Here is a 57,671-nt window from a genome sequence, read left to right as displayed (position 1 = left end):
GCAGCCTTTCTCCGGGGAAAAACCATTTAACTGTCTTCTTCTGTTTTTTGGGCCTATCCTCAATCGCTATTTTTTCCGAGACCTGAGCACAGAAATCTTTCGGCGCGGCGACTTCCGGTAAACCATGGATCAATTCCATGGAAGCCCGCAGTCTGGCTAACTCATACCGGCAGTCGGGGCAGGTGCATAAATGCTCTTCCAAAAAACCTTTTTGAGAGGACTTCAGTTCGCCGTCGAGATAGCCGGAAAATAGTTTTTTTGCCTTCGAGCATTTCATGATAGTCTCCTCCTACCCTTTTGACGTCCCGGGAAGCGAAAATGTTCCTATGATAACCTCTGCTTTTTGTTTAAAAGCTGTTCTGGAGCGGTTCAGACGGGATTTTACAGTTCCTACGGAGCATTTCAGAACAGTTGCGATTTCCTCGTATGATAAACCCTGGATCTCCCGCATGATCAGCACCAGCCTGTATTCATCCGGGAGGGCGTTTAAACATTCCTGAACAGCCTCCTGTAGCTCGAGCTGTTCAAGTTTGTTCTCCGGGCAATCGGTCCCTGTTTCTGAAAAAGGCAGTCCGCCTGATGAAGCGGCAATTTCATCCAAAGAAATTTTCGGGCGCCTGTTTTTTTTGCGTAATTCATCACGGCAGATATTAACTGTAATATGATAAATCCAGGTGGAAAAACTGCACTTTCTTTGAAAATCGGACAGGGAGTGATATGTCCTGATAAATGTTTCCTGAGCCAGATCGCCGGCGTCGGCCCAATTTCCCACCATCCGGTAGGCCAGGGAGAGTACTTTATTTTCATAACGGTGAACAAGTTCTTCAAAGGCGCTTAGATCCCCTGACCTGCTTCTGATTACTAAATCATCATCTTCCAGCTCGATTCACCCCCGCAAGGAAAGCGCCAATTGTCTTTATGAAATCAGTTTCATCTCTTAACAATAAAACTTTGTTACTGTATAATCAAGTTAGTTTTGACTTTTCCAGGAACAGGGAAAAGATTTGTGAGTATTCAGGTGGTTTATTAGGATGAGCTTGAGATTTATTCTGGGACGGGCCGGAACAGGCAAGACATATACCTGTTTAAAAGAGATACAGAATCAGATCAATAACGATACCTCTTTCCCTCTTCTATTTCTTGTACCGGAACAGGTCACCTTCCAGATGGAGGTTTCCCTGCTTACCGGCTTAAAAGGCACGTATAGGGCTCAGGTACTCAGCTTCCGCCGCCTGTCCTGGCATATTCTAAGTGAAACAGGCGGGATATCCCGTATACATGTTGGTGAACTTGGCAAACAAATGATTCTTCGCAGGCTGTTGATTGAAAAGCGCAAGGAGTTGAAAGTCTTTCAACAGCTGACTAATTATCCCGGGTTTATCCAAAACCTTTCGAACACTATCTGTGAAGCAAAACAGTATGGTTTAAAGGGTTCGCATTTATCTGATTTGTCAGCCTGTTTTGCTGAAAAAGAAAACATCCTGTCCGATAAGTTAAAAGATTTTGCCCTATTGCTCTCCAGTTATGAAGATTATCTGGGGGAACGGTATCTTGATCCTGACTGTTACCTGGATTTACTTGCTGAAAAAATAGCTATTTCCCGTTTTATGCAGGGAAGCGAGGTTTGGATCGATTGTTTCGCAGGTTTTAATTCCCAGGAATACAGAGTAATCGGAGAACTGCTTAAAGCCGCCCGGAGAGTCAGCATCGCACTCTGCCTGGACAGCCGGACGGCAGCGGACAATCTGGAAGAAACCGACGTTTTTTACCCTGGTCTGGAGGTCCTTGAAAAAATAAAAGCGATGGCCTTCCAGTATGGGATTGCTGCAGAAGAACCTCTCTGCCTGGATAATGAGTTGCCGCCCCGTTATAAGGATGCTTCCTGTCTGGCGCATCTTGAAAAAAATATCCTGGCTCAGAAGGGCGGGCAGTACAAGGATCAGCCGGCGGGAGTAAAACTGATTGCCGCGGCAAACCGCCATGCTGAAGTTGAGGGCGCTGCCCGTGAGATAATCCATCTTTGCCGGGAGAAAGGTTACCGTTGGAAAGATATTTCAGTTGTCCTGCGTAAAGTGGAAATATACCGGCCTTTAATAGACATGGTTTTTAATGACTATGGAATTCCTTACTTTATCGACATTAAACGTGAAATAGGGCATCATCCTTTGGCAGCTTTGATTAAAGCTGCGCTGGAGGTAATCACGAGCGGATGGAGTTACGATTCTGTATTCAATTACTTAAAGACCGGCCTTACGCCTGTCAGTCAGGATGATATCGATATCCTGGAAAATTATGTACTTGCTCATGGAATAAAGGGTTCACGATGGACAGACTCCGAAGACTGGCAGTATGAACGCAGATATACGAAAGAAAGGGAAGAAGATCCCGGTTCTGTGGAAATAAACAGACTAAGTGAAATAAACCGGATCAGGAGGGCGGCTGTAAAGGAAATTGCCGATTTTCAGGCTGCCGTTGCGCAATCCGCAGTGGTCAGGGAAATAACTGCGGCACTATTTGAATTGATTACCAGCCTCAATGTGTTTGAACAATTGAAATTGCTTTCCGAAAAGGCCCGGGAAGACGGCAATCCTGACGCTTCACAGGAGCACACTCAAATTTGGGATGCAATAATAGAACTTTTTGACCAGCTTGCAGAAACGCTTGGCGACGAACGTGTTACAACCGGGGATTATCTGAAGATAATTCAAACGGGGCTGGAAGGAATCCGTTTGGGGATGATTCCTCCCGGGCTGGATCAGGTCCTGATTGCTTCCCTGGACCGTTCGCGAAATCCAAATGTCAAAGCCTGTTTTGTTCTGGGTGTTAATGATGGCCTCTTACCCGCACGTCCTGAACAAAAAGGTTTATTTACTGATTTTGAACGTGAGAATATCGAAGCGGCCGGTGTAATTTTAAGCCCTTCAGGACGGCGGCTGCTTTTCAACGAACAGTTCCTTGTTTACATTGCCCTGACAAGAAGCAGTGAGTTCTTATGGATTAGCTATGCTTTGTCTGATCAGGATGGGTATGCTCTGACTCCTTCACCGGTTATTCAGCGGTTGAAAAAGACATTCCCTGGTCTTGCGGAAGTTTTTCTGCCCGTTTCTCCGCCGGGGACCAAAGACGGGGATCTTCATTATCTAGCCGGGGCGGAGCGATCCCTGGCTTACCTGGCGGTACAGTTAAGAGAATGCAAGTCTTCGGGCAGACTTGCGCCCCTTTGGTGTTCGGTCTACAACTGGTTTGTCAAGCAGCCTCAGTACAGGGACAGGTGCGAAACCATGTTTTCAGGGCTGTATAGTACTAACAACGAGAGCCCGCTGAAAAAAGAATTAAGCCTTTCTCTGTTCGGCAGTCCTCTAAGGACAAGCGTATCGCGGCTGGAACGCTACTACTCCTGCCCTTTCGCCCATTTTTTAACCTACGGGTTAAAATTGAGGGAAAGGGATGTTTTTAAACTGGAAAGGCCAGATTTGGGAGAGTTTTACCATACCTGCCTCAAACTTTTCGTTGAAAAATCACTCCAAGGCAAACAGGACTTAAAAGATTTAAACGGTGAGCAGTGCAATCAGATTGCAGGCGAATTAGTTACCGAGGTAGCGCCCACATTGAGGGACGAAATCCTTTTAAGTACCCCCCGTTACCGCTATCTGACCACCCGTCTTCAAAGAACTGTGGAAAGAGCGGTTTATTCCCTTTCCAAGCACGCCAGCCGGAGCGCTTTTCAACCTGTCGCTGCGGAAGTGTCCTTTTCCAGGCCTGGACAAATCCCCGTCTTTGAGCTGCCCGTTGCAGGGGAATTGAAAATGGAAATTAACGGCCGGATTGACCGGATAGACGCCGCCGAATGGGGAACCGGCCACTACTTGCGGGTGGTCGATTATAAATCAGGCCCTGCAGAACTCAACCTGGTTAAAATATATTACGGACTTCAGCTTCAACTTCTAATTTACCTTGATGTGGCGGTTCGCTTTGCGTGCCGCCTGATTGGCGTTGAGGCTTTGCCGGCCGGAGTTTTTTACTTTAACGTAGCAGATCCTGTAACAGGTGTTTCCAGGCCGCCCCAGCCGGGAGAAATTGAAACTTTGACAGAAAAAAACCTGAAAATGAGAGGTTTAGTCCTTGCCGAACCCGATGTGATCAGGCTAATGGATAAACAGGTAAACGGTTTGTCCAATCTTGTCCCAGCCGGTCTGAAAAAAGACGGAGGCCTTTATAGCAGCCCAAGTATGGTTACTATGAAACAACTGGCTGACCTGCGCGATTTTCTAAGAAAGTTGGCTGCCGCTGCCGGGGAAAGAATCCTGGGCGGTTCGGCGGAAATAAAACCTTACCGTTATAAAAGCCAGACAGCCTGCGCTTACTGCGAATATAAGCCGGTTTGTTCGTTTGATCCTTTGTTGCCTGAAAATGAATACCGGCAGATCCCGGTTCTTGCCAGAGAATATATCTGGAAAGCATTAAGTAAAGGAAGATAAAATGGTTCAGTTCTTAAAACCGGCGCCCCTGATTAAATGGGCGGGGGGCAAAGGCCAACTGATTTTTCAAATCAGGCCTTTTCTTCCCGGACAAACAATAAAGCTTTATCTTGAACCTTTTGTTGGCGGGGGGGCTATGTTTTTTCACCTGCAGCCGTTAAAAGCGGTTTTAATAGACAACAATCCTGAGCTGATTAACTTTTATACTGTGGTCAGGGATAATCTGGAATCTCTTCTTGTCAAGCTTGCCGGGCATGAAAACTCCAAGGAGTATTACTACCGGATCAGGGCGCTTGAACCGGAGGCGATGGAACCGGTCGACCGCGCATCCAGGTTTCTTTACCTTAATAAAACTTCCTACAACGGTCTTTACCGGGTAAATAAAAAAGGCAGGCACAACGTACCTTTCGGACGTTACAAAAACCCCAGGATTATTGATCGGGAAAGGCTCAGCCTGGCTAACGTCCTTTTGCAAACAACCATACTCATTTTCGGAGATTTTAGTTCCGTCCTTGATTTTGCCAAGCCGGGAGCTTTTATTTACCTGGATCCTCCTTATCAACCGCTTTCAACGACCTCGAACTTTACAAGCTATACGTCCGAGGCTTTTAGTGAGCAGGATCAGTACAGACTGGCAAAAGTTTTTAAAAAGCTTGATCAACGTCGATGTTTTGTTATGCTGAGCAATTCGGATACGCCTTTGATCAGGGAAATTTATTCCTCATATAACCAGACAATTCTTTTTGCAAGAAGAGCAATCAACTGTCAGGCCGGGGGCAGGGGTCCGGTCAGCGAACTTCTGATCAGAAATTATGATTAATTTTTCAGATAAAAGGAGGCTTATAGAATGCTTCCCGATGTTTTAACGCTTGATAAAATTACGGGCGCTATTTTGGGCACTTTCACAGGCGACGCGCTTGGTATGCCGGTTGAAGGCTGGTCTTCCCGGGAAATCTCGGAAAGGTATGGGGAAATAACGGAGATTTTGCCAGGACGCCTTAAAGCCGGCAGCTATACGGACGATACGGAAATGATGATCGGGATTGCCGAGTCTTTATTGGAATGCGGGGACTTTAACGATCAGCATATGGCCCTTACATTCTCCAGGAACTTTAATCATGAACGCGGATATGGCCCCGGGACAACACGGGTCCTGCAATTGATTAAAAGCGGAACACCCTGGGAACAGGCTGTACAAAATGTGTTCCCGGGCGGGTCTTACGGCAACGGCGCAGCAATGCGGATTGCCCCGGCAGCCTGTCTCTATGTCGGTCGTCCGGATGAATTAAGGAAGTGCGCCGCCGGGTCTGCCCGTCTGACACATGCCCACCCTCAGGCTGTGGAAGGAGCGGCGCTTCAGGCATCCGCCGTCGCCCTTGCCCTGACCGCCGACAGCCAGTATCCCCTGGATCAGAAAGGTTTCTTGCGCAGCCTGAAAAGTTCACTGCCTCCTGAAGCCGGGGAATACAGGGAGAAACTTGATTGTGCGGGAAAACTGCTGGAAATTGAACCGTCTGTAGATAGAATTGTCCGGGAACTGGGCAATGGTGTAAAAGCTTCTCAATCGGTCTGTACTTCCATATACATATTTTTGGAGAACTACGGCAGCTTTGAAAAAGCAGTTGTCAAAGCAGTCAGCCTCGGCGGTGATACCGATACAATCGGGGCTATGACGGGAGCGATCAGCGGCGCCTATCACGGCAGGAAGGAAATCCCCGGGCGGTGGCTGGATAAGCTGGAAGAAGGGCAAAAGGGCAGGGGCTATGTTGAGGAATTGGCCGCCGGGCTCTGGCTTTTGCTGTCTGACAGCCAAAGCTGTACGTCGCAAATAAAAAAAAGAAAGGAAGATCTTTGATGTCGGATATTAGATGGATGTGCGCTCCTTCCCGGATTGGTGAGTCGGTGGCCTTGTCAGACCGTCTTGACCGGCTTTTTGACGGTTCTTCTGTTTTCGGGAATGCCCAGCCGCTGACTGTGCGGGTACGCGGCGTGATGATCCTGGAAAAATATGATTGGCTGCCCTGGGATAAAAACGACGTCGCCATAGTGACTACATCGCAGTTTGGAAATGAGCCGCCTGTTCAGCGCCTTCACTTTTTACAGCAAAATGTTGAAAAGGGCTGGCAGGGAGATTTCTTCAATGATGTTGTTTTGACGATCCGGGATTTTAATGTGAAAAAAAATATGTTAATCCTCAGGATCCAGGTCTATGACATGGACGGCATTGATCCTGGCTTAATCGAGGCGGTCAGCAATGTGTCGAAAAGCGTCGCCGTAACCTTTCCTCACCTTGCGCCGTATGCGGCTTCTGTTTCTTTCGGATCCTCCGCTCTTTTAACACTGGTTGAAAACATCAATAACCACGATCGGATAATTGATGAGCGTTTGACGCTGGAAGTTGTAGAACCGGAAAAGGGCCATAAACTACTGCAGCCCGGTTATTTTATATGCTTTAACAAACCGGTCGGGGAAGGATTGTCGCTGAACAGCAATCTGACCGTATTGAATCCCGATCAAAGTGTCTTTGAAGGCGCCAGCTACACTGTGCTGGAAGTTGAACGGGAATATCACGGCCAGCCTTTAATGGAAATCGACCAGAAGGCCGCCAAGCTAATCGCCGAGCTTAACGGCAAGGGCCAGAGCGGAAAGGCAGCGCTGGATTTTTTACGGGATACCATAGATTATTACAACAAATATAAAAAGTTGGAACGCATCCGTGAACTGAAGAGTAAAGAGAGTAAAGAGAAACTGAATAACGCGGAGCAGAAACTCCTTCAGGAGCTTGCCGGCGATGCGGAACTGGCGCCTTTTGTAACCGGTATCGTCAATTAGTTGTAAAAAGGGGATATGCCGTTTGTCTGCCGGCATTAACTGGACTGAGGAACAAAAACTCGCCATAAATACAACCGGCTGCAATGTCCTGGTTTCCGCCTCGGCGGGGACAGGCAAGACTTCGGTCCTAGTCGGACGGATTATCAACTTGATTGTCAATCAGGAAAACCCCGTTGATCTGGACCGTCTGCTTGTCGTCACATTTACAAACGCCGCCGCTGCCGAGATGCGCGGCAGAATAAGCCAGGCGTTGGCTGATGAGCTTGACAGAAAGCCTTTTTCCATGCGTCTGCGGCGCCAATTGCAGCTGATCAATAAATCTTCGATTGGTACATTACATTCTTTTTGTCTTGACCTGATCAGACAAAACTTTTTTAAAATAGGGCTTGATCCTGCGATACGCGTACTCGGGGAGGATGAAGCCGCCCTGCTCAGGGCGGCAACTTGCGAAGAGCTGTTTGAATTGCGCTATGACAGCAAGGAAAATTCGATCTTTACCAGTTTGGTTGACTGCTACGGGGGTTCCCGTGATGACAGTGAACTTCAGGGATTGGTTTTACGCCTGTATGATTTTGCCCGGAGCACGCCCAATCCGCAAAACTGGCTTAAGACAGCCGTTAAAAGCTTTTATCCCTCTGCGGATACGGATCTTGAAGACCTTCCCTGGATAAGTGTTTTAAAAAATTATCTGTCCTGCCGGCTTAAAACAATCCTCCAGTTCACGGCAAGAGCGGCTGAATTATGTTTAAAACCTGACGGTCCCCGCGGGTATTTCGGCGCCTTGCAGGATGATTTGGTTAATATTAATAATCTTATCCGCTGCTGCAGCCTTTCCTGGGCGGAGCTGCACAAAGCTTTTCAGGAGATTCAATTTTTACCTTTCAGCCGCGCTGCTAAGGATGTCGGCGAGGAACTGAAGAAACAGGTTAAAGTATTGCGGGAGAGGGGCAAAAGGAATTTAAAAAGTCTGGCTGAGGAGTTTTTCTCGCGGGAACCCGGCGAATATCTTTCCGAACTGGAAACTGTTGCTCCTCTGGTTAACGAGCTGGTTAAACTGGTTCTGGATTTCGATGAAGTATACCGGCAGGTTAAAAAAGCCCAGGGCGTTGTTGATTTCAGCGACCTGGAGCAGTACGCGCTCCAGATTTTAAGCGCTCCGGGGAACGAGCCGGGTGATCTGGTTCCGTCGGAAGTTGCCCTTAAGCTGCAGGAGCGTTTTGACCATGTGCTGGTAGACGAGTATCAGGATATTAATGAGGTCCAGGACGCTGTTTTAAACCTGGTTTCCCGTCAGAGCGCCAGAGGGTCAAATCTTTTTATGGTCGGCGATGTAAAACAGAGCATTTACAGGTTCAGGCTGGCCGAACCCGGGCTTTTTCAAGCCAGGCAGAATGTGTTTGCTTTTTTAGAAAGCGAAACTTGTCAGATAGATAATTGTAATTCCGGGATAAACCTTTGCTTAACGAACAACATGCGGAGCACGAAAAACATAATTGACGGTGTAAACTTTATTTTTACGCTGATGATGACGCCAGGCGTCGGCGAAATTGATTACAGTAAAAGCCCGCTCGAATTTGGCGCGACCCGTCCGTCCGAAAAGCTGACACCATTCTTTTTAAACGACGCCATCGAGTTCCATCTCCTTAATTCCAACCCAAATACTGTTGAATTACCTGATGACGAAGATGTATTGGAAACAAGCGGGGAAAGCATTGGCGGAGAATTACAGGAAGATACCGTTTGGGAATCTTTTGAGGGAATTGAAGGAAGGCGGGTTGAAGCAAGGTATGTTGCCGGCAGGATCAAGGAAATGATTGCTGAAGCGAGACGGGAAGGCAAAAATCTATCATACAGGGATATGGCTGTTTTGATGCGGAGTACCATACAGACGGCAGGAATATTTCTTGAAGAATTTAGTGCGGCAGGTATTCCGGCTTATGCTGAATCTGCCACAGGTTATTTCCAGGCATCCGAAGTAAAGACAATCATTTCCCTGCTTTCTGTGATAGATAACCCAAGGCAGGATATACCTTTAGCCGGTGTTTTAAGGTCTCCCCTTGTTGGTATCGGGGTTGAAGGAATGGCTAAAGTACGCCTTTGCCGGAAAGAAGGCGATTTCTACGACGCAGTACTGGCCGCCGCCGGGATGCCTTCGGATGAATTATCCGGCAGGCTGGTTGCTTTTTTGGCTATGCTGAAACGATGGCGTGCCATGTCGCGCCAGTGCCGTTTACCGGACCTGATTCACGATATATACCGTAAGACCGGTTATTATGATTACGCCGGCGGACTGCCCGGAGGGGATCAGCGTCAGGCCAACCTGCGTGCCCTTTATGACAGGGCCTGCCAGTATGAAGGAACTGTTTTTCGGGGATTATACCGTTTTCTCAAATATATTGAGCGCCTTCAACAGAATAACCGCGACCTCGGTTCCGCAAGAGCGCTTGGGGAAAACGAAGATGTGGTCAGAATAATGAGCATCCACAAGAGCAAGGGTCTGGAGTTTCCCGTAGTGTTTGTAGTGAGCTTGGACAGGCCGTTTAATCTCCAGGATTTGAACAGGAATGTCCTTCTTCATAAAAAGCTCGGCATCGGCCCACAGCTCGTCAATGTGACGGACAGGTACAGTTACCCTACTCTGCCGAAACTGGCTCTAAAGGCTGCCCTCAAAATGGAAACTATAGCGGAGGAACTGCGGGTTCTATATGTTGCTATGACACGGGCCCGTGAAAAGCTTATTTTAATCGGCCGTGTCTCCGATCTCCGGAAAGAAGTTATAAAATGGTCCAATGCCGGAGATTTCAAGGAAAAGCAGCCCTTTGAACCATATTTGATTTCCGCCGGGTCTTTTCTTGACCTGCTGGGCGCCGCCCTGATCAGGCGCCATGATGCGGAAACTCTTTATCAAACTACCGGCCTTAACCTGGATTTGAATACCCTTAATGATCTTTCCCGCTGGGAAGTAAAAATCTGCGGTGATGATTATAAAGTACCGGTTGTGGAAGAGGAACCGGCTTCACAGTCCTCCGGGATACTTGAAAAAGTGCGGAAACTCGAATCTCTGGGCGGGGAATGCGGAGACGAAGAGAAAATAGAACATCTGCTTGGCTGGCGTTATCCTTTAAACTGCTTCTCGGTCAAACCGGCAAAATTAACCGTAACAGGCTTAAGTGAACATTCATTATACAATGATGAGGACAATTCGCAGCTTGTTTCCCCGGAGGAGAAAGCAGCTCACCGTCAGGGCGCCAGGCGGCCGAATTTTTTGCAAAAGACAAATGCCTTGACCGGAGCGGAGAAGGGAAGCGCCGTACATCTGGTTATGCGGCATCTGAACCTGGACGGAAAGTTAACAAGAGAAAGCATCTGTGCTCAAATCGCCGATTTGCAGAAACGGGAAATACTTACGCAAGCCCAGGCCGATGTTGTAAATCCGGATCATCTTCTGGCTTTCTTTGAATCACCGCTTGGCGAAAGAGTGCTTTCGGCAAATAAAATATACCGGGAAACCCCTTTTCTTATAGCTGTTCCTGCTCATGAGATATATCCCTGCTCTGTTGAAGGTGATTCTCTGTCCGAAAAAAGCCTGGCTGCATCCACGGCCTTTGTTGAGCAGACAGTTGTAGTTCAGGGCATTATTGACTGTCTTTTGGAGGAAGAGGGGGCCCTTGTAGTTATTGATTATAAAACAGATTATATAAGCTCCGGTAATTGGGAAAGGATGAAAGAACTGGCGGGGCGCTACCGTATCCAAATTGAAATGTATGCCAGGGCTGCCCAATCTGTCTTAACGCTGCCTGTCAAAGAAAAATTTTTGTACTTTTTTGGAGCTGGACCATACAGGTTGTAAATACAGTTTCTTTACGGTAAAGTTATAGGGTAGTATAATTGTGCCTGGCAAATATGTTTAAGGGAGCTGTATTATGGAACAAATTCGTGTTCGTTTTGCGCCAAGCCCTACGGGGAACCTTCATATAGGGGGAGCAAGGACGGCGCTGTTTAACTGGCTTTTTGCAAGAAAAAACAGCGGTGTTTTTGTCCTTCGCTTAGAGGATACAGACCTGGAAAGGAACCTTGAGGAAGCTGAAGCGGGTATTTTTAGCTGCCTTAACTGGCTTGGCCTTAACTGGGATGAAGGACCGGGCTCAACAGGTTTATCAGGTCCGTACAGGCAGTCGGAGAGGTTTGGCTTATACGGGGACCAGGCAGACCGCCTGTTGAAGAGCGGCGCAGTTTATAAATGTTACTGTACGCCGGCGGAGCTGGCCCAGCAGAGGGAACAGGCGCAGAAAAAAGGCCTTGCGCCGCGCTATGACGGAAGGTGCCGCCTGCTTAGCCGGGAGGATCAGCTGGAACGGGAAGCCAGGGGTATCAGCCCCGTACTGCGTGTGAAAATGCCCCAGGAAGGCACAACAGTAGTGCACGATTTAATCAGGGGCGCCGTTGAGTTTGAGAATAAGACCATGGATGATTTTATCATTGTCAAGTCAAACGGCCTTCCAACCTATAACTTTGCCTGTGTTGTAGACGACAGTCTTATGCGCATAACTCATGTTATCCGCGCCGAAGAGCATCTTTCCAACACTCCCAAGCAAATACTGCTTTACAGGGCGCTCGGGTTTAATGAACCTGTTTTCGCGCATGTGCCGATGATTCTTGCGCCTGACCGCTCCAAACTATCTAAACGGCACGGAGCGACGAGTGTTGATGAATTCCGCCTGGACGGTTTTTTTCCTGAGGCTCTGGTAAATTATCTGGCCCTGCTTGGCTGGTCGCCGGGTGATGACAGGGAGATGATGACTGTGAATGAAATCATCAATTTGTTTTCTCTCGAAGCAATCTCTAAATCGGCGGCTATATATGACACAAAAAAACTGACCTGGTTAAATGCGCAGTATTTATGCTCGTTCGAACCGGAAAGAGTTGCCCGGGAAGTGGTTCCGTTTTTACAGGCACGCGGTTTTATTAAAGGTGATCCGGACGAAGAAACATTCGCTTATATTAAAAAAGTTTCCGAAGTGGTGCGTACCCGGGTGCACACACTAGTTGAACTGGCTGACGCATCCTCTTATTTTTACATAGATGATTTTGACTACGATGAAAAGGGAGTAAAAAAGTTTTTTAACAGGGAAGGGACGGCTGAATTGCTTGATCAAGGAAAGGAAGCAATTAAAACGATCCCCTGCTTTGATCTGCCTGGTGTAGAAATGGCTTACCGGAATTTAATAGAAAATCTCGATATTTCCGGCGGGTCCTTGATACATCCGACGCGCCTTGTTCTTTCCGGTAAAACAATGGGGCCGGGACTGTTTGATATAATGGTTACCCTGGGTAAAGAAAAATGCGTTGAAAGGCTGGAAAAGGCAGTCTGCTGGCTTAAGAAAAGGTAAATATTTGTATATTTGCGGCATAAGATGCTGCAATAATGAAATAATAAGTTCGTTATTCCGAAATGAGGGAGGAAAAAGATCATGCGGATCTATGTAGATCAAGAGTTATGCATCAGCTGCGGCAGTTGCGTAGACATCTGTCCGCTGGTTTTCGACTGGAATGGCGATGAAAAAGCATATACCATAGTGGAGGAAGTCCCTTCGGAATTGGAAAGTGATGCTCTTGAAGCTCTGCATAACTGTCCTACAGAGGCTATCCTGGAAAAATAGAGGAAACGGATGAAGAAATTCCGTATTTTACACTTGATTCGCCCAGCCGCCGGGGGGATGAAAAACCACCTGCTTTCCCTTTTAAGGCACTGTGACAGGGATTTATTTGATCCTATAGTGGCTTGTCCCGGATATATGGCCAGAGATTTGACTTCATTAGCTTTTAAGACCATTGAGCTGCCCATCCGGGGTGAACTTTCTCCGTTAAGTGATTTACGTGTTGTAAAGCAACTGGTCAGTATCTTAAAAGATGAGAGAATAACTATTCTGCATGCGCACAGTTCAAAGGCCGGACTTGCCGGACGCGTGGCGGCTAGATTGGCGGGTACTCCGCTTGTCTTTTTAACCGTGCACAATTCAATTTTTTATGAAGAGTGGCCTTTCTGGAAGAAATCTTTGTTTGCTTTTGCCGAACGGCTGCTGAACAGGTATACCGACCGGTTAATTACTGTTTCTGAAGCCTTGCGCGATGAACTAATCAAAAGAGAAAAACTTGATCAAGACAAGGTTGTAACAATTCAGAACGGAATCGAAACAGAATTGTTTGAAACACAGGTAATGCGTTGTTTTACCCTGCGAAACCTGGATCTTCCCCTTTCAGGACAGGTTGTCGGCATGGTTGCCCGTCTAGCTTCCCAGAAAGGGGTAACTTATTTTTTAAAGGCCGCCGCTATGCTGGCCAAGGATTACAATGTTAATTTCGTTGTCATCGGGGATGGGCCGCTTCACCGGCAGCTGGAAGAAGAAGCGTTGTCGCTGGGTATCAAGGACAAGGTTGTTTTTACAGGTGAGAGGGATGATGTTCCGTACCTTTTGCCTGCCTTTGACGTTTTCGTGCTCTCTTCACTGACCGAAGGATTTCCTTTAACCATACTTGAGGCTCTTGCTGCCGGCCGTCCGGTGGTTGCCACCCGGGTGGGCGGCATTCCTGAAATTATCCGGGATAATGTTAATGGCCTGCTTGTTGAGCCGGCCGACCCGGCCGGACTTGCCATTGCAGTGGCTTCTTTATTATCTGATCCCGATAGAGCCGCTGCCATAGGACAGGCGGGCAAAGCTCTGGTCAAAGAAAAATTCACGGCAGCCGTTATGGTTCGCAAGGTTGAAGAGGAATATAAGAACCTCCTTTCAAACAGAGGCTTAATTTAATCTAAAAATAAACAAATTAAGGTACTTAAATCAGAAAATGAAAAAGAGTAAGCTCACTATTGTACTATTGATTTTTATTTCCCTGCTGACAGGTTTTCCTGCCCTGGGATGGCCAGGCGCCGCAATGCAAAACGTAAGTCCCGGCACAGGAGACGGCACGGCCAGGCCCCTGACATCCAGCCCTTCGAAGCAAAACAAGGTCGTTATGGTGATTGTTGACCGGATGGTTTTAGAAGATCTCATTGATCCCTCACTCACCGGCTTTCATAAAATTATTCAAAACGGCGCCATCAGCCTGATGAACTGTAATACCGCCGGTAATAACCTTCTTTCGGAGAATACATATGCTACAATTGGAGCCGGTTCACATATCATAGCAACAGGGACGTCTGCAATGGGCTTAAACGCAAAAGAAGAGCAGGATAACGGGCCTGCAGGGCTTGAATACTACAGGCGTACGGGCAGAAAAGTTCCTCCTTCGGCGGTTGTCCAGCTTGATATCACCAGGTTTGGTCAGCTTAACAGCGAACTTCCTTACCCCGCCGTACCGGGCGCTTTGGGCGATTGTCTGCACGAAGCGGGCTTAAAAACAGCTGTCCTCGGCAATTCGGATGTTACTATTGGCTTCCGCCGGGAGGTTCTGTCCGTTGCCATGGACCGTTACGGAATGGTGGACTATGGTGATGTAAGCGCTTCCCTGCTTGAAAAGATGGACGACCGTTTTCCAGGCGGGTATAGTACAAATTATGCCCGGGTTCTTCAGGAGATGGACCGTTTACCCGGTGATACGGCTCTAACAGTAATTGAAACAGGCGATCTGTCCAGGCTGGAAGAATTTCGTAATTATGTGTCCGATTCGGTCTGGGCTGCCGAACGTAAGCGGACAATGCAAAGGATAGATCAGTTTATTGGAAAAGCACTTGACCGCCTGGATCCGGACAGGGATCTTTTGCTGATTGTTACCCCTACGCCGGGGAAAGGCGCCGGAGAAGAGAATGATTACCTTTCTGCAATTTTAGCAGTTGGCGCAGGGGTGCGGGAAGGCGTTTTGTTCTCACCGACAACTAAAAGACAGGGAATATTAATGAATACAGACCTGGCTCCGACAATCCTGGGCTTTCTCGGTTTAGAAAAGCCCGAATGGATGAACGGACAAATCCTGCTCTATGTGAAAGCGGAAAACCAGCTCAACAAACTTGTCGTTATGAAGAAGCAGCTGACTCTGACATACGATGCGCGGAGTATCTTTCAAAAGGGGTACTGTGTTTACCAGATAGGCCTGTTGCTGGTCAGTCTTTATTTTATCCTCACCCATAGGAAAGCTGCCCGGCTGCTTCAGCCATTTTTATTATCCGTGATGGCAGTTCCGCTTGTTTATTTGCTGCTCGCTTTTTTACCCCAGCCCTCATTTCCTGTTTTGACGCTGGAACTGTTCCTGCTGACTGCCTGGATTACCTGTTTGGCCTGGTGGTTTGAGCGCCGGCACAATCTCGGTTCGTTTATCTTTCTTAGCCTGGCCACTGCCGGACTGCTGATCCTGGATACAGCCGTTGGGGCGCCCCTTCAGAAGACTTCGATAATGAGCTATGACCCGATAGCCGGCGCACGCTTTTACGGGATTGGGAACGAATACATGGGAGTGCTAATGGGTTCTTTAATAATCGGCTGCACAACCTTGATGAGCAAGTTTGAGCGTTACCGGAAAGCCCTGCTGGTTATGACTGGTATAATCTTTCTGATCACTGTTTATGTATTGGTCTCACCAGCCCTGGGCTCCAAGATGGGCGGGGCTATCGTCTCGGTTGCCGCATTGGCGGTTACTTTTTTGCTGCTCTGCAACGTAAAGTTCAAGCTGCGCACCGTCATTTACCTTGCTGTCATAATCATAGGTCTGGTGGCTGTAATACCGGCAATTGATCTGCTCAGGCCCGCCGAACTCCAGTCACATTTCGGGCGAAACGCGTCCTTGATTTTATCCGGAGGCTGGCAGGAGATACAAAACATAATTGTGCGTAAAACTGAAATGAACCTGAAATTGATCAGGTATACATATTGGACCCGGATTTTTATCGCCAGCCTGGTAAGCCTTGCTCTTTTGTTCTACAGGCCTGTGGGTGTTATGGCCACGATACGAAAGAAGCGCCCCGATTTATACAAGGGATTTGTCGGTGTTGTTACGGCAAGCATTGTTGCTCTAATCTTCAACGACGCGGGGATAGTGGCTGCCGCGACAACCATGATCTTTGGAGCTCCGCCAATAGTCTATCTTGTTCTACAGGAACAAAAGTAATCTAAATTTATATTTGACATCTAACGATCTTGTGTTACAATTTTATTTGGTTGGAATGGCCAGAAAACCTGGCATTTATATAGATTTGTCAGGTAAATGACATATTCCGGCACTCTTTTTTTTAAAAAAGAAAAAAAGGGGGAAGATATGTAGATGAAACAGTTAGGCCGCCACGTTTTGGCTGAGATCTATGGCTGTAAGTTTGACATTCTGAACAATAGGGAAATGGTCGAGGAAATAATGGTCAACGCAGCTAAAGAAGTAGGAGCAGAGGTTAGAGAAAGCGTATTCCATAGATTCAGCCCTCAGGGAATCAGCGGCGTGGTGGTAATTTCAGAGTCCCATCTGGCAATTCATACATGGCCGGAACTGGGTTATGCGGCGGTTGATGTGTTCACCTGTGGTGATCGGGTTGATCCCTGGAGCGCCTGCAATTATTTGACAAATCATTTTTGTGCCAAAGAAATGGCGGCAAAGGAAGTAAGACGTGGTATTTTGCCGCTGCAAGGGCTAGCCAGTGGTCAGGATTAATAGGGGGGATTTTTATTAGTACCCGCTTAAAAGAAGATTAGCAGAGCCTTGCTGCCTTGAAGGATTGCAAGGCTCATTGCTTTTTATAAACTGGGCAGGATATTGCCATCCATAAAAAGAATTTTAATGTAGTTGCCTATTAAGGGGTTGAATATTTGTGGAAGAAGTATTACTTTCGTTTAAAACAGAGATGGAGCATGTACAAAGCATTTTATCCAAAGCTTTTAAAATCAGGGCGGGGAGTCTTTTAGACCTCATGCGCATGGATTTTTCCCCTGTTAAAAACCTTGCCAGGCCGGGACTGATCCTGCTTGCGGCTAATCTTTATAATAACGTAAGCAGGCAGGTAGTTTATTTGGCGGCAATCTTACAGTTTATTCATACAGCTTCCCAGATACATAAAATTGTTCTTGAAAACGACGGCCTGATGGAAAAGACTGATTACTTCCGGGATTACTGCCAGTTGCCCGTTTTGATAGGCGATTATCTTTACAGCCAGGTTTTTGTAAGCTTATGCGATGCGGGATTATTCAACTATTTGCGTACTTTCTCAGATTTGATTGGACAGATTAATGAAGGATGTATTCTTAAACTAAGAACAGATCAAGAAGGGACTCAACCGGCAGATAGTTACATGACTGTTATCGAAAAAGAATCTGGCCGGGTAATTGCCGCTTGCTGCAGGATCAGCGGCGAACTGGCCGGCGCGCCTGAAGATGATTTACATTTACTCGAATCCTTGGGATTCAACCTGGGGATGGCCCTGGGTTTCGCGGAGGATATTCCCGGCAATTCTGAAGCGGCTAAAGACTTTTTTAAGAATGCGTTAAACTGCCTGGAGTCATTGCCGCATGGAGAATCCCGGAAACTGCTGATGCAGTTTATCGGTTCATTGCAGGAAGGAAACTTATATTATGCTAAATGAGGGAAAATATAACAAAAGCAAAGAGCAGTATGTACATGAGATATTTACCGCAATAGCTCACAGGTACGATCTGCTTAATTCTATACTGAGCCTTAATTCAGACAAAGGCTGGCGCCGTTTTACCGCAGGAGAGCTAAACCTGAAGCCTGGTGGTAACGGACTTGACGTTTGTTGCGGTACCGGCATGCTGGCTATCGAGCAGGCTAAAATAGTGGGGCCGGAAGGAAAAGTAACGGCGCTGGATTTTTGCGAAAATATGCTGGCCAGGGCTGAATCCAACATATCGGCAGCAGCGTTTTCAGATGTGATTACCCTGGTTCAGGGAAACGCTGTTGATCTTCCCTTTCCTGAAGGCAGCTTCGATTGCGCATCCATAGGGTTTGCCTTGCGCAATGTGTCAAGTATAGAAAAGACAATCCGGGAAATGAAACGTGTAGTAAAAAAGGGGGGCAAGGTAGTTTCCTTGGAACTTTCCAAGCCCAGCGCCCCGTTGTTTAAGCAGTTGTATTATTTTTACTTCAATAACCTGGTACCGTCCATAGGGCGTTTTTGGTCGGGAGCCGGCGGCCCATACAGCTACCTGCCGAATTCACTGAAAGAATTTCCTCACCAGGAGAAAATCAGGCAGCTTTTTGAAGATGTCGGGCTTGAAAATGCCCACTATCACGAACTGACAGGCGGTATAGTTTCGGTGCATGTCGGGACAGTATGATTGGAGGCAAGCATTTTGGATGAAAATAGCGGCGAAAAGACCTTAAACAAGTTGCCTGCTGTAAATGAGATTCTGCAGTCTTCCAAAGTAAGTGAACTTCTAAATTCGTATCCGCGTGGGGCAGTCCTTGAAACAGTACGCAGTATCCTGGACCGCATCCGCGGCGAACTGAGAAATAACGAAGGTTCAAGAAAAGGTTTTTCCAGGGAACAGCTTAAAGATCTTATCGCACAGGAAACTGCGGAAATGATTGAAAGGATTGCAGGATCAAATATAAAGAAAGTGATCAATGGAACAGGAGTCGTTTTACATACAAATCTTGGCCGTTCGTTGTTAAGCCCGGCCGCCTGTCAGGCTGTTTTCTTGGCCGCGTCCAGTTATATCAACCTTGAATTTGATCTTGATACGGGCAGGAGAGGTTCGCGTCACGCCGCCGTTCAAGACATTCTTTCAAGATTAACCGGCGCAGAGTCTTATCTGGTCGTAAATAACAACGCGGCAGCCGTCCTTCTGGCATTGAACACACTGGCCCGGGGCAGGGAAGTGATTGTCTCAAGAGGGCAGCTCATAGAAATAGGCGGATCATTCCGTATTCCCGAGATTATGAAACAGGGCGGCTGCACACTTGTTGAAGTGGGTACGACCAATAAGACGTATGTTGAGGATTACAGGGAGGCAATCACCGAGAGGACGGCGTTGATTTTACATGTCCACACAAGCAATTATCATATTATAGGTTTTACAAGACAGGCAAGTATTTCTGAGCTTGTAAAGCTGGGACGGGAGTTTAACCTGCCGGTAATGAGCGATCTGGGCAGCGGTGTACTGGCGGATCTCGGGTCTTTTAATCTGCCGGCTGAGCCTACCGTACAACAGGTGCTGGACGCCGGCGCTGATGTGGTGACCTTTTCCGGAGATAAAATGCTTGGTGGTCCACAGGCGGGAATTATTGCCGGCAAAAAAGAAATTATTGAGGAAATGAAGAGGAACCACCTGGCCCGTGCATTGAGGATAGACAAGCTGACTCTGGCGGCGCTGGAAGCTACATTAAGATCTTACCTGAATCCGGAACAAGCCCTGGAAGACATTCCGACATTGCGGATGATTACCGGGAGTTTGGAAGATATCCGGCTAAGGGCGGAAGAATTGGCTTCTGGATTAAGAGAAGCTGTGCGGAAGGAAGCTGAAATAACCGTCAGAAGTTCTGTTTCCCGTATAGGAGGCGGGGCTATGCCTGCGGCGGAACTGCCTTCCTTTGCGGCAGCTGTCAAACCATATAAATTGAGCATGGAACGGTTCAGCCAGCTTTTAAGGCTTCATGAACCCGCTGTTTTAGGCAGGGTGCAGGAAGACATCTTCCTTTTAGATTTAAGAACCATCCAACAGGGAGAAGAAAGCATAATCCTGGATGCAGTGTCAGGGGTTTTGTCAAAAGAGGAGAAAAAGGAAATATTCCAGGGGTGAAGTAATGACCAATATTATCATTGGTACGGCAGGCCATGTAGATCACGGGAAAACAGCCCTGATTAAAGCCCTGACGGGAATTGACACAGACAGGCTAAAGATGGAGAAGGAAAGAGGGATCTCCATCGAATTGGGGTTTGCTTTTTGCCGGCTTCCCAGCGGACGCCGGGCAGGCATTGTGGATGTTCCCGGTCATGAGCGGTTTATTAAAAACATGTTAGCCGGAGTAGCCGGGATCGATCTCGTTTTATTGGTTATTGCCGCAGATGAGGGAGTTATGCCCCAAACCCGGGAGCACATGGATATTGTCCGTTTATTGCAGATCAATCGGGGAATAGTTGCTTTGACGAAAGTTGATCTGGTTGATGAAGATTTCTTAAAATTGGTCCGGGAAGATGTTAATGATTTTCTAAAAGACACTCCTTTAAAGGATTCCCCTGTTGTGGAGGTATCTGCGGTTACAGGTCAGGGACTGGAAGAGTTGCTGAAAAGAATCGACGAAGTTCCTGTGGAAGGAAAAGATACCTCGGGACAGGCCCGGCTGCCTGTAGACAGGGCGTTTTCCGTAACGGGGTTCGGTACAGTGGTGACGGGCACACTTTGGAGCGGAGTAATTCATACCGGAGACAACCTGGAGATTATGCCTCAGGGGCTGGTAGCCAGGGTGCGTTCCCTGCAGGTCCACGGCGAAAAAGTAAAAGAAGCCACAGCCGGGCAGAGGGTGGCTGTAAATGTTGCCGGTGTGGGTGTAGAACAGGCTCAAAGGGGAAGCGTTTTGGCAAAGCCGGGTTTTTTAAGGTCTGCTAACCGTTTGGATGCCCGGATTTCTTTGCTTGAGAATGTGCAAAAGGAACTGGAAAACCGGACCCGCCTTCATTTTTATCTTGGCACGGCTGAAATTCTCTGCCGGGTTATCTTGTTGGACAGGGAAAAGCTTTTACCCGGGGAAACCGCCTATGCGCAGTTTTTACTTGAAGAACCGGTCGCAGGCATAAAAGGGGACCGTTTTGTGTTCCGGTCATATTCTCCTGTTTATACTTTGGGAGGAGGCATCATAGTCGACTCGGCTTCAAGGAAACATAAACGGATGCGGGAAGAAATAATTGAAGCGCTGGTTACCCGTGAACTGGGCCTCCCTGCCGAACAGGTGGAAAGCTATTTAAAAAGCCGGAAAACAATCCAGAGCAGATCGGATATATCCCGGGCAACCGGGATTAAAGAAGAAGAAACTGAACAAGCCCTCCGGGAATTAAGTGGTGATAACAAAGTTTATGTTCTTACGGTGGATCATGATCATTTTTTTATTTCCCGGGAGATATACAAGCAATGGGTTGAAAAATTAACCAATCTTCTGAAAAAATATCATCAACAATATCCTTTAAGAGAAGGGTTCCCCCGGGAGGAATTGCGTTCCCGGCTTTTTGCCAGGTTTACCACAAGACAGCTTCAGGCGCTGCTTAGAATCCTGGAAGAAGAAAACATTTTAAGTCAGGGTCCGAATACGGTAGCTTTAAAAGATTTTCAGCCTAAACTTGAAGACAGCCAGCAGGAAATTGTTCAAAGAATAGAGGATATCTTTAATAGAAGCGGTTTTCAGCCGCCGGATTGGGAAAGTGTTTCCCGCGGGGAAGGTGTTAGCGAATTGCAGTCTCAGGAGGTCCTGCAGCATTTCTTGCGGCAGGGGACACTGGTAAAGGCAGCGGAAGGACTTTATTTTCATGCCGCCGCCATTGAAAGTGCGAAGAAACTTTTGACCGGGTATTTGGAAAAAAATAATGAAATTTCGATTGGGGAAATTAAAAACCTTTTAAATGTTTCCCGAAAATATGCGCTGCCCTTACTGGAATACTTTGACAGAATCAAGGTGACTAAAAGAGTGGGTGATAAGCGTTTTTTGATTAAGTCAAAAACAACAGCCAATGGTGTATAAAGTAGAACAAAAAAAGGTAGGTGGAGTAATTTGGTGAACCTGAGACGGAACTTACTTTTTATTGCACTGGCTGCTTTTATAGCAGGAATAATGTTTATGAGCGGCTGTCTGGTAGTGAATGATCTCAAACCGCTTGCAGGGAATAAATCCGGAGTTGCGGTAAGCAATTTTGCCGACGCTTCCGGAACGCCTCCCGGAGTTAACGCAGACGCCGTGGCTGAAATAGTGAGCAATGCAGGTCCGGCAGTTGTAAAAATCGATACTGTAACGGTTCGCGGCCAGCAATACGATCCTTTCTTTAACGATCCTTTCTTCAGGCAGTTCTTTGGCAGTCCCTTTGGCAGTACGGAGCCGCAGGAGGAGCACGGCTTGGGGTCGGGCTTTATTATATCTAGTGACGGGTATATTTTGACTAACGAACATGTTATTGAAGGCGCTGATAAGATAACAGCCACCATTCAAGGATTTAAAGACCCGCTGCAGGCAAGCGTGGTGGGGGCGGACTATGATTTAGACCTGGCCGTATTAAAAGTTAAAGCGGGAAGCAGCCTTTCTCCGCTAAAACTGGGCGATTCCAACAAGATCAGGGTCGGGAACTGGGTTATCGCCATAGGCAATCCGTACGGGTTGGATCATACTGTAACCGCTGGTGTGATCAGCGCCAAGGGACGCCCGATAAATGTAGAAAACCGCAGTTATAAGAACTTATTACAGACGGATGCGTCAATTAACCCCGGGAACAGCGGAGGTCCACTTTTAAATCTCTCCGGTCAAGTCATCGGTATAAACACTGCAGTGGCTCAAGCGCAGGGAATCGGCTTTGCCATACCGGCAAATACCGCCAATGACGTAATCCAGGAATTGATTAATAAAGGCAAGGTAGTCCGGCCCTGGCTCGGTGTCCAGGTGCGGTCAATAGATGAAGAAATATCCGCTGACCTAAATTATAAAGGAACGAAGGGCGCTCTTGTGGCAGGTATTCTTTCAGGCAGTCCCGCCGCCGCCGGTTTAAAACGGGGGGATATTATAACCGGATGGAATGGAAAGGAAGTTGCGTCACCGGACGCTCTGGTTGAACTAATCAGCAAATCAAAAATCGGACAGAGTGTGCCGGTAACCATATACAGGGAAGGCAAACCTCGGACCATACAAATTATGGTTACCGAGAAACCCGGCAATATCTAATATTCGGTTGTTAACTGTTTTCGATAATATTTTTTAGTTCATGTTTTAAAAGTTTTCCGGATGATGTTTTGGGCAATTCGTCTACTATATGTATAACTCGCGGAATTTTATAGCCGGCAAGTTTGTCCTTGCAAAATTCCTGCAATTCCTTTGCGTCAATTTTCGTATCCTTTCTCAAATGGACAAACGCGATAACTTCCTCTCCCCAGACAGGATCGGGCATTCCTATTACAGCTACTTCGAATACTGCAGGATGGGTATAAAGCACATCCTCCACCTCACGGGGGTGCACATTGAGGCCGCCCCGGACAAGCAGGTCTTTTTTACGGTCAACGATAAAAACATATCCTTCACTATCCATATAGGCAAGGTCTTCGGTATGGAACCACCCGTTGCGCATTACCCAATTGGTTTCTTCCTCACGGTGATAGTAGCCTTTCATGACATTCGGCCCGCTGACGACTATTTCGCCAACCTGCCCTACCGGAACTTCCCGGTCTTCATAATCAACAATTTTCAAATTTATGCCGGGTAATGGCTTTCCTGCGGAACCCGGTTTTTTAGTTTCCTCAACCGGATTTGAGCAGATTAACGGGGAAGTTTCGGTACAGCCGTATGCTTCGGTTATCTGCAGTCCGAATTTTTCTTCAAATGCCTGAAAAGTTTCTGGCGGAAGGGGGTCTGCGGCAGTGCAGGTTACCCGCAGTGTATATGTTTTAAACCGCCGGGGCTCAGGAAAATCAAGCAGCATTCTGTACATCGGAGGTGTGCCGAAGAAGAAAGTAATTCCTTCTTCTTCAATAGTTCGCAGGATTGTTTCAGGTTTTGTCCAGATATCGTGCATCACTACAGTTGCCCCGGCCATAAGCGGGGCATTCATGGCGCAAGTCTGGGCAGGAGCATGGTAAGCTCTGGAAACAAGCAAGGCGCGGTCCTCAGGAGTTAAACGGCATAGTTCTAAAAACGCTATTGCATTGCTGTACAGGTTCTGGTTGGTCAGCATAGCCCCCCTCAGTGTGCCGGTAGGACCATGAGTATAAAGGAGTTCGATTACGTCGTTATCATTATAAGTATATTCGGCGGGAAAAAATTCATCCCCGTTCTCCATTATCTCTTTGAATGAAATAGCTGTTTTAGAATTTCCCTTTTCGGAGCGGATTACAATTACATTGGCCGGCAAGCCGGTTCTTTCTTTTAACCTGATATAGTTGGAAGCTATCGAAGAATCCGTAATTACAGCAACGGGAAGAGCATCGGCGGCTATTTTTTCAATTTCGTTAGGAGCATATTGAGGGTTGATAGGTATAACCACGGCGTTAATCTGCATTATGGCGAAATAAGAAATGACAAATTGAGGGCAGTTCCCTAAAGCGATTAGAATGCGGTCGCCCTTTTGAATACCAAAATTTTTTAATCCATTGGCAAACCTGTTGATCGATTCTATCAAGCTGCCGTAAGTGATCCGTTTTTCCTCAAAGATAATGGCTTCCTTATCTGGATAAAGTTGTCCAACCTCGGAGAGCCGTGATACCAGACTCATATTTTAACCTCCTTTACATACCTCGGTGTTTGCCCTAATTATTTCTTCATAATTTAACAAATTCCTGCAAGCATCTTAATTTTACTCATAATTCTATCGAAAAACAACCTTTATATAGAAAGTATTCAGTTAAACTGTTCAATGGGCATGGCGTTGCCGGCAGCGAGTTTGACAAAGCCGGCTGATGGAGGATAAGATACTTTAAAAAACCGAGAGACGAAGGGAAGGTATGGCTGAATGGAATTTGACCAAGTGGTGCGGGAACGCCGCAGTATAAGAAGATATAAAAAAGATGATCTGCCGGATTCCGAAATTTTAAGCCTGATTGAACTAGCCTCATATGCTCCCAGTTCCGGCGATCAACAGATGTGGCACTTTATTATTATAAAAAATCAGGAAATTAAAGAAAAAATGAGCCAGCTTGTATCACAGAAAATTGACTCGCTTGCCCGTCAAGTTAATGAAAAATTTCAATCAGATCCTAAAAAAATTGTCATGTGGTTTTCCAGGGCTCCGGTAGTTCTTGCAGTAACCACATTCAAATACCGCACCGTTCTAGATAATATGTTGTTTAAAGTCGGGTATTCCGAATATGAGGTTGATTCTCTGCGCTGCCGTCCGGATTTGCAGTCCGTCGGCGCCGCTATACAGAATCTTCTTCTGGCTGCGCATTCCAGGGGATACGGCGGCTGTTGGCTGACAGGCCCGATGGTTGCCAGGCCAGACCTTGAGGAACTATTAGAGGTTAAGCCTCCCCGCAGTTTGGCTGCCCTGGTTGCTTTGGGTTGGTCCGACTATATATCCCCGCCGAGGAATCTCCGTCCGCTTGAGGAAATAACTTCTTTCATTAAATGAGGTACTTCCTGAAGAGCTCTTTTTTACTCATGACGAGATACTTCGGGATTAGTTTCTTCCAATACCTTGTAATACGGCGGTATCCCGAAGGATGAAACATCATTACGACCATACTCTCGTACAGCCTGATCAGTAAACCTTTTAAAGGCGGGAGATCAAAAGAGTGAAATCCTGCCTGCTGACTGCCGCGGTTGATAATGGTCAAGCCGGTTATCGCCTTTATTTCATCGCAGCGGGGATTTGCGTCTATCCATCTTGCGACTGCCGGCAAGTCGTGCATGACTTTTTGCTTGGCTAAAAGGCCGAGCGTTAAAAGTTCATTTTTTTCACCGAACTGTTTGAAAAAGCTGTTATTCAAGTGTAATTCTACAACCAGGTCTCCTTTCTTGAGAATTGTTCCGTCCGGCAAAGGTAATTGTTTGCCTCTGAATTTACGCAGCGCTATCCGGAAAACCGTTGGCCGCCCTTTGTCAGACAGGTCTTTAACGCCCATCAGACGAAGGGCGGTATGGTCCCATTTTTCAAATAAAGCGTAGGATAATTTTTTCTTTTTTTCAAGGTTCAGCTCTGACAGGGCGGCTGCCTGCAGCCCCCTGTTTTTTATTTCCTGAATTACTATCGGAAGAATTTTAATAACAGCTTCGGGGGTTTTTGGAGCGCTGCCCGGTGTTTTGTCACTATCGTGAAAAATTAAAACTGAACCGTTTTTTACTCTGGAAAGAACCCGGTTGGCGATTGAACCGGTCGTGGACCCTCTGGTCCAGTCCCAACTCATAAAGGACCATAGCACGATCCGCTGGCCTTTAAGAAAAAACCAGGAAAATAAATTAAGGACTCCCCAGGGCGGTCTGTAGAAATGCGGGGGTTCGCCGGTTATTTCGGTAATAATGGAGGAAGTCTCCATTAAATCTTTTTTTGTGCCCAACGGGCTGAGAAACCAGGGAAATTTATGGTCGTATCCGTGGCTTCCTACCTCATGCCCCTCCGCCTGGATGCGTTGGAGAATTTCGGGATGCGCCCTGGCCTTTTTCCCAAGGACAAAAAAGCAGGCTTTGGTTCGGGTTTCTTTTAAAATATCCAGGATGCGGGGCGTATAAAGGATATCAGGTCCGTCGTCAAAAGTTATGAATACTTTATTTTCGTTTCGGGATCCCTGGAAAAATGCGCCGATGTGGAATATCCTGGCCAGAATGGTAGGCATAAAGGCATAAACAAATAAAAAATAGACAATTATCTCAAAAACCAGGTCCATTGAGGGATACCCCCTGCTGTTTGTTAACAAGCATCTTTTCAAACGGACATAGCAAATAGAAAAATGCCGCAATCAGCAAAACACAGGCTGACATGATTAAAGTAGCGTTAAGCCCGATTCTGCCTGCTGCGAAAGCTCCCAGGGCAGGGCCAAAAGTTATTCCCAGGCCCTCAATCGTGGCAAATACGCCCCATCCGGTAGCCTGGCTTTCCGGAGGGACAATTTTAGCTAAAAGCGAGTTCCAGGCCGGAAGAACCATGGCGTATGAAAAGCCAAGCAGTACCGCTGCACAAATAATTTCCTTGAATCCATGGCAATAAGTCAACAGGATAAGCATCAGGCTGCTTGCCCCGAAACCCGTGGCCAGCAGCGCTTTTAAAGCCAGGCGGTCTGCCAGGTAACCCATTGGTAAAAGCGATATAACTGTAGCGGCGCCTCCTATAAGCAAGAGCATGCCGTACTGGTTATGACTAAGAAGCAAACTCTTTTGTGCAAAAATAGGTAAAACAGGCAGGAGAAGACCTGCTGCCAGAGTCTGCAGGAACATTCCCGGAATCAGCAGTCTGGTCAGGTTGCTGGAGGATATTTTCTTGAGCGCATTTAAGAATCCCTGGGGATCTTTAGCTGCCGGTTCCGGCAAATTGTTTTTATTAGCAGCGGCAAACCAGGCGACCGGCAGAGAAAGCGCCCACAAGATAACGATCAGCCAGTAGATAAGATCATGGCTTTTTGACATGAAGAAATTTATACTGACCATTCCTCCACCGGCGCCGGCCATCCAGGATGAAAAAACCAGGCTGATGCGTGAAGCCCTGTTGGGAATTCTAACGGGAGCAACCCTGCTTATTACTCCAAGCCATACCGGGGAAAAACCGAAACCAAACAGAGCGGCGCCGCCGATTAATACAGCCGGGACAGGCCAGAGTTTGATTATTATAAGAGAAAGCAAAGACAGGAATAGGCCGCCTATAAGAATACGGCATCCCAGGCGGTCAAATTCCCAGCCTGCGATAGTTTTAAAGAGAGTTTCAGATAAATAGTGGGCCGATACGGTAAGCCCGGCAATTGTGATAGACACGGAAAGATCGTTGACGATCCAGATGGGGAGAAATGTATAAAAGAACGCTCCCCTGGCAAATTCCGTTAAGAACAACAGCAATAGTAAAGATCTCAAAGTTAAACGACCTGTCTTGTTAAAGTAAAGTAACTTATAAATTATATAATAGGGTATGTAAATTTGGAAGCATTCTCGTGTAAAGGAGTATATATCCAGCTTGTTGATTATTGTTCCGTTTAACTATATAATTTTATGGAATTAATCTAAACGGGGGAGAATATGCCGGGAAAGAAGCGTCTTTTTCTTTTTGTCTGTTTTTATTTCATCCTTGAAATCTTTCTTTTTCCGTTGACGGCCGCCGCCGTAAAAGAGCCCGATACAACAGCTGAAGCGGTTGTCCTGATGGATGCCGGTAACGGACAGGTGCTTTATCAAAAAAATATGAGCAGGCATATGTTTCCCGCAAGTACTACAAAAATCCTTACTGCTGATGTAGCCCTGGAAAAGGGTAACCTGTCAGACAAGGTGACTGTTGCGAGGGAGGCTTGTCTGGTTGACGGTTCCAGGATAGGTCTTCAGGAAGGTGAAAAATTAACGCTTGAAGATCTTCTCTATGCGCTGATGATGGCTTCGGCAAACGACGCTGCTGAAAGTATCGCCATCCATTTGTCCGGTTCAATAGAGGATTTTGGAGATTTGATGAATGTAAAAGCAAAATCGGTAGGAGCTCTGGATAGTAATTTTAACAACCCTCACGGTTTGACGGATCCCAAGCATTATACGACTGCCTATGACCTCGCCCTGATTACCCGCTATGCGATGCAAAATCCGGTCTTTAGAGAAATAGTAGGGACACGCATAAAAAAAATCAGCAGGCCGGATGCGGACAGGTCCATTGGTCCGCCCCAGGAGGATTTGTGGAACCATAACCGCTTGCTGAGCCGGTACCAGGGGGCTACAGGTGTAAAAACGGGCTACACAAACGAATCCGGGCAGTGTCTTGCAGCCGCCGCCGAAAAGGATGGCCGGGAACTTATCGCTGTTTTGCTGAATAATCAGGCAAGCACCCTCTATGAAGACGCAGGTGTCCTTCTGGATTATGGTTTCGATAACTTTGTTTCCGATTTAGTGGTCAGGGATATGGAGAAGGTTATCACCATCGGTGTAAGCCGCGGTGTCAGTAAAGTTGATGTTTATACCGGCAGTTCGTTTTATTACAACTTTCAAAAAGGGCAAAAAGAACAAATTAAGCGCAGCGTTGAACTGTACAATGGAATTAAAGCGCCTTTGGCCGCCGGGCAGGAAGTAGGCCATCTGGTTCTTACATCTGGGGGGCAGGAAGTCGGAAAAGTTAAGCTTTTTGTCAAGGATCCGGTAAAAAGTTTGCCGGAAAAGAGTGTAATCATTTTGATCGCCGGCCTGCTGTTAACATTTGCCGCCCGTGAGGTTTATTGCGTTGCCAAACGCAGGAAACGCCGGCTGAGCAGGAGGTACAGGAACTAAACGTTCAAGGATTTATAAGTTGACACTGTTTATTGCCTGACTTTATACTGGTTAAAGGGGAAAATCTTTTTTCTGCAATAATTAAGGAGGGATAGTTTGGATGGCTAAAATGGCAGAGGAAGTTATTAAAGCTATTGGAGAGTATAAACCGGCCCTGGTGGCAACCGCTGATAAGAACGGCATGCCGAATGTTTCCTTGAAAGGCTCACTGCGCCTTCTTGATGACGAACGTGTGGTTTTTGTCAATTTGAGATCGCCGCGCACTGTAAAAAACCTGCAGGAGAATCCCTTTATATCTGCTACGGCTTTTGATCCTGCAACCAGAAAAGGGTGGCGCGTCTGGGGCAAGGCTGAAATTGTTACTTCCGGCGCCCTTTTTGAAAAATTTAAAAAGGAATATGCTGAACGCGGAACCATCAACCATGTAATAATAATTAATGTAGATGAAGCCCTTGCTTTTTAATTATTAGAAGTTTGGTCAACCAAAGGACTGGCCCGGGGCCAGTCCTTTATGCTATAATAAAAGGCAAATTTGATTAAAGCTTAAAGGGAGGACTTTTCTTGTTTCCTGATCGGTTTGCCGCCGTTGGTTTAACTTTTGATGACGTTTTGTTGGTTCCTGCCGCGTCGGAAGTACTGCCCAAGGACGTGGATGTTTCAACAAGACTGACCCGCAACATAATGTTAAATGTCCCGCTGATGAGCGCTGCCATGGATACGGTTACTGAAGCCCGCCTTGCTGTAGCCATAGCAAGGGAGGGCGGAATCGGTGTAATTCATAAAAATATGCCTGCGGAGCGGCAAGCTATTGAGGTTGACAAGGTAAAAAGGTCCGAACACGGGATTATTTCGGATCCCTTTTTTCTTTCTCCGGAAAATCTAATCAGCGAAGCCCTCGCGCTTATGGAGCGCTATCGTATTTCAGGCGTGCCGATTACCGTAGGCAAGAAGTTGGTTGGTATACTTACCAACCGTGATCTGCGCTTTGAGAAAGATTTCAGCAGGCCGATACGTGAAGTTATGACCAAGGATGACCTGATAACTTCCCCTGTCGGCACTACTATAGAGCAGGCCAAGGAGATACTCCAGCACCATAAGGTGGAAAAACTTCCTATTGTTGATAGGGATTTTAACTTATGCGGTCTGATTACAATTAAAGATATCGAAAAAGCGCGGCAGTACCCTTCCTCCGCCAAAGATAAGCGCAGCAGGCTTTTAGTGGCTGCCGCAGGGGGAACCGGTCTTGATTCGATGAACAGGATAGATGCCCTGGTTGAAGCAGGAGTTGATGCAATTGTTGTTGACTCGGCTCACGGCCACCAGCGTCAGGTGCTCGAAATGGTAAACGACATTAAAAACAGGCACCCCAATGTGGATATTATAGCTGGTAATGTTGGGACCGCTGCCGGGACGAGGGCTCTAATCGAGGCTGGCGCAGACGCTGTCAAAGTAGGCATCGGCCCCGGCGCCATCTGTACTACCAGGGTAGTGGCCGGTACCGGTATTCCTCAAATTACGGCTATATATGACTGCGCGAGAGAAGCGGCCAAGTATGATGTGCCCGTTATAGGAGACGGTGGAATTAAGTATTCGGGTGACATTACCAAGGCTATCGCAGCCGGGGCTGATGTTGTAATGGTCGGAAGCCTCTTTGCAGGCACCGAGGAAAGCCCGGGTGACATTGAGATATACCAGGGCCGCAGTTACAAGGTATACAGGGGAATGGGATCCCTTGGCGCAATGAAGGAAGGGGGCAGGGACCGCTACTTTCAGGAAGCGCAGTCAAAGATGGTTCCCGAGGGTGTGGAAGGCCGCGTTCCCTATAAAGGCTCGCTTGCGGAGACAGTTTTTCAGCTTATTGGTGGGTTGAGGGCAGGGATGGGTTATTGCGGCGTGAGTAATATTGATGATCTAAAAACCAGGACTTCATTTGTCCGCATCACACCAGCCGGTTTAAGAGAGAGCCATCCGCACGATGTGACTATAACCAAGGAAGCGCCTAACTACAGTTTGAGATAAAAACATAATAAATTAAGTTAGCAAAATCCAGTTTGGTTTATTTCGAAAGAAATATCCTGCTGGATTTTTTATTTACCTGAACTATATTGACGTATTTTTGGGCATGGGCAAGATTTTGTTCGTTATTTTACAGTTTGTGCAGGTAAATAGTGGAATATTTATCTGTATTTTTAAAGGAAAGTAGTAATTACCAATTGAATTATCTTATATCAAATTATTTCATTTGGAAGAGGATCTTGGGAAAGGTGGTTTATATATGGCGGGGGAACTTTACTCTCTTAACGATGTTCTTAAAAAAACGCTGTTTTTTTTCGAAACCCTGAATGTGGCTGAGTTAACCCCATATGTTCAACAAAAAATGATACAGGATTATGAACCGGCAAAGATTGAAAATAAAATAATCCTGTGTTTGCGCCAGCATTCCTGTTTCTTTCGTGATCAAAAAAATTCCTGGCGTTTAAACCTTGAAGGCAGACGGGAAAACGACGCCTTTTACGCCCTTCTTTTAAAGAGGCAGCAGCCGTTGAACTTAAAGGAAGTTATGCGGGGTGGGAATGCAAAAGGCAAAAATAAAAATTTCAAGAGAATTATTGCCGAGGAGGGCAGTCTTATTTCCGACGGCCGCTTTATTCAACTGCAGAACGGTCATTGGGGATTGACGGAATGGGAAGTCGAAGCTGCTTTATATTCTTTAAAAGACATGGTCATCAAGTCATTGAAGCTTTACCCCGCCGGCCTGTCAGCCCAGCAGATATTCGAAGTTGTATCTGTCTGGCGTCAAACAAGATTAAAAGACGTGGAAGACATGCTCCACAAATTCCCCTATTTTCAAAAGGTTGCAGATGGAATTTGGTCCTATAACCCAACTTTGCGAGTGGTCTATGAGAAGATGATGAAAAAATTTTTAAACGTCTTAATCAGGCAAAAAGCGTCCTGGTCACGATACAGGGATCAAATGCAGAAGAGAGAGTCTGTCTTAAAAGAGAGGCTGGACGAAATCGCCCTGGCTCATAAAGAAGCGGCTGCCGCTCTGGCTTTGAGGGCTGAAGAAATTGGCCGGCACGAGCAGATGGTTACCCAAATGGCGGAAAAAGACCTGCTGCTCAACCTGCGCAAGAAAGAGATTTTCAGGTACAGGGGGCACATAAACAAGCTTGAGGCGAAAGCGAACAGCATCCTGTACCAGTGCCGGCTTTGGGTAAAAAAGGCGCGTGAAAAAGAAGCTGAGAAATATCAGCATAAAGAGGCGCTGGTTCAAGCCCAGGGAAATATTGAGGCATTACAGGCACGGCTGCAGCAATACCAGGAGAGGGACAGGGAGAATAAAACACGTCTGGCTGAGTTGAAAGAGCGGCATACTACAAAAGTAGCCGAACTTCAGACAGAAATAATTGAATTGCGCCAGAGACTCGAACGCTCAAAAGAAATGATCAGCAAGAAAGAAACTGTGCTGCAGGAGGAGATAGACACCTTAAACAACAATCTGCAGGAAGCTTTAAGAAATGAAGAAGATTTAGGGCATTCCCTCCGTTTTCTCCAGCAGGATTTGATCAATTCACGTGAGGAATACAGGAGATTGCAAAGAGAATTAAGATCTCCGTTAATTAAGCTGGTCTTGAAACTATATGCGGCAAAGAACTGGTTCATAAAATACATTTTAATGTAACTGAGTTTCTTAATAAACGAACAGGGGGCGTTTTGCTAATTTAATACAAATGATTTCGGTATATTTACCGGTTTTTGTAAAGGCCGTATCTTTTTAAAGATATCCGGCCCTTTTTATTTACCGGCTGCGGGCAACATTTTTAATTGCAGTAATTCAAAAAAATGTTTTATGAGCAGGAATACTGTCAAAGGCCGGAGAAATATCCTTAATAAATCAATAATTTGTTGAAGGGGTATTGTTAATAGATGGCAAAAGCTACGCTCAAGGCAGGACAAGGAACTCAGTCTGTATCCGTAATCCCGAAGCCCTGGACTCACCAGGCCGCTTTTTGGGGTTTGGCGGGTATCCTTGTTCTGGCGCCTTTTTTCAGAGGACTGTTTTTTAACACGGACCAGCATGTTTTTCTTATCTTGGCATCCATCCTGGTCTGGTTCGCCTGGCTTTGGAAATATGGAGAAAGAGAATATACCTTTTTATCACATCCGCTTGATTATTTAATTGCAGCCTTTCCCGTAGTATATCTGTTTTCTGCGATCAATGCGGCTAACTACGGATTTGCCCTTGATGAATTTATCAAAAATATCCTTTACTTTTCTGTTTACTGGCTGGTTGTGCAGTTGATTAAAGATGAAAGATCTCTGCACCAGATGCTGAACGCTGTTTATCTGGCAGCTTTCGGTGTGGCCGTTGCAGGATTGGCAATCGCCACCGGCCTGGTCTATTTTAAGGATGGCTTTTTATACAGCAGGATCTATTCGACTTTCCAATATCCGAACGCCCTTTCAAGTTATCTGGCTATAGCTTTATTTCTGGGTTTATATTTCTGGCAAAGATATAGCGCTCTAACCGTAGCAGATACTGTCAATGACCGTTTTCTTAAGCAAATACTGCCGGGATGGCTGCAAAAAATAAAACTCTATGGGTACTTGTACGTCTTAATCAATTTTACCCTTCTGGTTGTCCTTTTTGGCGCCAAGTCACGCGCAGGCCTCCTGGCGGCGGCAGTTGTATTTATTGTTTATCTTGTGATACTTGACTGGTCCAAACGCCTGCCTGTATTAATCAATGTGCTTGTTCCCGGTATTATCGCCTACCCGGTCATCTACAAATTTGTCATCCTCGCTCAGGCCAAGCGGATGGGTCTTGCATGGCTGTGGTTCTTTGCAGGGATAGTTGTCGTTGCCGTTTTACAGTATTTATATAACTTTATGCTGGACAAGGGTATGCTTACGTGGTTGAAATCCCGCTTAAAGACGAAATGGACCCTGGCGGGTACGGGAATTGTAATCATAGCGGCTGCGGCAATCGGCACAGCCATGCATCCGGGATTGATTAAGCAAATAGCTTCTTTCAGTTACCTGCGGAATGCTTTTGAAAGGTTCTTTTTCGTCCGGGATGCTCTGGACATGATTAAGGCCCGCCCCTTCCTCGGTTGGGGAGGAGGCGGATGGGAAGAGGCCTACCGTTCCTTCCAGCATTACTTATATAATTCTACAGAAGTGCACAGTTACTATTTTCAAGTAGCTGTTGAGACAGGGATTATAGGACTGCTGGTTATTCTGGGCATTTGGGCGGTGTTTCTCCGGACGGGGCGCCGCGTTTACCGCACGGCGCCGCCGGACAGTAACCGCCGGATACTGGCTGTGTCGTTGTTTGCCGGCGCTGTTGTGGCCGGTGGGCATGCCTTAATAGATTTTAACCTTTCCTTATCCGCCTTAACTATGGCTCTGTGGATGTTATTTGCCTGTATGCGGTTTTTGGAAACCATGCCTAATGCTGATCAGGTCTTTGATCAAGGGCAGCAAGTGGCGCCGGGTATATCAGGTAGACAATCCAAAGAAATTAAGGAAAGCGCCAGCAGAAAAAAGAAGCGCCGGAAGGCCAACGAATCCGGGAAACAACCGGCTGTCTCAGCAAGGAATTCAAAACCCCTAAACCCGGTTATATTGAGTGTTTCTTCGTTTGTTTGCTTAATATTTCTTTTGTTGGGAATGAGTCTTGCGTCGGCCAATATGTACTCTTCCGATACAGCAAAACAAACCCAAAATACGCAAAAAGCATTACAGAATTTGCAAATGGCCGCAGCCCGGAACCCATTGTACGCCGAATACCGATTAAGACTGGCCGGTCTTTATTTCAATGAAGGTAATTATCAAAAAGCTTTTGATGAGGCCCGCCGCGCTTCTCAGTTGAGCCGTTACAGCTCTTCCTGCAAACAGGATCTGTCTACCTTATCTGCGTATACGGGAAAGTTCGGCCAGTCATTAAGCTATGCCAAACAGGCGATAGAACTAGCTCCGTATAGCATCTCAGGTTATGAGAATCTGGCCAGAACTTGTACTGTTATTGGAAGATCTGAACTTGCCCAGGGCAAGAAAGAATCGGCCCGGTCATACCTGCAGGAGACTCTTAAAGTGCCTTCGCTTATAAATAACCGGTTGTCCGGCCTGAGCGCGGATGAAAAAAAATTGTGGAGAGATGGTCCCATGTTGTCTGTCACTCCTGGTATACAGCTATATGAAGGTCAATCATACTTGCTTCTGGGCAATCCAGCCGAGGCCGAAAAGTATTTACAAAATGCCGCTGCGGATGACCAGAACAAAGGCGAGGCTTTTCTCTGGCTGGCCCTGCTTAAAGATAATCAGGGGAAGGAACAGGAATCAAAAGATTTCCTGGAAAAGGCAACGGCGATAGATCAATCATTCAGCCAGGCATTTCAACAATTAAGATTCTTGATCCCGGGTTCGAAGGTAAGTATTACGTCGAGTGAGATCCCCGTAACAGCCCAAGTTCAGTAGCAGGTAAAATTTACCTAAGGGCGGCGGACGTATTTTGGAACCGCCTTGGAGGCCGGGACTTTTGAAAAAGATCAGAATACTTTATGTGATCACTCTTTCAGAACTTGGCGGGGCGCAAAAAATACTTTTTTATCTGGCCAGCGGTCTTCCTAAGGATAACTTTGAAGTTACAGTGGCTTGCAGTCCTGGTGGGGAACTGGTTAAATGGTTAAAAGAGCTTGACACTGTAAAAATTGTCGAGCTTCCCCAACTGCGCCGCAGTGTTTCTTTATTGCATGATCTAATCGCATTGTGGAAACTCAGCCGGTTGATGGCCGGGAGTGGTTTTGACATAGTCCACTGCCACAGTTCGAAGGCGGGAATACTTGGCAGGGCAGCAGCCTTTTTGGCCGGGATAAAGAAAAAAATTTTTACTGTTCACGGTTGGGGGATTACTCCGGAACAAAGCAGGCTAAGGCAATTTTTTTATACGGCGGCGGAAAAGGCAGCCGCAGTTATAAGCACGAATCTGGTCTGTGTATCAAAGGCAGATTATAATTGGGGCGTAAAGAAACGTATAGCGCCTTCCAAGCTGGCTGTTATATACAATGGAGTTCCCCTTCACGGCTGTTTGAAGACGGGTATTTTAAGGGCTGAACTGGGCCTGGGCGCCGATGATCTTCTGGTGGGGACTGTTTGCAGGTTGAGCGCGCAAAAAAACCCCCTTTATTTCCTGGAATTGGCGTCTGACCTGTTATCCCTTAACAGCAGCCTGAAAATATTCTTTGTCCTGATCGGAGACGGACCCTTGAGAAATCAATGCGAGGACTACATAAACCTAAACTGTTTGCAAAAACATATTTTTCTTTTGGGAAGCAGGGAAAACGCCGCCTCTTTGATGGGAGATTTTGATGTATTCTGTTTGTTTTCACTTTGGGAAGGTTTGCCGCTGACTATAATCGAGGCCATGTTAAACAAACTGCCGGTTCTGGCCAACATTATCGGGGGTATTCCGGAGTTGGTTGCGGACGGAGAAACAGGATTTTTAGTTGACCCCGGAGATAAAAAACAGGCCTTAAAAAAGCTGATCAGGCTGTTGGAAGATCCTGAATTGCGTAAACAACTGGGCATTTCAGGGCACAATAAAGCAAAAAGTAATTTTTCACTTGCCCGCATGGTACAGGATTACAAATTGCTTTACAATTCTTAATATAAAAAGACCGGGTGATAAATTGGTATCCATACTGCGTATTGATAAAGAAGGAACCTGGTATGCTGACTATAATCCTATAATACACCGCAAGATATCTAAGCTTTTCGCGGAGAATCTGCAAAAAGATGAAAATGGCGGTTTTCTGGTCTGCCTGGGCAACGAATCCATGCCGGTTGAGGTTGAAGAGACGCCTTTTGTCGTAGCTGAGGTTATTCCGGAGGACGGGACATTAAGAATCCTGTTAGCCGATGGAAGGGATATTGAACTCCCGGACGGGCCGGTAATTCTAATTGGAGATGTGCCTTATATTACCCTGAAATGGCCTGAAGACACACGTGTTTCCAGATCAGCGTGGTGGTCCCTGACGAATTACTTGGAGGAAGCTGATGAACCGGAAAAGGTGATCTACGGGCAGAAGATATGGCCGATCATTAGAAAAAAGGACCTTATCGAGAAACAAGATCCGCACATGAGCATGTAGACAGCCGACCTCCCTAATGCAAGTTAATTTTCAGGCCGCTTCAAGCGGCGCCACTATATTATGAAGAATTGTTATTAGATCCCGCCTGCACAAGTAAAAAATAACTCTGGTTATGAATATGTTTAAAATGCGAATACTAAAACCTTTTCTGCCTTATCTGCTGGCCGCCGGAGATTTACTGCTGGTTTTCCTGGGGTACTTTCTTGCTTTTGCCATTCGCTTCCCTGTTGAAGTGCCGGTATTTAACTGGCAGCCGTTCATCAGCGTTTTCCCCTGGATTGGAACAGCAACCCTGGTTTTGTTCGGCGGGCTGGGCCTATACCGGGGGCGTCGGAACGGACCCTTATCCACGATCGGGGGGGTCGTTACCGGTATAGCAGGTGTTATGATAATAACCATGGCGCTTACTTTCTGGTTTCGTGGTTTTGCCTTTCCGCGCAGTGTATTAATCCTGGCTATGTTCATCCAGGCGCAGCTAATCTGTGTCTGGAGGTATTTCTTTTGGTATTTCGAACGCTGGTTATACGGGCGGCAGGAGCTGCTGGTTATCGGACGCGGCCTGGAAGTTCCGGGGATGCTTGAAAAGTTGGTCTGCCCGCCAGGGTCCTGGTTTGGAATTCAGCAGGTAATTTCACCGGAAGATATTGATCAACTTCCAGTTTTGTTAAAGAAGGCTAACGCAGTTTTACTTTCACCCTTGCTTTCCCGGGAGCTCAAGGCCAAAGTTTTGACAGCCTGCCTGGAAGCGCGCCGGGAAGCTTTTCTAGTGCCGGACCTGTATGATATAATGCTTAGCCGCGGCAGCATGCTCCAGCTTAATGACCTGCCTGTTGTCGAGGTTCGGGACATTCGGTTATCAATATTGCAGAAGGCGGCAAAAAGAGGGACTGACTTGTTTTTCGCGTTATTATGCTTTATTATCACGGCGCCGGTTCTGGTCGCCTGCGTTGTTATTGTTGCGGTGAGTTCTCCGGGGCCGGTGTTCTATATACAGGAGCGAATAGGCTTAAAAGGGAAACCATTTTTACTGTATAAGTTTCGCACTATGGTTCACGATGCAGAGAAACACACCGGGCCCGTTTTATCGGCTGAAAAGGATCCCCGGATAACCCGTGCGGGTAAATTTTTAAGGTCTACCCGGCTGGATGAACTGCCTCAATTATTCAATGTTATTAAAGGAGATATGAGTATCGTCGGGCCAAGGCCGGAAAGGTCCTTTTTCGTTGAACAGTTTGTCAGCGAATTGCCTGATTACCATTACCGTTATCTTGTAAAACCCGGTCTTACCGGAATGGCTCAGGTTTTTGGAAAGTATACCACTTCAGCCGAGGATAAATTAAGGTTCGACCTTTACTATATACGGCATTACTCTCCTTTACTGGATTTAAAGATTATTCTGCAGACTATCCCCGTGGCTATTGGCGGAGAGACGGCAAACGGCTTAAACGGAAAAAGCAATGAGAAGATCAGCCATCAGGCTCCATAAAAAAGCTTTTATAAATCAGAGGGCCGCCTTACTGGCAGCCCTCGGCGTTAAATTCCTTTGTCAGCTTATTCAGCGCACGTTTCTCAATTCGTGAAACATACGATCGTGATATTCCAAGTTTCTTGGCTATCTCGCGTTGTGTGTCATACCTGTCGGTTCCCAGGCCGAAGCGGAGTTCCAGCACTCTTTTTTCCCTTTTGCTCAGCTTGCATATTTTTTCCAGCAGTCTTTTTTTCTCGAAAAGGCTTTCTACTGTCTCAGCAACGATTTCCGAGTGGGTGCCAAGTACGTCGATTAAAGTAATTTCGTTGCCTTCCTTATCCAGCCCTATAGGGTCATAAAGCGAAACTTCCGAGCGAACTTTCTTGATAAATCTCAGATGCATTAATATTTCATTGTCGATGCAGCGCGCCGCATAGGTTGCCAGACGGGTTCCCTTTGAAGGGTTGAATGTTTTGATAGCCTTGATTAATCCTATTGTGCCGATCGAGATCAAATCGTCTAAATCTTCACCGGTATTGTCGTATTTTTTTACGATATGGGCTACGAGCCTTAAGTTATGTTCAGTGAGCTTGTTTCTTGCCTCCTCGCTTCCTTTGGTGAGTTGAACCAGGCATTTCTTTTCCTCCTCTTCGGAAAGAGGCTGAGGAAAAGTGTTATTGGCAATGTACGATACCAGCAGCAAAAGACCATTTAATAACGACAAAACTGCCAAGGTCCATAAGCCTGGTAGCACTATGCCACCTCCCATATAATATTAAAATGTATTTAATAATATGGAGATGGCTTTAAAAGAGTGCCTGTACGGAAAATATTTTTTAAATATATTCGCTTGCTTCGCGGACGATTTCCTTTAAAGGAGGAACGTTTGCGAACCATTCCCTGCCGGTTATCTCATTAGCGCAGGCGCTGTAAAGCAGCCCGATGAGAACTTTCAGTCTTGCCGGGAGTTTTGGGGGTACAACCTGAAAATCTTCTTTCCAGTTTATGTTATTTCTTTTCTTGGCTTTTTCAATGCTGCGGTACCAGTCCGTATTTCTGTAATAAATTCTTGCTATTTCTTTGCTGACGGGGACTCCCTGAAATGTAAAGCGGCATTCGTCCAGTGTGCCCAATACATCGGCAACAGTTAATTTTCTATTTTCGTCAAATCCGATTTCGATTTTCCCGTCTTCGTTAATTAGTCCCAGCCTGCCTGCTTCTTGAGTGATCAGTTCACTAATGTAAACGGTTATTCTCTTTATATCTTCAATTTCTTGATTGTCCAGACCGGCAATCTTCATTGCCGTATTCCAATCGATATAGCGGTCGCTTGCCTCCAGTTTGGTCGAAACGTCAAGAAAGGGTTTGTCGAGGACCATACCAGGCACGGGCATATCTTTAAATCCCAGGTCTTCAGGCTTTAAGCCGCCTTCTTCCAGTCTTTTAAACACACTGGAACCTTCCGGCAGCGAACGCCGGTAGATTATTTCCAGAGGAATGAGAAAATTCGCTCCTTCCAGACGATAAGCCGAATAATCGTATTCGTTATTTTTTACCGGGGGTTCGATGACCCTGAGCAGGCTTACTTTCATGGAATTAGATGGACCGGACAGTTCAGAAAGTCTTTTTGCCTTTCCATTTTCAATGATTCCAAGATAGTGTGTTTTAATTCCTTTTTCCTGAAGCCGTTCAAAAAAATATGCGCTTACAAGGCAAAGGGAAGCGCCTTTGTTTTCGATTTGATCAGGCATTTCCCCCCAGTCAAAAACAGAGTAACGGTCTGAAAATGAAAAAATGCCAATTCCGCTGCGGTCTTTAACAGCCGGCGTACAAACTGTTAGATCCTTTACACTGCCCAAAATTCACACCTCGTTAAAGAAAAGTTTATTACCTGATGGTATCAGAAGCGTTTATTTAAGTCAAACAATTCCGTAAGGCGCAACACGGTATAAAGCAGGTAGATTTTACCGATAATATAATTTATAATAATTTATAATATAGATAAGGGATAAATATTTCTTTGTCCCTGTTTTAGCGCGCGCTGCTAAAGCTCCTTTTGTAATGCCTTTTTACACTGGAAGGTAATCAAATGCAGGGATTATTCCAACCTTTATTTCAAACAAATCAATTTAAAAGTCTGAGCCTGGGTCTGGACAAGCAACTTAAACGTCAGGCTGTTATTGGCCTGGCAGGTTCCCAGCGCAGTTTTCTAATTGGGGGAGTTGCCCGCCGGCAAAATGTTCCGATACTGGTTGTAACGTCCGGGGACGCCGAAGCGATTGCTTTGGTTGATGAACTCGTTGCTTTTTTACCGGAAAGCAGGATTTGTTATTTCCCTACCTGGCAGCTGCTGCCTTTTCAGGTTCTGGCCCACGACCAGGAGGCGCCTTCCCGGAGGCTGGAGGTACTGGAAGCGTTGGTCAGCGGAGAAAGCCTGATAGTTGTTTCACCAATCGAAGCCCTTCTTAGAAGGTTATCTCCGCCGGATGTTTTTTTGAATACTAAAATCTGTGTAAAAGTGGGGGAAAGAGTTGATCTTAGGGAACTCAAACTCAGACTTTTAAACTTTGGCTATGAATATGTTGATTTAGTTGAGGGGAAGGGTCAGTTCAGCAGCAGGGGCGGCATTATTGATATATTTCCTTTAAATTTTAGGCGCCCTTTCCGAATAGAATTTTTTGACGAAGAAGTGGATTCAATCAGGTTTTTCGATGAGGAATCCCAGAGGTCGGAAGAGAACGTTCAGGAAATAACCTTCTTTGCCGCCAGGGAACTGGTATCTAATGAGGAAATCAGGGCAGCGGCGTTAGAAAGGATAGAAGCTGATTATCATAACCAGTTGAACAAACCTAAGCGGGCCGGTTCCGGCGAAGCGGGCGGTAAACTCGTTGAATTTGCCGAAGCAGTAATCCTGCAGCTGCAGGAGGGATTTTATTCACTGGGATGGGAGCAGCTGCTGCCTTATTTTTATCCCCGGCCTGTAACATTGTTTGACTATTTGCCCGCAGACTGTTCAGTCTTCGTGGATGATCCCGTAAGAATAAAAGAAATTGTTGAAAGCATCGGCAGGGAACGGGAACAGATTTATACGGAACTGATGATTAACGGAAAGGTTCTTCCCATGCAGTCCGGCGGTTATGTTGACTGGCGGTATGTTGAGGAAGCTTTAAGCCGTTTCCGGGTTATCTATCTGTCTTTGCTGCAAAGGCAATCACAGGACGTAATTTCTCAAAACAGTGTGTCTTTTACCACAAAGAGCAGAAGAGCTTTTTACGGGCATTTGGATACTCTTTTTGAGGAAATAAAATATTTCATTAAAATGGGCTGCCTAATTGTCCTGGTAATTGGAAGCAGAAAGCGCGCCCTCCATTTGCAGGAATCCTTAATTGACGCCGGAATTAACCCGCTTACAACGGAAGATCTGAATCAGGAATTAAAACCGGGACAGGTTGTTATAACAACAGGCGCCTTAAACGAGGGATTTGAATTTGTTTCCGGCAACCTGGTGGTAATTACGGAAAAAGAAATTTTCAGCCGCCCGGTGAAAACTCAAAGGGAGCGGCCCCGGCGTTCAAGACAGCTGGAATCGTTTGCCGATTTAAAGGCCGGCGATTTTGTAGTCCATCAAAATCATGGAATCGGCCGTTTCCAAGGGATAGTTTCTCTTGAAATAGAAGATATTCAAAAGGAGTACCTGCTTGTTCAGTACACCGGGGAAGACAGGTTGTATGTGCCTACGGATCAAGTCGGCCTCGTTCAAAAATACCTTGGCGCAGAGGCGGAGACTCCCAGGTTGTCGCGTTTGGGCGGAAGCGAGTGGTCCCGTGTCAAGGGGAGGGTAAAAGAAGCCGTTCGTGAAATGGCGGGTGAACTGCTGGCTTTATATGCCGCCCGTCAAAAGCTGCCCGGTTATGCTTTTAATCCGGATACTGTCTGGCAGCGGGAATTTGAGGCTTCTTTCCCGTACGAGGAAACCCCCGATCAGCTGAGGACCGTTGAGGAAGTTAAGGATGATATGGAAAAAGTAAGGCCGATGGACAGATTGTTATGCGGCGATGTCGGTTATGGTAAAACGGAAGTTGCCTTAAGGGCAGCTTTCAAAGCTGTAACGGAGGGAAAGCAGGTTGCCGTACTGGTTCCTACAACTATTCTCGCCCAACAGCACTACAATACCTTTACGGAACGTTTCAATGGTTTTCCGGTTTCGGTTGAAATGCTCAGCAGGTTTCGATCCGCCCAGGAGCAAAGACAGGTAGTCTCAAACTTGAGCGCCGGCAAAGTTGATGTAGTAATCGGGACCCACCGTCTGGTTCAGGAAGACATTGTCTTTAAAGATTTAGGCCTGGTTGTAGTTGATGAAGAGCAGCGTTTTGGGGTCGCTCATAAAGAAAAACTTAAAAAAATAAAAGAAAATGTTGATGTGCTTACACTGACCGCCACCCCAATTCCACGCACGCTTCATATGTCAATGGCCGGTGTTCGTGACACAAGTCTGATCCAGACCCCCCCGGAGAACCGTTTTCCTGTCCAGACCTATGTCCTTGAAGAAGACACCGTGCTGATCAGGGAGGCGATCCGCAGGGAAATTGGACGCCGGGGCCAGGTTTATTTTGTCCACAACAGGGTTGCCGGCCTTGACAGCTCCGCCTGTTGGCTGCAGGGCCTTGTTCCCGGCGCGAGGATAGTCGTTGCCCATGGTCAGATGCGTGAAGACGAACTGGAGCAGGTTATGTTTGATTTCGTTAATTACGAATATGATGTTTTAGTCTGTACAACGATTATTGAAAACGGGATGGATATACCGAATGTAAATACACTGATTGTCAAGGATGCGCAGAATCTCGGCCTTGCCCAGTTATACCAGCTTCGCGGAAGAGTTGGCAGGTCAAACAAACTGGCTTATGCTTACTTTACTTTTCCTGGAAACCGGATTATTTCTGAAGTGGCGGAAAAAAGGCTGGCGGCAATCCGTGAATTTACCGAATTCGGTTCCGGATATAAAATAGCCATGAAGGATTTGGAAATCCGCGGCGCCGGAAATTTACTGGGGCCTGAACAGCACGGCCATATTGCTGCGGTCGGATTTGATCTTTACTGCCGTTTGTTGGAAGAGGCGGTCATGGAGGCCAAAGGTGAAACTGTCCAGCGTGCGGTTGATACTTCCGTAGAAATGCCTGTTGAGGCTTATATCCCAAGCAGCTATGTTCCTGACCCCGATCAAAAAATTGATCTTTACCGCCGTTTGGCCTCCTTTCGCAGGGAGGATGAAATACTGGACCTGGAGGAAGAGTTGGTTGACCGTTATGGTGATCAGCCGGAGCCGGTACGCAACCTTTTAATGATCACAAGGTGCAAAGCGCTGGCCAGTCAGGCCGGGGTAAAAAACCTCACCGGATATGCAGGCGGCTACCGGATGCAGTTTCACAGTCAGCATTCCTTAAGCGGTGAAAAACTGGTCGCTATTGTCCGTCATTATCAAAATCAGGTCAAATTCAACAACTCCGATGAATTTGAGATCAGGCTGAAAACGAGGATTTCTCCTTTGAACCCTGTCAGTTACTTGGCCTTTATCGAAGACTTTCTGCGCCGCCTTTTGTAAACCTTAAAAAGCCTGCTAAATAAAAGCTTGCCTGACCTTAAGGAATAATTTAGAATATAAGTGGCAGCTGAAAAAGCGAATAACATTGGATTTTTTCGAAATCTGAAATTTATTTCGCAGGTACTGGTAAAAAATGAATAACCTTCTTTCCCTTGTTATATACTATCAATAAAGGATCTATTGCTCAGTTTTTAAAAACAAGGAGGGAGGCTGATCCGTGAAAGCAACTGGTATTGTTCGTCGTATTGATGATTTGGGGCGAGTGGTAATCCCGAAAGAGATCCGCAGAACCTTACGTATCCGTGAGGGCGATCCTTTGGAGATTTTTGTTGACAGAGAAGGCGAAGTAATCCTAAAAAAATATTCACCCATTGGAGAATTAGGGGATTTTGCCAAAGAATATGCCGACTCGCTTTATGAAGCTTTAGGGCATATTGCCTGCATTGCTGACCGGGATATGATAATTGCCGCTGCCGGCGCTCCTAAGAAGGAATATCTCAACAAGCCAATTGGCCCTGCTCTTGAAAAAGCCATGGAAGAACGCAGAACGGTGGTGATCAACAATCCCGGTGAGGATCCGTTTTGTAAAGAATGCATGATTATAGATAATGGTGAATGCAAGTATTCTTCCGAAGTAATCGCGCCGATTATTTGCGGGGGGGATCCTATCGGGGCTGTGATTCTGGCTTCAAAGGAGCCGGAAAAAAGAATGGGTGAACTGGAGCTGAAACTGGCCGAAACGGCAGCCGGGTTTTTAGCCAAACAAATGGAACAATAAAAAAAGGTGGCCGGAGGCCACTTTTTTTAATAGGATTTTAAGCGACCAAATAGTTGCTTAACGTCAGGAATTTGTATATTCATACTTTAAGAAGGCATATTACCGAAAACCTTCTTTCTTAAGAACAAAGGAGAGATAAAATAAAAAATGTTTTCGGCTTCTTGGGAGGGCCAAACACCGCACAAACGAAATTCCCGAATAACAATTGTAGGGTTGGGTCCCGGAGATCCGGGGCAAATTCCCCTGATGGTGTGGGAGGCCTTGAAGCAGGGTGAGCGGATACTCCTTCGTACAGAGGAGCATCCTGTTGTGCCGTGGTTAAAGCAGCAGGGGATACATTTCACCGCTTTTGATAACTTGTACGAAGATGGAATGAACTTTCAGGATGTTTATAGGAAAATAGCTTCCAGTGTGCTTGAGCAGGCCGGCCGGGGGCCTGTTATTTATGCGGTGCCGGGCAGCCCGTTTGTTGCGGAAGAAACAGTGGAGCTTATTGTTCAGCAAGCGGCCTCATTAAACCTGGACGTTGATGTTCTGCCGGCAATGAGCGCTCTCGACGCTATAACAGCAGCACTGGGCATTGATCCTTTAAAAGGGCTTCTTATCCTGGACGGCTCCTTTCTTAAAGGAAAAATTCCCCGGCCAAATATAGGAGGCATAATACTTCAGGTATACAACCGTCTTGTCGCCTCGGATATCAAGCTGCTTTTGATGGAAAGCTATCCGCCTGATTACAAGGTTGTTATTGTCAGGGCCGCAGGAGTTCATGATCTTCAAAGGATTGAAGAGCATCCTCTGTACAGGATAGACCGCCTTGACTGGATAGACCACCTGACCAGTATTTATCTGCCGCCCGGTCCCGAAATCGCAAAAGCCTGTTACCCCATGGACCAGCTTGTTGAGATAATGGAGATCCTGCGTTCCGAGAAAGGCTGCCCCTGGGACAGGGAGCAGACACATAAGACTTTGCGAAAATACGTCCTGGAGGAGTCATATGAGGTTGTTGACGCTATAGAGCAGGAAGATGTGTATAAAATATGTGAGGAACTGGGAGACTTATTACTGCAAATTGTTTTTCATTCCCAACTTGCCAGGGAAGAAGGCGCTTTCGATCTTAATGACGTAATTACCGGGATCATTAAGAAAATGATTGAAAGACATCCCCATGTATTTGGCAATGTTATAGTGACGGACAGCGCTGAAGTAGAATCTAACTGGGAAATGATTAAAAACAGGGAAAGAAGAATAATCCCCAGGGATTCAATTTTAGACGGTGTCCCCAAATACCTCCCGGCCATCTTACGGGCAGGTGATGTACAAGCCAAGGCGTCCAAAGCCGGATTTGACTGGACCGATTACCGCGGGGCAATGGAAAAGGTTAAGGAGGAACTGAAAGAACTGACCTTGGCCATTGCGGAAAACTCTCCTGATGAGATGGAAGCGGAAGCCGGAGACTTGTTTTTTGCCCTGACAAACCTCTCCCGCCTTCTTGGGGTTGATGCGGAGGTGGCCCTTTCCGGAACGGTAAACAGATTTATCAACCGCTTCCATTATATTGAAGAAAAAGCACGGATCAGCAACAAGGAGATTTCCGAATTTTCCCTGGATGAGTTGGACGTTTGGTGGGAAGAAGCAAAAAAGGTAGAAAAGAATAAAAAAAGTAGGAAATATTTTCTTGGCGGAAGGAACTTGTAATTATTATAGCGAATAATAAAAACATACCAAAATCCAATGAGGGGGGTATTTATGAACAAGGCAGAACTAATTGCACAGGTAGCCGAAAAATCGGATCTTACTAAAAAAGATGCAGAAAGGGCGGTTTCAGCCCTGATTGAAGCTGTCGAAGAAGCCCTGGTAAGGGGCGACAGGGTTCAGTTGGTAGGATTCGGGACGTTTGAGATCAGAGAGCGTGCTGCCCGTAAGGGCCGCAATCCCCAGACGGGGCAGGAAATTGATATCGCCGCTACCCGTGTACCTGTGTTTAAGGCCGGAAAATCATTAAGAGAAGTAATTTCCTAAGTTGGAACATCTTTTAAAAACATTTTCATTTTTTTGGTGATTTTGTGCGGGTAGATAAATACTTGAAAGTTTCCCGGTTGATCAAAAGAAGAACAATAGCTAAAGAAGTGTGTGATCGGGGACTGGTCAGTGTAAACGGGCGTGCGGCAAAAGCAGGCGCCGGTGTCAAACCTGGCGATATTGTTGAAATTAGCTTGGGGCGCCGCCGGCTCAAGGTGGAAGTTTGCATGTTGGCGGAGAGTATGCCCGCAAAGCTGGTTTCCCAAATGTACAAAGTCCTTGAAGACAGGAGAATAGGAAACGAGCAAGAAGACTACCTGTAGGGGCCTAAAAGGCCCTCTTTTATTGCTCTTCACAGTAATCAAGAGTTTTTGCGAGGGATCTGTTGATCCCATCTTTTTTTGTTCGCAGAATGCCATAAAATACCTATTATGGTATATTGCGGCATTTGCTTGATAATGCTATAATTAACATAATATACCAGTATTGGAGGTGGTGTGTTATGAGGGACGGTGTGCTTGTTTAGCCCCCTGAGAACTGTCTTAAAAAAGATACCTTAAGTGAGGGCGCCTTGCCCAAAATAACGTCCTTAACATAAAGGACAAGTATAGCAGCAAGGTTATCTTTTTAAAGAGGAAAAAGTTGGCAGGAGGTGTTAAGGTACCTTTTGGTGAACACATATTTTTTTTCCTCCGGGTTAAGAATAAAAACACTTAGTTAGTACAAGGAGGAAAAGAAATTGAAACGGTTCACCGGGATGCTGATCGTTAGTTTTATACTCTGCCTTCTGGTGACGGCGTGCGCCCGCCAGGTTTCCCGCAAGCCGGTTCCTGGCGCCCCGAATAAAGAACCAACTATCTCGATTTACGTGAGCGAGACCGGACAAAAGAAGCAGATTAAGCTTGAGGACTACGTAGCCGGCGTGGTGGCGGCGGAAATGGAACCCGCCTGGCCGGTAAATTCTCTTGCGGCCCAGGCAATCCTGGCTAGAACCTTTACGATGGAAAACATCCAAAGCGGCCGGGTGCGTCAACTGCACGGTACCGATGTATCCACTGATGTACAGGAATCTCAGGCCTATAATTCTTCAAGAATAAACAATCGCGTGCGCCAGGCTGTGAAACTTACCCGCGGTAAAGTGGTCACTTATAATGGTCAGTACATTAAAGCCTGGTTTAATGCCTGCGATGGAGGGATTACAGCCTCCGCGGCCGAGGGGCTCGGTTATACTAAAACGCCAACTCCCTACGTAAAAGCGGGAGTAAAAGATAACTGCCTGTCCATCACAAAACCTGAGAATCGCCTGTGGGAAAAGCGGATACCGATCGAACAGGTTCGCCGGGCGGTTAAAAAAGTAACCGGAAAGGATGCCGGGGCTATTGAATCCGCAAGAGTCGTAAAACGAGGCCCTTCCGGAAGAGTTGAGCAGCTGCAACTCGGAAACGTTACGGTAAGCGCGCCTGCTCTGCGGCTTGCCATAGGCAGCGAGCTGATGCGTTCCACTTTACTTACCGGCGCGGCGGTTAAAGAAGGTTCGTTGGTGCTTAGTGGAAGAGGGTTCGGACATGGGGTAGGGATGTGTCAATGGGGAGCTAAAAAGCTGGCTGAGAAAGGTTCATCACCGGAAGATATTATAAGTTTCTATTATAAGAATATACAGATTAGCAAACTCTGGGAATAACATAGCGGCCCTTAAGGGCCGTTTTTTTTTGCGCATATTCCCCCTTCTCCAAGGCATAAGAATATATAAATCTCGGTAAGGAGAAGGTTAAAATGGAGGAACAGGCCGGAAATAAAGTGATCCTCACCGACCGGAAGGATCTGGCGCTTGCCGGTGTTAAACATGTAGAAAAATTCAACGATGATGAGATTATGCTGGACACCAATATGGGTATTTTATCTCTCAAAGGAGAAGGTTTAAGAATAACTCAACTCGATCTTGAAAAAGGCACGCTTATCGCACAGGGATTTTTTGCACTAATCCAGTTCAAGGAGAAATCCAAAGCTATCCGGAGGACCCGGGAAAAGAATAAGATATTCGGCCGTTTGCGCAAGTGATGGTGGTGATAAATGGCCTTTAGTGAGAGCTTGTTTGCCTTCGCCTGTATTGTTGGAATCGGTTTTATAGCCGGAGCGCTATACGATTTATACAGGGCTTGCGGACGGATTCTGTATATTAAAAAAAGAGCCGTTTTTATAGGCGACCTCCTTTTTTGGTTGTTGTTAACCGCAGGAGTAATTGTTCTTCTTCTTTTGGTTAACCAGGGTGAAGTACGTTTTTATGTTCTTCTGGGATTGGTCCTTGGAGTTTTGTTTTATTCAAAGCTTTTAAGCCGGGTCTTTCATTTGTTTTTTTGCAGAATTTTTAGCCTGCCTGTTTCCGGCTATCGGCATTTTATTAAGACATTAAAAAGGATTTGTAAGATTTTTTTCTTTGTGTAGAAGGATTTTATTATGGAATAAAGAATATTAAAATAAATATGTCAACAAATTGTACAAGTATTGTGGACAATCGGGGTAATATCCTTGCAAATAGAAATTCGAGGCGTTGAGAAACTGAGTTTTCGCGAGCGCCAGGTGGTTGTATTGAAAGAAATGGGGCATTCTAGCGAGCAGATTGCCCAAAAGCTTCGCCTGAGCGCCAGTACGGTGGCAACATTGTTTAACCGTGCCCGCAATAAAGGATATGAGGTAGTTATAGTAATCAGCGGGGGCCTGGGGATTTTTGGCGTAGACGAAGAGGAGGAAAGGGAATCTTGATCTTGTCAATCCGCCGGCAGAAAAGAGAAAGAAACAGCTCACTTAGAATCCTTTCCGGATATAAGAAAAACTTCCGTTTTTCTGTTAGCAAAATCTCGTCTATTATACTTATTATACTGCTGATTTACCTGGTTGTTTCCATTACACTGCAGTTTAAAAAGCTCTATGCGATGCAGAACGAAATGAAGGAAGTTCAACAAAAGGTGGTCGAGCTGCAGGGAAAAAATCTTCAAATGCGCGAGCAGTTAAAACTTGTTCAGTCAGATCAATATATTGAACAAATGGCAAGAGAGAAATTAGGGTTGGTTAAGTCCGGCGAATCCCGGATTATAACCACTCAACCAGATAAAAAACAATAAAGAAGATCTCTTGACACCTTTTTATCCTCCTGCATATAATTTACATAGGTCTTTTCTGGCTTCAAGGAGGATAACTAAAAAGGGTTATGCCGGCTAAAATAGGGAGTGTTATAGAAGGGGTTGTCAAGGGGATCACTAATTTTGGCGCTTTTATTCAACTCCCGGATGGCGAAACGGGTTTAGTTCATATATCGGAAGTTGCCAGAATTTATGTAAGGGACATTAATGACTTTTTAAAAGAAAATGATCGTGTGGCAGTTAAAGTAATCTCGATTGATCCCCGCGGTAAGATAGGCTTGTCCATCAAGCAGGTTGAAATTATAAAAGGGGAAAATAGTTTTCAAAGGGGCAGGCTGGCTGCTTCTTTTGAAGAAAAATTAAATAAGTTTCTTAAAGAAAGTGATGAAAAGCAGACTCACCTCAGGCGCAGCACAGAAGCTAAGCGTGGCGGCCGGGGTTCGGCAAGGCGTGAAGAGTAGAGATAAAACCAGGGGCGTTCTCGAATGCCCCTTAAGTATTATACTATTAAGGAAGATTTATGAGAGTCGCAGTAATTGATATCGGCACAAACTCAACCCGCCTGCTGATCGCGGAAGTAAGCAGTCTGAAAGAAGTAAAACCTCTGCACACCGATCTCGTTACTGCCAGATTGGGTAAGGGAATTGGAACCGCCATACTTATACCCCCGGCAATCAGCAACACTGTGGCCGTAATTGAGGATTATTTAAAAAGGATCCCCGATTGGCAGGTTGAAAAGGTTGTTATCGCAGCAACAAGCGCAGTCCGAAACGCGGTTAACCGTGAGGATTTTCTGAGCGCTGTTTTCGAGAGGACCGGCTTTGAAGTTAAAGTGCTGCCCGGCCCCGAGGAAGCTCTCTTGAGTTACCAGGGAGCGCTGAGCGGATTACGTATGAGTATTGACAGTCCAAACACGGTCGTTATGGACCTTGGCGGCGGAAGTACCGAGTTTACCTGGAAAGAGCGGAACGGGTTGCGCTGCCGGAGTGTGGAGGTTGGCGCGGTACGCGTCACAGAAGGCAGTTTTACTGACGCGGAGATTCTTTCCCTGCTGGTTTCCCCTCTAGAGGAAATACGAAATATTTCTCCTGTAGAACTTATCGGGGTTGGCGGGACAGTAACCACCATCGCGGCCATATCCCTTTCCCTTCGAGTTTATAACCCTTCGCTGGTGCACGGTTTCGACTTATCAGCGGGACAAGTCGAAAAAACGCTATCCTTATTATCCTCTCTTTCGCTTGAAGAACGCCGCTATTTACCGGGACTTCAGCCGGAACGGGCGGATATAATAATAGCGGGAGTGCGGATCGTTAAGCAGATCCTTTTATATTTGGATCTGCTCCGGCTGAAAGTCAGTGAAGCGGATCTCCTGTACGGCATTGCTATTCGGGAGGCAAGCGGCGGGTTGTAATTTGTCGGTAGAAAAATAACGCGTATTACCAGTAATGACAATATATGCCTGTCTCTTATACTATAATCTAAAGTTAAGGGATGCCAACCCTTAATTGAGTGTATAAGAGGTGGGGCTTAAGGTGTCAAACAAGTCTGAAGTTTATCCATTTCGCCGGTCGGGGAAAAAACAGGGGATTAGAAAGAAAAAGCCTGTCAAGCATACTGCCAAAAACAACAAGAACAGCCTGCCCGCCAAAGTTGGAACCTCTGTTTCCGGAAAGCAGTTTTTTCTCCTGGCGGCGGGCTTTTTTCTGGGCAGATCAGTTTTATTCGGTGAACTTGTCCCTTTTGCAGCTGCCTTTGCCGGAGCCGTCGCCATTATTATGCCCGCTTCATCTTTGCTGGCTGTCGTTGGACTTATCCTGGGACTGGCAACGGTTTTTCAGGGACTCTCCCTGATGGTGGACTGCGCGGCGGTAATGCTGGTCTGGATATTCCTTCTCTATTCGCAGGATAATGTTAAAAACCCCTCAATTGTGATCCCAGCCGTGGTTTTTGCGCTCAGCCTGATTCTAAAGATTGGCTGTCTCATCTTTATTGATTTTTCTGCTTATGATTATATCAGCATTACTTTTGAAGCGGTTTTTGCCGGCTTATTTACTTTTATATTTTTAAAAGCTCTTCCTTACTTATCAAGAATAAGCAGTCCGCAAGGCCCGGAGGCCGAAGAACTGCTGTCTGCTTTGATCCTTTTGGCAGGTATCCTGGCGGGCACAAGCGGGCTTGAGTTCAGGGGAGTTTCTCTCCAGGGACTGCTGAGCCGGTTGATCATTCTTGTCCTTGCCTGTGGAGGAGGTATGGGCCAGGGCGCTGTTGCCGGAGCCCTGATGGGAATTATCCCGGGTTTGGCCTATGTGACTGTTCCTGTTTTAACAGGAGTATATTCCTTTGCGGGCTTTGTGGCGGGATTCTGCAGGGGTCTGGGGAAACAGGGAGTTGCGGCGGGTTTTTTAGCCGGCAATCTTATTTTGCTTATTTACATTAAAAACTTCGGGAATCTGATCGCCGCAGTCATTGAAAGCTGTTTGGCCATTGTTTTATTTTTTTTATTTCCATCCCGAAAAATTGAGCAGCTTGCGGAGTCTTTTTCCCTGATTATATCCGGGAATACAGCTCCTCTTTCAACCGGCGGCAGGTTGGAGGGGTTGATTAGAAAAAGGCTGAGTAAATGGTCGTGTGTTTTGAAAGATCTTTCACTGGGGTATGCTCAAACTTGCGCGGCTGCCCCGGAAGAACGCCGCGAGCCTGCGCTTCAGGCTCTTTTCAGGGAAATAGGTCAAAAGGTATGCAACGGCTGCGGCATATATCAAATCTGCTGGGAGCGGAAATTTTATCTTACCTATCAGAGCCTGTTGGATGCCTTCGCCCAGGTTGAACTGTACGGACAGGTAACGGTTTCAGATTTGCCGGAGTTTTTAAAAAGGCGCTGTACGCGGGCCAGGGAACTGGCCATAACAATATCGTGTCTGTATGATACATACAAATTAAACCTCTACTGGACCAAGCGTGTTCTGGAAAGCAAGGAAATAGTTTCCGAGCAGCTCAAGGGTATGTCTGAAATAGTTGAAGATATGTCTTCAGAACTGCAGTTGGAAGTCCGGGAGTTTGCCGGCAGGGAAGTATATCTGAAGGACAAGCTGAAGCGTTCGGGCATTCCGGTTACCGATGTCAAAATGTCCCGTAATGATGATTATGGTATTGAGGTGGGTATAAGCAGACTGCCCTGCGCAGATAACCTTGATTGCTCTGCAAGGCTGATCCCGGCTATTTCACGTTTCTTTAAAGGACCTTTATCGGCGCCGTCGGTTAATTGCGCAGGCCCCCTGGGGGAAGACCTTTGTTTTTTAAGGTTATATCCCGGACTCAAATACCAGGCCAAAGTAGGCATCGCCAAAATAGGCAAGGGAGGAAACGTTGTCTGTGGCGACAGTCACGCTTTTGTTCATTTAAAAGGGGGAGAGTTTGCCTTCATGTTGAGCGACGGGATGGGCGCCGGAGAGAGCGCGGCGCTTGAAAGCGGCGCCGCCCTGGCTTTGCTGAAGAATCTTCTGGAATCGGGCTTGGGCCGGGAACTGGCTGTTAAAACTGTAAACTCTCTGATGATGTTAAGGTTCCCCGGGGACAGTTTCGCTACGGTTGATTTAATAATTCTTGATTTGTATACCGGGCAGGCTGAGTTTACAAAAATTGGCGCTCCGCCGAGTTTCCTGAAGCAGGGTAAAAGAGTTAATTCAGTCAGGGCTAATTCGCTTCCAGTGGGGATTATAAAAGATATTGATGTTGTAACCGTTTCAAGAAGGCTTACACCGGGTGATCTTGTGGTTATGGTAAGCGATGGGATGCTGGACATCTACAGCGGGCCTGCCGGCAAGGAAAATTGGCTGAGGGATGTAATTCAAGGGGCGGGTGAAATTGAACCGCAGGATCTTGCGGACCTGCTCCTGAATTTAGCCGTTACCAGCGTTGGAGGGGCGGATAGGATTCCCGACGACATATCTATATTGACGGTATGTTTTGAAAAAAGAAGCTTTGATAAAAAAATGGAGGGAAAAGCGTATCAGTGTGGAAATATATAGTATAAAATGTATAAAATTTTGTGTTAAGGTGTCGATTTTTGGCTGGAATTGACTTGGTTAAACGGGTTAGATTGCTGATCGAGAAAATGGGAATGCTAAAACCCGGAGACAAGGTTTTAATCGGTGTCTCCGGGGGGCCTGATTCAATCGCCTTGCTGCACGTTTTGTGGGTTTTGAAGGATGACTTGCAGATAGTCCCGGTCGTCGCCCACCTGAACCATCAGCTCCGGGGCGAGGAGGCGGAAGAGGACGCCCGTTCGGTCAGGGAGTTTTCAAAAAAATTGGAGCTGCCCTGTTATATAGAAGAAGCTGATGTGAAAAGCTATCATAAAAACTCGGGTTTATCTCTTCAGGAGGCGTGCAGGGAAATTCGTTTTTCTTTCTTCGGACAGCTTGCCGGCAAGTTGGGCGCCGGCAGGGTAGCCCTGGGACATCACGCGGACGATCAGGCGGAAACGATCCTTCTCAACTTTCTGCGCGGCGCCGGCATAAGCGGCTTAAAAGGCATTTCTTATGTACGCGGCCTGTTTATCCGCCCGCTCCTGGAAATACGCCGCAAGGAAATAGAAGAATATTGCCTTCAGCAACAGTTGCCTGTCAGGCAGGACAGCTCGAATCTGAAACCTGTTTATACCCGGAATCGTATTCGCTTGAATTTGCTGCCTTTGCTGGAACGCGAATATAACCCTCAAATAATCCAGACGCTGGTGCAGTTGGGCAATCTTTGCAGCGAAGAGGATTCTTACCTTGAGGAACTGGCCCTGATTAATCTGGGAAAAATAAAAGTAAACGGGAAGAACGGTACGGTTGTTTTAGATAATAATATGCTGCGAGCCTTATCTGCCCCGCTCTGCCGGCGCGTGTTGCGTCTGGCCTGGAATGAGGTAACCGGAAAGACGAAGGAACTTTCTTACCACCATGTCGAAAAACTGATGGAATTATTGCACAAAAAAGCCGGCGGGCGGGTTATGATTCTTCCAAGGGGAATCCGTGCGCTGAAGACTAACAATGTTCTGCAGTTTTTCCGGGAAGCGGAACCGGTTCCCGTACTTCCCTACAGGCGCCCTTTAATTGTACCCGGTGTGACTTATGTTCCCGAAATAGATCTTTGTATTCAAGCGGAAATAATCGACATCAAGGATGCCCCGCCGTTTTCCGAAATATCTCCCAATGAAGCCCTGCTCGATTATAACCTTATTAAATACCCCCTCTATGTGCGCAGACGTTTGGAAGGGGATGTTTTTTCTCCTTTTGGGCTGGGCGGGACGCTGAAGCTTAAAAAGTTTTTAATTGACAGCAAGATAGCCCGTTATAAACGGGACAGGATTCCATTGGTGGTCAGCGGGGACGATATTGTCTGGGTTGGCGGCCTGCGTTTATCCCGGGACTGGAAAGTTTCCGGCGGGACTGTCAGCTGTCTTTATCTTCAGATTCTGGGAAGCTCCGCAACAATGGCATAATTGAAACAAAGTACGGGATGTGTTACAATTTTTATTAATTGACCTCCCTAATGTAAAGTATTTTCAGAGTAGCTAGCAAGCAAGAACCGTCCCTACTTGCTAAGGATAGTATAAACTAAGAAGGAGTGGCTTTATTGAACAGGATTCTCAAGAACCTCAGTATTTATTTGCTAATCCTGTTGGTAATCATAGCTCTGCTTAAATACGCGCAGCCTCAAAACGTTGACGTAAAGACCTGGCGTTATGATCAGTTTCTTGATTTCGTAAATCAGGGGCAGGTACAGGAGGTTACTATCCAGGCCAAGGATACAACCAATTTAATTACCGGCACAAAAAAGGACGGCGTGAAGTTTAAAACAACCGGCTTAAAGAACGATGCCGATCTAATCACGCTCCTCTCGGAGAAAAAGGTCAAGTTTACCACGCAAGAAGCGCCTCCGCCGGGTTTATGGACAAATATCCTGACAGGTATTTTACCGATCCTCATCTTTGTCCTGCTCTTCTTTTTTATGATGCAGCAGACACAGGGCGGCGGCAACAGGGTGATGTCGTTTGGGAAGAGCAGGGCTAAGCTGCACACTGACGAAAGAAAAAAAGTTACTTTTGCAGATGTTGCCGGCGCCGATGAGGCAAAAGAAGAGCTTATCGAACTGGTTGAATTTCTGAAGAGCCCTAAAAAATTTACCGAGCTCGGAGCTCGTATCCCCAGGGGGGTGCTGCTCTTCGGCGCTCCCGGAACAGGAAAAACCCTTCTTGCCAAAGCTGTTGCCGGGGAGGCGGGAGTGCCTTTTTTCAGCATCAGCGGTTCCGATTTTGTAGAGATGTTCGTCGGCGTCGGAGCTTCACGGGTACGGGATCTGTTTGAACAGGCCAAGAAAAATGCTCCCTGTATCGTCTTTATTGATGAAATTGACGCGGTGGGCCGTCAGAGAGGGGCAGGCCTGGGAGGAGGGCATGACGAGAGGGAGCAGACCTTGAACCAGCTTCTCGTGGAAATGGATGGTTTCAGCCCCAATGAGGGGATTATTGTTATCGCGGCTACCAACAGGCCTGATATCCTGGATCCGGCTCTGCTGCGTCCCGGCAGGTTTGACCGGGAGGTAACCGTCGACATACCGGACATTACCGGACGCAAAGAAATTTTAAAGGTCCATGTCAAGGGCAAACCCCTAAGTGACGATGTAGACCTGGATATTCTGGCCAGGCGCACACCCGGCTTTACAGGAGCGGATCTGGCCAACCTGGTCAATGAAGCTGCTTTATTAGCTGCCCGCGTCGGTAAAAAAGAAATCGGCATGCGGGAGTTGGAAAGCTCTATTGAGCGTGTGATTGCAGGTCCCGAAAAAAAGTCCAAAGTCATCAGCGAGAAGGAGAAAAAGCTTGTCTCCTATCACGAGGCCGGGCATGCCGTGGTCGGATACCTGCTGCCAAATACTGATCCGGTACACAAAGTTTCCATCATACCGAGAGGCCGCGCAGGAGGCTACACGCTGCTTCTGCCCAAGGAAGACCGTTATTATATGACAAAATCCATGCTGCTTGATCAGGTGACTATGCTTCTTGCCGGCAGGGTCGCCGAGGATCTTGTTCTGGGGGAGATCAGCACCGGCGCACAGAATGATTTGGAGCGTTCTACCGAGATTGTCCGGCGAATGATTATGGA

The 57,671-nt window shown here is 46.6% G+C and carries 46 protein-coding genes (2 of these 46 cut by a window edge); 39 read left to right on the top strand and 7 right to left on the bottom strand.

The window, feature by feature from the left end; translation table 11 throughout:
- A protein-coding gene (locus tag DEH07_09605) for a hypothetical protein (GenBank protein ID HBY04755.1) crosses the window boundary here: on the bottom strand, window positions 1–277 show its 5' end (the start). It extends 833 nt beyond the left edge of the window; 277 of the gene's 1,110 nt are visible here — the first part of the coding sequence; the start codon lies at window positions 275–277; its stop codon lies off the left edge, out of view.
- A gap of 12 nt (window positions 278–289) precedes the next feature.
- The gene (locus DEH07_09600) at window positions 290–886 is read right to left on the bottom strand and encodes an RNA polymerase subunit sigma-24 (protein HBY04754.1); all 597 of its coding nucleotides are present in this window, start codon (window positions 884–886) and stop codon (window positions 290–292) included.
- Between the two features lie 145 nt (window positions 887–1,031).
- Between DEH07_09600 and addB the strand changes: the two genes are divergently transcribed.
- The 15 genes from addB (at window position 1,032) to DEH07_09525 (ending at window position 23,156) form a co-directional block, all read left to right on the top strand.
- Window positions 1,032–4,478 carry a helicase-exonuclease AddAB subunit AddB gene (gene addB, locus DEH07_09595; protein HBY04753.1) on the top strand — a complete coding sequence of 1,149 codons (3,447 nt, stop codon included), beginning with the start codon at window positions 1,032–1,034 and terminating at the stop codon, window positions 4,476–4,478.
- Between the two features lies 1 nt (window position 4,479).
- Entirely contained in the window at window positions 4,480–5,298 is an 819-nt protein-coding gene (locus tag DEH07_09590; GenBank protein HBY04752.1) for a modification methylase, read from the top strand.
- A 27-nt stretch (window positions 5,299–5,325) separates the two neighbouring features.
- The gene (locus DEH07_09585; protein ID HBY04751.1) at window positions 5,326–6,333 is read left to right on the top strand and encodes a hypothetical protein; all 1,008 of its coding nucleotides are present in this window, start codon (window positions 5,326–5,328) and stop codon (window positions 6,331–6,333) included.
- On the top strand, window positions 6,333–7,310 hold the full coding sequence (locus DEH07_09580; GenBank protein HBY04750.1) for a hypothetical protein: 978 nt from the start codon (window positions 6,333–6,335) through the stop codon (window positions 7,308–7,310). Before DEH07_09585 ends, DEH07_09580 begins: the two co-directional genes overlap by 1 nt.
- Window positions 7,306–11,160 (top strand): helicase-exonuclease AddAB subunit AddA, encoded by a 3,855-nt coding sequence (gene addA, locus DEH07_09575; protein ID HBY04749.1) that lies wholly within the window; start codon window positions 7,306–7,308, stop codon window positions 11,158–11,160. The genes DEH07_09580 and addA overlap by 5 nt, the downstream gene beginning before the upstream one ends.
- A gap of 73 nt (window positions 11,161–11,233) precedes the next feature.
- Window positions 11,234–12,700 (top strand): glutamate--tRNA ligase, encoded by a 1,467-nt coding sequence (locus DEH07_09570; GenBank protein ID HBY04748.1) that lies wholly within the window; start codon window positions 11,234–11,236, stop codon window positions 12,698–12,700.
- Window positions 12,701–12,781: 81 nt separating this feature from the next.
- The gene (locus tag DEH07_09565; protein ID HBY04747.1) at window positions 12,782–12,970 is read left to right on the top strand and encodes a ferredoxin; all 189 of its coding nucleotides are present in this window, start codon (window positions 12,782–12,784) and stop codon (window positions 12,968–12,970) included.
- Between the two features lie 9 nt (window positions 12,971–12,979).
- On the top strand, window positions 12,980–14,119 hold the full coding sequence (locus DEH07_09560) for a glycosyltransferase family 1 protein (GenBank protein HBY04746.1): 1,140 nt from the start codon (window positions 12,980–12,982) through the stop codon (window positions 14,117–14,119).
- 67 nt (window positions 14,120–14,186) lie between these two features.
- Complete coding sequence (locus tag DEH07_09555; protein ID HBY04745.1) at window positions 14,187–16,409, top strand: hypothetical protein; 2,223 nt, start codon at window positions 14,187–14,189, stop codon at window positions 16,407–16,409.
- A 153-nt stretch (window positions 16,410–16,562) separates the two neighbouring features.
- The gene (locus DEH07_09550; GenBank protein HBY04744.1) at window positions 16,563–16,940 is read left to right on the top strand and encodes an S-adenosylmethionine decarboxylase proenzyme; all 378 of its coding nucleotides are present in this window, start codon (window positions 16,563–16,565) and stop codon (window positions 16,938–16,940) included.
- 157 nt (window positions 16,941–17,097) lie between these two features.
- Window positions 17,098–17,865 carry a hypothetical protein gene (locus DEH07_09545; protein HBY04743.1) on the top strand — a complete coding sequence of 256 codons (768 nt, stop codon included), beginning with the start codon at window positions 17,098–17,100 and terminating at the stop codon, window positions 17,863–17,865.
- Entirely contained in the window at window positions 17,855–18,577 is a 723-nt protein-coding gene (locus DEH07_09540) for a bifunctional demethylmenaquinone methyltransferase/2-methoxy-6-polyprenyl-1,4-benzoquinol methylase (GenBank protein ID HBY04742.1), read from the top strand. The genes DEH07_09545 and DEH07_09540 overlap by 11 nt, the downstream gene beginning before the upstream one ends.
- A gap of 15 nt (window positions 18,578–18,592) precedes the next feature.
- The gene (locus tag DEH07_09535) at window positions 18,593–20,041 is read left to right on the top strand and encodes an L-seryl-tRNA(Sec) selenium transferase (GenBank protein HBY04741.1); all 1,449 of its coding nucleotides are present in this window, start codon (window positions 18,593–18,595) and stop codon (window positions 20,039–20,041) included.
- A 4-nt stretch (window positions 20,042–20,045) separates the two neighbouring features.
- Window positions 20,046–21,971 carry a selenocysteine-specific translation elongation factor gene (selB, locus tag DEH07_09530; protein HBY04740.1) on the top strand — a complete coding sequence of 642 codons (1,926 nt, stop codon included), beginning with the start codon at window positions 20,046–20,048 and terminating at the stop codon, window positions 21,969–21,971.
- A gap of 30 nt (window positions 21,972–22,001) precedes the next feature.
- A complete protein-coding gene (locus tag DEH07_09525; GenBank protein ID HBY04739.1) occupies window positions 22,002–23,156 on the top strand; it encodes a peptidase S1 in 1,155 nt (384 codons plus the stop codon).
- Between the two features lie 10 nt (window positions 23,157–23,166).
- On the opposite strand, the gene DEH07_09520 is transcribed toward DEH07_09525, so the two are convergent.
- Window positions 23,167–24,696: an o-succinylbenzoate--CoA ligase gene (locus DEH07_09520; protein ID HBY04738.1), complete on the bottom strand. Its 1,530-nt coding sequence runs from the start codon at window positions 24,694–24,696 to the stop codon at window positions 23,167–23,169.
- Between the two features lie 237 nt (window positions 24,697–24,933).
- Here DEH07_09520 and DEH07_09515 point away from each other — a divergent pair, with 237 nt between their 5' ends.
- On the top strand, window positions 24,934–25,551 hold the full coding sequence (locus DEH07_09515) for a hypothetical protein (GenBank protein ID HBY04737.1): 618 nt from the start codon (window positions 24,934–24,936) through the stop codon (window positions 25,549–25,551).
- Here DEH07_09515 and DEH07_09510 read toward each other — a convergent pair.
- Both DEH07_09510 and DEH07_09505 read right to left on the bottom strand, forming a co-directional pair.
- Window positions 25,544–26,803: a hypothetical protein gene (locus DEH07_09510; protein HBY04736.1), complete on the bottom strand. Its 1,260-nt coding sequence runs from the start codon at window positions 26,801–26,803 to the stop codon at window positions 25,544–25,546. The two genes, DEH07_09515 and DEH07_09510, sit on opposite strands and share 8 nt — an antisense overlap.
- Entirely contained in the window at window positions 26,787–27,977 is a 1,191-nt protein-coding gene (locus tag DEH07_09505) for an MFS transporter (GenBank protein ID HBY04735.1), read from the bottom strand. Before DEH07_09505 ends, DEH07_09510 begins: the two co-directional genes overlap by 17 nt.
- Before the next feature lie 162 nt (window positions 27,978–28,139).
- Here DEH07_09505 and DEH07_09500 point away from each other — a divergent pair, with 162 nt between their 5' ends.
- The 8 genes from DEH07_09500 to DEH07_09465 all read left to right on the top strand — a co-directional run bounded on the left by DEH07_09500 (window position 28,140) and on the right by DEH07_09465 (window position 39,005).
- Entirely contained in the window at window positions 28,140–29,363 is a 1,224-nt protein-coding gene (locus DEH07_09500; GenBank protein ID HBY04734.1) for a D-alanyl-D-alanine carboxypeptidase, read from the top strand.
- Window positions 29,364–29,463: 100 nt separating this feature from the next.
- A complete protein-coding gene (locus DEH07_09495) occupies window positions 29,464–29,826 on the top strand; it encodes a hypothetical protein (protein HBY04733.1) in 363 nt (120 codons plus the stop codon).
- Window positions 29,827–29,924: 98 nt separating this feature from the next.
- Window positions 29,925–31,382 carry an IMP dehydrogenase gene (locus DEH07_09490; GenBank protein ID HBY04732.1) on the top strand — a complete coding sequence of 486 codons (1,458 nt, stop codon included), beginning with the start codon at window positions 29,925–29,927 and terminating at the stop codon, window positions 31,380–31,382.
- 256 nt (window positions 31,383–31,638) lie between these two features.
- Window positions 31,639–33,048 carry a phage-shock protein gene (locus DEH07_09485; protein ID HBY04731.1) on the top strand — a complete coding sequence of 470 codons (1,410 nt, stop codon included), beginning with the start codon at window positions 31,639–31,641 and terminating at the stop codon, window positions 33,046–33,048.
- A 245-nt stretch (window positions 33,049–33,293) separates the two neighbouring features.
- Window positions 33,294–35,846 (top strand): hypothetical protein, encoded by a 2,553-nt coding sequence (locus DEH07_09480; protein ID HBY04730.1) that lies wholly within the window; start codon window positions 33,294–33,296, stop codon window positions 35,844–35,846.
- A 34-nt stretch (window positions 35,847–35,880) separates the two neighbouring features.
- Window positions 35,881–37,035, top strand: coding sequence for a hypothetical protein (locus DEH07_09475; GenBank protein ID HBY04729.1), 1,155 nt, complete (start codon window positions 35,881–35,883; stop codon window positions 37,033–37,035).
- Entirely contained in the window at window positions 36,929–37,519 is a 591-nt protein-coding gene (locus DEH07_09470; protein HBY04728.1) for a hypothetical protein, read from the top strand. The genes DEH07_09475 and DEH07_09470 overlap by 107 nt, the downstream gene beginning before the upstream one ends.
- Before the next feature lie 112 nt (window positions 37,520–37,631).
- Window positions 37,632–39,005: a sugar transferase gene (locus DEH07_09465; protein HBY04727.1), complete on the top strand. Its 1,374-nt coding sequence runs from the start codon at window positions 37,632–37,634 to the stop codon at window positions 39,003–39,005.
- A 28-nt stretch (window positions 39,006–39,033) separates the two neighbouring features.
- On the opposite strand, the gene sigK is transcribed toward DEH07_09465, so the two are convergent.
- Both sigK and purC read right to left on the bottom strand, forming a co-directional pair.
- Window positions 39,034–39,756, bottom strand: a complete 723-nt coding sequence (gene sigK, locus DEH07_09460; protein ID HBY04726.1) for an RNA polymerase sporulation sigma factor SigK — start codon at window positions 39,754–39,756, stop codon at window positions 39,034–39,036.
- Between the two features lie 67 nt (window positions 39,757–39,823).
- Window positions 39,824–40,846 carry a phosphoribosylaminoimidazolesuccinocarboxamide synthase gene (gene purC, locus DEH07_09455; GenBank protein ID HBY04725.1) on the bottom strand — a complete coding sequence of 341 codons (1,023 nt, stop codon included), beginning with the start codon at window positions 40,844–40,846 and terminating at the stop codon, window positions 39,824–39,826.
- A 230-nt stretch (window positions 40,847–41,076) separates the two neighbouring features.
- Here purC and mfd point away from each other — a divergent pair, with 230 nt between their 5' ends.
- From mfd to DEH07_09380, 15 genes are all read left to right on the top strand, one after another.
- Window positions 41,077–44,586, top strand: a complete 3,510-nt coding sequence (gene mfd / locus DEH07_09450; protein ID HBY04724.1) for a transcription-repair coupling factor — start codon at window positions 41,077–41,079, stop codon at window positions 44,584–44,586.
- A 217-nt stretch (window positions 44,587–44,803) separates the two neighbouring features.
- On the top strand, window positions 44,804–45,364 hold the full coding sequence (gene spoVT, locus DEH07_09445; GenBank protein ID HBY04723.1) for a stage V sporulation protein T: 561 nt from the start codon (window positions 44,804–44,806) through the stop codon (window positions 45,362–45,364).
- Between the two features lie 147 nt (window positions 45,365–45,511).
- On the top strand, window positions 45,512–47,059 hold the full coding sequence (locus tag DEH07_09440) for a nucleoside triphosphate pyrophosphohydrolase (protein HBY04722.1): 1,548 nt from the start codon (window positions 45,512–45,514) through the stop codon (window positions 47,057–47,059).
- A gap of 51 nt (window positions 47,060–47,110) precedes the next feature.
- Window positions 47,111–47,383 (top strand): integration host factor subunit alpha, encoded by a 273-nt coding sequence (locus tag DEH07_09435; GenBank protein ID HBY04721.1) that lies wholly within the window; start codon window positions 47,111–47,113, stop codon window positions 47,381–47,383.
- 44 nt (window positions 47,384–47,427) lie between these two features.
- On the top strand, window positions 47,428–47,706 hold the full coding sequence (locus DEH07_09430; GenBank protein ID HBY04720.1) for an RNA-binding protein: 279 nt from the start codon (window positions 47,428–47,430) through the stop codon (window positions 47,704–47,706).
- 434 nt (window positions 47,707–48,140) lie between these two features.
- Window positions 48,141–49,064 (top strand): stage II sporulation protein SpoIID, encoded by a 924-nt coding sequence (locus tag DEH07_09425; GenBank protein ID HBY04719.1) that lies wholly within the window; start codon window positions 48,141–48,143, stop codon window positions 49,062–49,064.
- A 92-nt stretch (window positions 49,065–49,156) separates the two neighbouring features.
- A complete protein-coding gene (yabP, locus tag DEH07_09420; protein HBY04718.1) occupies window positions 49,157–49,441 on the top strand; it encodes a sporulation protein YabP in 285 nt (94 codons plus the stop codon).
- Window positions 49,442–49,453: 12 nt separating this feature from the next.
- Entirely contained in the window at window positions 49,454–49,825 is a 372-nt protein-coding gene (locus tag DEH07_09415) for a hypothetical protein (protein ID HBY04717.1), read from the top strand.
- 84 nt (window positions 49,826–49,909) lie between these two features.
- The gene (locus tag DEH07_09410) at window positions 49,910–50,143 is read left to right on the top strand and encodes an RNA polymerase subunit sigma-70 (GenBank protein ID HBY04716.1); all 234 of its coding nucleotides are present in this window, start codon (window positions 49,910–49,912) and stop codon (window positions 50,141–50,143) included.
- Entirely contained in the window at window positions 50,137–50,502 is a 366-nt protein-coding gene (locus DEH07_09405; protein HBY04715.1) for a septum formation initiator, read from the top strand. The genes DEH07_09410 and DEH07_09405 overlap by 7 nt, the downstream gene beginning before the upstream one ends.
- Window positions 50,503–50,588: 86 nt before the next feature.
- Window positions 50,589–50,981, top strand: a complete 393-nt coding sequence (locus tag DEH07_09400; protein ID HBY04714.1) for an RNA-binding protein S1 — start codon at window positions 50,589–50,591, stop codon at window positions 50,979–50,981.
- A gap of 59 nt (window positions 50,982–51,040) precedes the next feature.
- Entirely contained in the window at window positions 51,041–51,931 is an 891-nt protein-coding gene (locus DEH07_09395; GenBank protein HBY04713.1) for a phosphatase, read from the top strand.
- 109 nt (window positions 51,932–52,040) lie between these two features.
- A complete protein-coding gene (gene spoIIE / locus DEH07_09390) occupies window positions 52,041–54,548 on the top strand; it encodes a stage II sporulation protein E (GenBank protein HBY04712.1) in 2,508 nt (835 codons plus the stop codon).
- Window positions 54,549–54,619: 71 nt separating this feature from the next.
- On the top strand, window positions 54,620–56,008 hold the full coding sequence (gene tilS / locus DEH07_09385; GenBank protein ID HBY04711.1) for a tRNA lysidine(34) synthetase TilS: 1,389 nt from the start codon (window positions 54,620–54,622) through the stop codon (window positions 56,006–56,008).
- Window positions 56,009–56,142: 134 nt separating this feature from the next.
- A protein-coding gene (locus tag DEH07_09380; GenBank protein ID HBY04710.1) for a cell division protein FtsH crosses the window boundary here: on the top strand, window positions 56,143–57,671 show its 5' portion. The gene runs 295 nt beyond the window's last position; the window shows 1,529 of its 1,824 coding nt (coding positions 1–1,529); its start codon is at window positions 56,143–56,145; the stop codon falls past the right edge of the window.

Source organism: Desulfotomaculum sp., from assembly GCA_003513005.1.
Classification (GTDB): domain Bacteria; phylum Bacillota; class Desulfotomaculia; order Desulfotomaculales; family Nap2-2B; genus 46-80.
This window is presented reverse-complemented; position numbering and strand designations above follow the sequence as displayed.

Excerpts from the sequence above, each read along its gene's own strand:
- DEH07_09585 (HBY04751.1), top strand. The coding sequence starts at position 5,326 with ATGCTTCCCGATGTTTTAACGCTTGATAAAATTACGGGCGCTATTTTG.
- DEH07_09495 (HBY04733.1), top strand. The coding sequence starts at position 29,464 with ATGGCTAAAATGGCAGAGGAAGTTATTAAAGCTATTGGAGAGTATAAA.
- mfd (HBY04724.1), top strand. The coding sequence starts at position 41,077 with ATGCAGGGATTATTCCAACCTTTATTTCAAACAAATCAATTTAAAAGT.
- selB (HBY04740.1), top strand. The coding sequence starts at position 20,046 with ATGACCAATATTATCATTGGTACGGCAGGCCATGTAGATCACGGGAAA.
- DEH07_09570 (HBY04748.1), top strand. The coding sequence starts at position 11,234 with ATGGAACAAATTCGTGTTCGTTTTGCGCCAAGCCCTACGGGGAACCTT.
- DEH07_09435 (HBY04721.1), top strand. The coding sequence starts at position 47,111 with ATGAACAAGGCAGAACTAATTGCACAGGTAGCCGAAAAATCGGATCTT.
- DEH07_09425 (HBY04719.1), top strand. The coding sequence starts at position 48,141 with ATGCTGATCGTTAGTTTTATACTCTGCCTTCTGGTGACGGCGTGCGCC.
- DEH07_09550 (HBY04744.1), top strand. The coding sequence starts at position 16,563 with ATGAAACAGTTAGGCCGCCACGTTTTGGCTGAGATCTATGGCTGTAAG.
- DEH07_09395 (HBY04713.1), top strand. The coding sequence starts at position 51,041 with ATGAGAGTCGCAGTAATTGATATCGGCACAAACTCAACCCGCCTGCTG.
- DEH07_09415 (HBY04717.1), top strand. The coding sequence starts at position 49,454 with ATGGCCTTTAGTGAGAGCTTGTTTGCCTTCGCCTGTATTGTTGGAATC.
- DEH07_09520 (HBY04738.1), bottom strand. The coding sequence starts at position 24,696 with ATGAGTCTGGTATCACGGCTCTCCGAGGTTGGACAACTTTATCCAGAT.
- DEH07_09510 (HBY04736.1), bottom strand. The coding sequence starts at position 26,803 with ATGGACCTGGTTTTTGAGATAATTGTCTATTTTTTATTTGTTTATGCC.
- DEH07_09590 (HBY04752.1), top strand. The coding sequence starts at position 4,480 with ATGGTTCAGTTCTTAAAACCGGCGCCCCTGATTAAATGGGCGGGGGGC.
- yabP (HBY04718.1), top strand. The coding sequence starts at position 49,157 with ATGGAGGAACAGGCCGGAAATAAAGTGATCCTCACCGACCGGAAGGAT.
- addB (HBY04753.1), top strand. The coding sequence starts at position 1,032 with ATGAGCTTGAGATTTATTCTGGGACGGGCCGGAACAGGCAAGACATAT.
- DEH07_09480 (HBY04730.1), top strand. The coding sequence starts at position 33,294 with ATGGCAAAAGCTACGCTCAAGGCAGGACAAGGAACTCAGTCTGTATCC.
- DEH07_09400 (HBY04714.1), top strand. The coding sequence starts at position 50,589 with ATGCCGGCTAAAATAGGGAGTGTTATAGAAGGGGTTGTCAAGGGGATC.
- DEH07_09485 (HBY04731.1), top strand. The coding sequence starts at position 31,639 with ATGGCGGGGGAACTTTACTCTCTTAACGATGTTCTTAAAAAAACGCTG.
- DEH07_09465 (HBY04727.1), top strand. The coding sequence starts at position 37,632 with ATGAATATGTTTAAAATGCGAATACTAAAACCTTTTCTGCCTTATCTG.
- DEH07_09560 (HBY04746.1), top strand. The coding sequence starts at position 12,980 with ATGAAGAAATTCCGTATTTTACACTTGATTCGCCCAGCCGCCGGGGGG.
- DEH07_09515 (HBY04737.1), top strand. The coding sequence starts at position 24,934 with ATGGAATTTGACCAAGTGGTGCGGGAACGCCGCAGTATAAGAAGATAT.
- DEH07_09440 (HBY04722.1), top strand. The coding sequence starts at position 45,512 with ATGTTTTCGGCTTCTTGGGAGGGCCAAACACCGCACAAACGAAATTCC.
- DEH07_09565 (HBY04747.1), top strand. The coding sequence starts at position 12,782 with ATGCGGATCTATGTAGATCAAGAGTTATGCATCAGCTGCGGCAGTTGC.
- DEH07_09540 (HBY04742.1), top strand. The coding sequence starts at position 17,855 with ATGCTAAATGAGGGAAAATATAACAAAAGCAAAGAGCAGTATGTACAT.
- sigK (HBY04726.1), bottom strand. The coding sequence starts at position 39,756 with ATGGGAGGTGGCATAGTGCTACCAGGCTTATGGACCTTGGCAGTTTTG.
- DEH07_09580 (HBY04750.1), top strand. The coding sequence starts at position 6,333 with ATGTCGGATATTAGATGGATGTGCGCTCCTTCCCGGATTGGTGAGTCG.
- DEH07_09500 (HBY04734.1), top strand. The coding sequence starts at position 28,140 with ATGCCGGGAAAGAAGCGTCTTTTTCTTTTTGTCTGTTTTTATTTCATC.